Annotated in this window: 57 protein-coding genes and 1 pseudogene; 29 read left to right on the forward strand and 29 right to left on the reverse strand. The window is 64.3% G+C overall.

Translation table 11 applies throughout. From position 1 onward, the window contains the following. Window positions 1–209 precede the first annotated feature (209 nt). Entirely contained in the window at window positions 210–932 is a 723-nt protein-coding gene (locus tag FGL95_RS09105; protein WP_169585938.1) for a FadR/GntR family transcriptional regulator, read from the forward strand. Then, on the forward strand, window positions 929–1594 hold the full coding sequence (locus FGL95_RS09110; RefSeq protein ID WP_169585939.1) for a sterol desaturase family protein: 666 nt from the start codon (window positions 929–931) through the stop codon (window positions 1592–1594). The genes FGL95_RS09105 and FGL95_RS09110 overlap by 4 nt, the downstream gene beginning before the upstream one ends. 1 nt (window position 1595) lies before the next feature. Here the strand turns inward: FGL95_RS09110 and FGL95_RS09115 are convergent, their stop codons facing one another. Further along, entirely contained in the window at window positions 1596–2255 is a 660-nt protein-coding gene (locus FGL95_RS09115; protein WP_338079788.1) for a TetR/AcrR family transcriptional regulator, read from the reverse strand. A 241-nt stretch (window positions 2256–2496) separates the two neighbouring features. Here FGL95_RS09115 and FGL95_RS09120 point away from each other — a divergent pair, with 241 nt between their 5' ends. Further along, window positions 2497–4518, forward strand: a complete 2022-nt coding sequence (locus FGL95_RS09120; protein WP_169585940.1) for a CocE/NonD family hydrolase — start codon at window positions 2497–2499, stop codon at window positions 4516–4518. Here the strand turns inward: FGL95_RS09120 and FGL95_RS09125 are convergent. From FGL95_RS09125 to FGL95_RS09135, 3 genes are all read right to left on the reverse strand, one after another. Continuing rightward, window positions 4408–5337, reverse strand: a complete 930-nt coding sequence (locus FGL95_RS09125) for a hypothetical protein (RefSeq protein ID WP_169585941.1) — start codon at window positions 5335–5337, stop codon at window positions 4408–4410. The genes FGL95_RS09120 and FGL95_RS09125 overlap by 111 nt on opposite strands. Window positions 5338–5423: 86 nt before the next feature. Further along, entirely contained in the window at window positions 5424–6179 is a 756-nt protein-coding gene (locus FGL95_RS09130) for a lysophospholipid acyltransferase family protein (RefSeq protein WP_169585942.1), read from the reverse strand. A 3-nt stretch (window positions 6180–6182) separates the two neighbouring features. Next, window positions 6183–6932 (reverse strand): 1-acyl-sn-glycerol-3-phosphate acyltransferase, encoded by a 750-nt coding sequence (locus FGL95_RS09135; RefSeq protein ID WP_169585943.1) that lies wholly within the window; start codon window positions 6930–6932, stop codon window positions 6183–6185. Window positions 6933–7002: 70 nt separating this feature from the next. On the opposite strand from FGL95_RS09135, the gene FGL95_RS09140 reads away from it, so the two are divergent. Continuing rightward, window positions 7003–7815, forward strand: coding sequence for a hypothetical protein (locus FGL95_RS09140; RefSeq protein ID WP_169585944.1), 813 nt, complete (start codon window positions 7003–7005; stop codon window positions 7813–7815). A 48-nt stretch (window positions 7816–7863) separates the two neighbouring features. After that, window positions 7864–9393, forward strand: coding sequence for a Rieske 2Fe-2S domain-containing protein (locus FGL95_RS09145; RefSeq protein WP_169585945.1), 1530 nt, complete (start codon window positions 7864–7866; stop codon window positions 9391–9393). Here the strand turns inward: FGL95_RS09145 and FGL95_RS09150 are convergent. The 4 genes from FGL95_RS09150 to FGL95_RS09160 form a co-directional block, all read right to left on the reverse strand. After that, window positions 9390–10181 (reverse strand): SDR family oxidoreductase, encoded by a 792-nt coding sequence (locus tag FGL95_RS09150; RefSeq protein WP_169585946.1) that lies wholly within the window; start codon window positions 10179–10181, stop codon window positions 9390–9392. The genes FGL95_RS09145 and FGL95_RS09150 overlap by 4 nt on opposite strands. A gap of 90 nt (window positions 10182–10271) precedes the next feature. Beyond that, complete coding sequence (locus FGL95_RS09155; protein ID WP_338079789.1) at window positions 10272–11210, reverse strand: DMT family transporter; 939 nt, start codon at window positions 11208–11210, stop codon at window positions 10272–10274. Continuing rightward, a complete protein-coding gene (locus tag FGL95_RS32920) occupies window positions 11207–12139 on the reverse strand; it encodes a neutral zinc metallopeptidase (protein ID WP_338079790.1) in 933 nt (310 codons plus the stop codon). Before FGL95_RS32920 ends, FGL95_RS09155 begins: the two co-directional genes overlap by 4 nt. Before the next feature lie 42 nt (window positions 12140–12181). After that, on the reverse strand, window positions 12182–13405 hold the full coding sequence (locus FGL95_RS09160; protein WP_169585948.1) for an MFS transporter: 1224 nt from the start codon (window positions 13403–13405) through the stop codon (window positions 12182–12184). Window positions 13406–13542: 137 nt separating this feature from the next. On the opposite strand from FGL95_RS09160, the gene FGL95_RS09165 reads away from it, so the two are divergent. Beyond that, window positions 13543–14484, forward strand: a complete 942-nt coding sequence (locus FGL95_RS09165) for an enoyl-CoA hydratase/isomerase family protein (protein WP_169585949.1) — start codon at window positions 13543–13545, stop codon at window positions 14482–14484. Between the two features lie 3 nt (window positions 14485–14487). On the opposite strand, the gene FGL95_RS09170 is transcribed toward FGL95_RS09165, so the two are convergent. From FGL95_RS09170 to FGL95_RS09180, 3 genes are read right to left on the reverse strand one after another with little or no spacing between them, the layout of a single operon-like run. Then, the gene (locus FGL95_RS09170; protein WP_169585950.1) at window positions 14488–15030 is read right to left on the reverse strand and encodes a hypothetical protein; all 543 of its coding nucleotides are present in this window, start codon (window positions 15028–15030) and stop codon (window positions 14488–14490) included. Window positions 15031–15072: 42 nt separating this feature from the next. Next, on the reverse strand, window positions 15073–16326 hold the full coding sequence (gene serS / locus FGL95_RS09175) for a serine--tRNA ligase (protein ID WP_169585951.1): 1254 nt from the start codon (window positions 16324–16326) through the stop codon (window positions 15073–15075). A gap of 34 nt (window positions 16327–16360) precedes the next feature. Then, window positions 16361–16738, reverse strand: a complete 378-nt coding sequence (locus FGL95_RS09180) for an ankyrin repeat domain-containing protein (protein WP_169585952.1) — start codon at window positions 16736–16738, stop codon at window positions 16361–16363. A 77-nt stretch (window positions 16739–16815) separates the two neighbouring features. Between FGL95_RS09180 and FGL95_RS09185 the strand changes: the two genes are divergently transcribed. The 5 genes from FGL95_RS09185 to FGL95_RS09205 all read left to right on the forward strand — a co-directional run bounded on the left by FGL95_RS09185 (window position 16816) and on the right by FGL95_RS09205 (window position 20745). Beyond that, a complete protein-coding gene (locus tag FGL95_RS09185) occupies window positions 16816–17919 on the forward strand; it encodes a septum formation family protein (protein WP_169585953.1) in 1104 nt (367 codons plus the stop codon). 2 nt (window positions 17920–17921) lie between these two features. Further along, window positions 17922–18272 (forward strand): metallopeptidase family protein, encoded by a 351-nt coding sequence (locus FGL95_RS09190; RefSeq protein ID WP_169585954.1) that lies wholly within the window; start codon window positions 17922–17924, stop codon window positions 18270–18272. 158 nt (window positions 18273–18430) lie between these two features. Further along, a complete protein-coding gene (locus tag FGL95_RS09195) occupies window positions 18431–18739 on the forward strand; it encodes a PE domain-containing protein (protein WP_169585955.1) in 309 nt (102 codons plus the stop codon). A 15-nt stretch (window positions 18740–18754) separates the two neighbouring features. Next, window positions 18755–19924 (forward strand): PPE domain-containing protein, encoded by a 1170-nt coding sequence (locus tag FGL95_RS09200; protein ID WP_169585956.1) that lies wholly within the window; start codon window positions 18755–18757, stop codon window positions 19922–19924. Beyond that, window positions 19921–20745 carry an ESX secretion-associated protein EspG gene (locus tag FGL95_RS09205; protein ID WP_169585957.1) on the forward strand — a complete coding sequence of 275 codons (825 nt, stop codon included), beginning with the start codon at window positions 19921–19923 and terminating at the stop codon, window positions 20743–20745. Before FGL95_RS09200 ends, FGL95_RS09205 begins: the two co-directional genes overlap by 4 nt. Here the strand turns inward: FGL95_RS09205 and FGL95_RS09210 are convergent. Continuing rightward, on the reverse strand, window positions 20735–21397 hold the full coding sequence (locus FGL95_RS09210; protein ID WP_169585958.1) for a histidine phosphatase family protein: 663 nt from the start codon (window positions 21395–21397) through the stop codon (window positions 20735–20737). The two genes, FGL95_RS09205 and FGL95_RS09210, sit on opposite strands and share 11 nt — an antisense overlap. Beyond that, window positions 21394–22308, reverse strand: a complete 915-nt coding sequence (gene pheA, locus FGL95_RS09215) for a prephenate dehydratase (protein WP_169585959.1) — start codon at window positions 22306–22308, stop codon at window positions 21394–21396. The genes FGL95_RS09210 and pheA overlap by 4 nt, the downstream gene beginning before the upstream one ends. 125 nt (window positions 22309–22433) lie before the next feature. On the opposite strand from pheA, the gene FGL95_RS09220 reads away from it, so the two are divergent. From FGL95_RS09220 to FGL95_RS09245, 6 genes are read left to right on the forward strand one after another with little or no spacing between them, the layout of a single operon-like run. After that, window positions 22434–23201, forward strand: a complete 768-nt coding sequence (locus FGL95_RS09220; protein WP_169585960.1) for a DUF2470 domain-containing protein — start codon at window positions 22434–22436, stop codon at window positions 23199–23201. 44 nt (window positions 23202–23245) lie between these two features. Beyond that, a complete protein-coding gene (locus FGL95_RS09225) occupies window positions 23246–24031 on the forward strand; it encodes a CPBP family intramembrane glutamic endopeptidase (RefSeq protein WP_169586983.1) in 786 nt (261 codons plus the stop codon). A 13-nt stretch (window positions 24032–24044) separates the two neighbouring features. Further along, window positions 24045–25343, forward strand: coding sequence for an LCP family protein (locus tag FGL95_RS09230; protein ID WP_338079791.1), 1299 nt, complete (start codon window positions 24045–24047; stop codon window positions 25341–25343). Between the two features lie 42 nt (window positions 25344–25385). Next, on the forward strand, window positions 25386–25541 hold the full coding sequence (locus tag FGL95_RS09235) for a hypothetical protein (protein ID WP_169585962.1): 156 nt from the start codon (window positions 25386–25388) through the stop codon (window positions 25539–25541). Between the two features lie 37 nt (window positions 25542–25578). Beyond that, a complete protein-coding gene (locus tag FGL95_RS09240; RefSeq protein ID WP_169585963.1) occupies window positions 25579–26127 on the forward strand; it encodes a ferritin in 549 nt (182 codons plus the stop codon). 58 nt (window positions 26128–26185) lie between these two features. Further along, window positions 26186–26734 (forward strand): ferritin, encoded by a 549-nt coding sequence (locus tag FGL95_RS09245; RefSeq protein ID WP_169585964.1) that lies wholly within the window; start codon window positions 26186–26188, stop codon window positions 26732–26734. A gap of 63 nt (window positions 26735–26797) precedes the next feature. Here FGL95_RS09245 and FGL95_RS09250 read toward each other — a convergent pair whose 3' ends face one another. Beyond that, entirely contained in the window at window positions 26798–27700 is a 903-nt protein-coding gene (locus FGL95_RS09250; protein ID WP_169585965.1) for a DUF5926 family protein, read from the reverse strand. A 71-nt stretch (window positions 27701–27771) separates the two neighbouring features. Between FGL95_RS09250 and FGL95_RS09255 the strand changes: the two genes are divergently transcribed. Next, window positions 27772–28884 (forward strand): DUF5685 family protein, encoded by a 1113-nt coding sequence (locus FGL95_RS09255; RefSeq protein ID WP_169585966.1) that lies wholly within the window; start codon window positions 27772–27774, stop codon window positions 28882–28884. Between the two features lie 3 nt (window positions 28885–28887). Here FGL95_RS09255 and FGL95_RS09260 read toward each other — a convergent pair whose 3' ends face one another. After that, complete coding sequence (locus FGL95_RS09260; RefSeq protein ID WP_338079792.1) at window positions 28888–31380, reverse strand: ABC transporter permease; 2493 nt, start codon at window positions 31378–31380, stop codon at window positions 28888–28890. After that, entirely contained in the window at window positions 31377–32075 is a 699-nt protein-coding gene (locus FGL95_RS09265; protein ID WP_169586985.1) for an ABC transporter ATP-binding protein, read from the reverse strand. The genes FGL95_RS09260 and FGL95_RS09265 overlap by 4 nt, the downstream gene beginning before the upstream one ends. A gap of 92 nt (window positions 32076–32167) precedes the next feature. Here FGL95_RS09265 and FGL95_RS09270 point away from each other — a divergent pair, with 92 nt between their 5' ends. Then, window positions 32168–33364, forward strand: coding sequence for a DUF5685 family protein (locus tag FGL95_RS09270; RefSeq protein WP_240962904.1), 1197 nt, complete (start codon window positions 32168–32170; stop codon window positions 33362–33364). Here FGL95_RS09270 and FGL95_RS09275 read toward each other — a convergent pair. From FGL95_RS09275 to FGL95_RS09285, 3 genes are read right to left on the reverse strand one after another with little or no spacing between them, the layout of a single operon-like run. After that, the gene (locus FGL95_RS09275; RefSeq protein ID WP_169585967.1) at window positions 33361–34134 is read right to left on the reverse strand and encodes a glycerophosphodiester phosphodiesterase family protein; all 774 of its coding nucleotides are present in this window, start codon (window positions 34132–34134) and stop codon (window positions 33361–33363) included. The genes FGL95_RS09270 and FGL95_RS09275 overlap by 4 nt on opposite strands. Next, window positions 34131–35156: a DUF4328 domain-containing protein gene (locus FGL95_RS09280; protein ID WP_169585968.1), complete on the reverse strand. Its 1026-nt coding sequence runs from the start codon at window positions 35154–35156 to the stop codon at window positions 34131–34133. The genes FGL95_RS09275 and FGL95_RS09280 overlap by 4 nt, the downstream gene beginning before the upstream one ends. Further along, complete coding sequence (locus FGL95_RS09285; protein ID WP_338079829.1) at window positions 35156–35467, reverse strand: rhodanese-like domain-containing protein; 312 nt, start codon at window positions 35465–35467, stop codon at window positions 35156–35158. Before FGL95_RS09285 ends, FGL95_RS09280 begins: the two co-directional genes overlap by 1 nt. Window positions 35468–35946: 479 nt before the next feature. Between FGL95_RS09285 and FGL95_RS09290 the strand changes: the two genes are divergently transcribed. After that, window positions 35947–36543, forward strand: coding sequence for a hypothetical protein (locus FGL95_RS09290; RefSeq protein ID WP_169585969.1), 597 nt, complete (start codon window positions 35947–35949; stop codon window positions 36541–36543). A gap of 6 nt (window positions 36544–36549) precedes the next feature. Here the strand turns inward: FGL95_RS09290 and msrA are convergent, their stop codons facing one another. Further along, complete coding sequence (gene msrA, locus FGL95_RS09295) at window positions 36550–37218, reverse strand: peptide-methionine (S)-S-oxide reductase MsrA (protein ID WP_169585970.1); 669 nt, start codon at window positions 37216–37218, stop codon at window positions 36550–36552. Further along, window positions 37157–38296 (reverse strand): acyltransferase family protein, encoded by a 1140-nt coding sequence (locus FGL95_RS09300; protein ID WP_169586992.1) that lies wholly within the window; start codon window positions 38294–38296, stop codon window positions 37157–37159. Before FGL95_RS09300 ends, msrA begins: the two co-directional genes overlap by 62 nt. A gap of 247 nt (window positions 38297–38543) precedes the next feature. Here FGL95_RS09300 and FGL95_RS09305 point away from each other — a divergent pair, with 247 nt between their 5' ends. The 3 genes from FGL95_RS09305 to FGL95_RS09315 all read left to right on the forward strand — a co-directional run bounded on the left by FGL95_RS09305 (window position 38544) and on the right by FGL95_RS09315 (window position 40624). Then, window positions 38544–39164 (forward strand): Fe-Mn family superoxide dismutase, encoded by a 621-nt coding sequence (locus FGL95_RS09305; RefSeq protein ID WP_169585971.1) that lies wholly within the window; start codon window positions 38544–38546, stop codon window positions 39162–39164. A 144-nt stretch (window positions 39165–39308) separates the two neighbouring features. Further along, on the forward strand, window positions 39309–39848 hold the full coding sequence (locus tag FGL95_RS09310; protein WP_169585972.1) for a peptidase: 540 nt from the start codon (window positions 39309–39311) through the stop codon (window positions 39846–39848). Between the two features lie 104 nt (window positions 39849–39952). Next, on the forward strand, window positions 39953–40624 hold the full coding sequence (locus FGL95_RS09315) for a TMEM165/GDT1 family protein (protein WP_169585973.1): 672 nt from the start codon (window positions 39953–39955) through the stop codon (window positions 40622–40624). Here FGL95_RS09315 and FGL95_RS09320 read toward each other — a convergent pair. Then, complete coding sequence (locus FGL95_RS09320) at window positions 40593–42290, reverse strand: patatin-like phospholipase family protein (protein ID WP_169585974.1); 1698 nt, start codon at window positions 42288–42290, stop codon at window positions 40593–40595. The two genes, FGL95_RS09315 and FGL95_RS09320, sit on opposite strands and share 32 nt — an antisense overlap. Window positions 42291–42377: 87 nt before the next feature. Further along, the gene (locus tag FGL95_RS09325; RefSeq protein WP_169585975.1) at window positions 42378–44198 is read right to left on the reverse strand and encodes an NAD(P)/FAD-dependent oxidoreductase; all 1821 of its coding nucleotides are present in this window, start codon (window positions 44196–44198) and stop codon (window positions 42378–42380) included. A gap of 122 nt (window positions 44199–44320) precedes the next feature. Between FGL95_RS09325 and FGL95_RS09330 the strand changes: the two genes are divergently transcribed. Next, window positions 44321–45367, forward strand: a complete 1047-nt coding sequence (locus FGL95_RS09330) for a 2,3-butanediol dehydrogenase (protein ID WP_169585976.1) — start codon at window positions 44321–44323, stop codon at window positions 45365–45367. Between the two features lie 54 nt (window positions 45368–45421). Further along, window positions 45422–46711: a helix-turn-helix domain-containing protein gene (locus FGL95_RS09335; RefSeq protein ID WP_169585977.1), complete on the forward strand. Its 1290-nt coding sequence runs from the start codon at window positions 45422–45424 to the stop codon at window positions 46709–46711. 43 nt (window positions 46712–46754) lie between these two features. On the opposite strand, the gene FGL95_RS32305 is transcribed toward FGL95_RS09335, so the two are convergent. Next, the gene (locus tag FGL95_RS32305; protein ID WP_169586994.1) at window positions 46755–47318 is read right to left on the reverse strand and encodes a TerD family protein; all 564 of its coding nucleotides are present in this window, start codon (window positions 47316–47318) and stop codon (window positions 46755–46757) included. A 285-nt stretch (window positions 47319–47603) separates the two neighbouring features. Then, window positions 47604–48275, reverse strand: a pseudogene (locus tag FGL95_RS32310) (sporulation protein); the annotation flags it as partial. On the opposite strand from FGL95_RS32310, the gene FGL95_RS09350 reads away from it, so the two are divergent. The 4 genes from FGL95_RS09350 to FGL95_RS09365 all read left to right on the forward strand — a co-directional run bounded on the left by FGL95_RS09350 (window position 48274) and on the right by FGL95_RS09365 (window position 52625). Next, on the forward strand, window positions 48274–49995 hold the full coding sequence (locus FGL95_RS09350) for a DUF7800 domain-containing protein (RefSeq protein ID WP_169585978.1): 1722 nt from the start codon (window positions 48274–48276) through the stop codon (window positions 49993–49995). The pseudogene FGL95_RS32310 and the gene FGL95_RS09350 overlap by 2 nt on opposite strands. 129 nt (window positions 49996–50124) lie before the next feature. Next, window positions 50125–50580 carry a sigma factor-like helix-turn-helix DNA-binding protein gene (locus FGL95_RS32925; RefSeq protein ID WP_169585979.1) on the forward strand — a complete coding sequence of 152 codons (456 nt, stop codon included), beginning with the start codon at window positions 50125–50127 and terminating at the stop codon, window positions 50578–50580. A gap of 64 nt (window positions 50581–50644) precedes the next feature. Then, window positions 50645–51412: an SDR family NAD(P)-dependent oxidoreductase gene (locus FGL95_RS09360; protein WP_169585980.1), complete on the forward strand. Its 768-nt coding sequence runs from the start codon at window positions 50645–50647 to the stop codon at window positions 51410–51412. 67 nt (window positions 51413–51479) lie between these two features. Further along, entirely contained in the window at window positions 51480–52625 is a 1146-nt protein-coding gene (locus FGL95_RS09365; RefSeq protein WP_169585981.1) for a GGDEF domain-containing protein, read from the forward strand. Between the two features lie 101 nt (window positions 52626–52726). Here FGL95_RS09365 and htpG read toward each other — a convergent pair whose 3' ends face one another. The 4 genes from htpG to FGL95_RS09385 all read right to left on the reverse strand — a co-directional run bounded on the left by htpG (window position 52727) and on the right by FGL95_RS09385 (window position 57107). Continuing rightward, entirely contained in the window at window positions 52727–54658 is a 1932-nt protein-coding gene (gene htpG / locus FGL95_RS09370) for a molecular chaperone HtpG (protein ID WP_169585982.1), read from the reverse strand. Between the two features lie 73 nt (window positions 54659–54731). Beyond that, window positions 54732–55154: a hypothetical protein gene (locus tag FGL95_RS09375; protein ID WP_169585983.1), complete on the reverse strand. Its 423-nt coding sequence runs from the start codon at window positions 55152–55154 to the stop codon at window positions 54732–54734. Continuing rightward, window positions 55141–55509: a hypothetical protein gene (locus tag FGL95_RS09380; RefSeq protein WP_169585984.1), complete on the reverse strand. Its 369-nt coding sequence runs from the start codon at window positions 55507–55509 to the stop codon at window positions 55141–55143. Before FGL95_RS09380 ends, FGL95_RS09375 begins: the two co-directional genes overlap by 14 nt. A gap of 20 nt (window positions 55510–55529) precedes the next feature. Further along, window positions 55530–57107: a TM0106 family RecB-like putative nuclease gene (locus tag FGL95_RS09385; protein ID WP_240962905.1), complete on the reverse strand. Its 1578-nt coding sequence runs from the start codon at window positions 57105–57107 to the stop codon at window positions 55530–55532. Between the last annotated feature and the right edge of the window lie 28 nt (window positions 57108–57135).

The following is a 57135-nucleotide window of genomic DNA, read 5'->3' on the forward strand; positions in this document are numbered from 1 at the left end:
ATCGGCCACCTGATGCTCGATCCGACCAAGCGATACCAAGGCCAACTCCACCTCGCGGCCTAGAATGTGTCCCGCATGTATGTAGACATATCTGTGCCACATGTATGTAGACAGCACAGAGTCTCTGGACTCCTAAAAGACTCACAAGCTAGTTGAAATCACTGGTCTGACCACTTGACGTCTGGCCATCTAGGTCGCACACTCGATGCATGGCGCTACAACCGGTAAATCGACGATCCGTCCCCGAGGATGTGTTCGAGCAGATCCTTGCCGACGTGATCAGCGGCGAGTTGATCCCCGGCGAATCGCTGCCCAGCGAGCGTCGACTCGCGGAGGTGCTCGGTGTCTCGCGGCCCGCAGTACGAGAGGCGCTCAAGCGTGTGGCTGCGGCCGGCTTGGTCGAGGTGCGGCAAGGCGATTCGACGACGGTCCGCGACTACCGACGGACCGCGGGCCTGGACCTTCTCCCCCGCCTCCTGCTCCGAGATGGCGAGCTGGACGTAACGGTGGCTCGGAGCATCCTCGAGACCCGGCTGCACAACGGACCCAAGGTGGCGGAGCTGGCCGCACAGCGCGGCGGCGCGAAACTTGCCGTGCTGCTGAATGATTCGATCGAGTCACTCGAAGCCGAGACCGACCCCGTCGAGCGCCAGCGTTACGCGCTCACGTTTTGGGATCACATCGTCGACGGCGCCGATTCGATCGCGTTCCGGCTGATGTACAACACACTGCGCTCCGCCTACGAACCTGCATTGAGCGCATTGGCCACGGTCATGGCGGCGGAAGTCGGCAGGCCGGACGCGTATCGCACCCTCGCCGACGCCATCGTCGCGGGCGACCCCGCCGCCGCCACGCAGGCCGCACAGCAACTTCTCGAACCCGCCACCTCGGCATTGTTGACCGCTATCGACAGTTTGGAGGCTCAAAGATGAGCGCACCCACCACCCGACGGATCAGAAAATCCTTCACCCTCGCGGACGCGGGGCGAGAGTTCTGGCGCCACCCATCGCCCTGGATGATCAGCGCAACGTTGGTCGCAGCCTTGACCGCTCGAATCATCGTGGGCGACTGGCAGTACACCGACGCGATCGTTCCGCTGGTCATGCTGGCCGTCTTCCCGTTCTTCGAATGGGTTGTGCACGTGACGATCCTGCACGCAAAGCCGCTGCATCTCGGCAAACTGACGCTCGATTCGCGCCTTGCGAAAGACCATCGAGCACACCACGTCGACCCGAGAAAGATCCCGCTGATCTTCATCCCCTGGAAAGCGCTGCTCTGGATCCTGCCGCTGGCCGTGGCGATCTCCGTCTTCGCATTCCCGCGCATCGGGCTCGGCTTGACCTACCTGACGTTCATCGGCGTTCTCGGCATCATCTACGAGTGGAGCCACTACCTGATCCACAGCGATTACAAGCCGAAAACCCGCGTGTATCGGGCGATCTGGCGCGACCATCGGCTGCATCACTACAAGAACGAGCACTACTGGTTCACGGTGACGACGTCCGGCACTGCCGATCGTGTACTCGGAACGTTCCCCAAGGCAGAGGACGTACCGTCCTCCCCCACGGCGAAAAACCTGCACGCCGCAAGTTGATTCACGATCCAGTGGCGCCGAAAAGAGCGATCGTGGCGCTGTAGAACAGGGGCTCGAGGTCCAGAAGGGCCTCGGGCCCGCTGTGTTGCAGGCAGTAGCGAACGCGTTCGTCGATCCCGCCGACCATGAAGTCGAAGACCTCGTCGGGTGGCATACCCGGCACGTCGCCCGCCGCGACCGCCAATTCGCACACCGCGCGCATTCGAGCGGCGAACACAGAAAGCATCCTGCTGCGGGCAGCCACGAGAGGCGGACCCGCCGCGATCGTCTCGATATGGAGCGCGCTGGCGAAAGCGGGCTCGGCGGCAATGATTCGCAGGTACGACGTCAGCGACTGCCGAACCAGATCGCGCCATCCGAGACGGGTATCCGACCGCAGTGCAGAACTCAGCTGAGCATCGACGAAGTCCACGCACACTTCGAACGCGGCGATGAAGCACGCGTCTTTGCTGGGAAAGAGCTCGTAGAAGGTTCGCCGAGATACCTTGGCCCGCTTGACGATATCGGCGACCGTCGTCGCGTGGTACCCGTTTTCCGCGACCGTCTGCAGCGCTGCGACTCCGATGCGCCACCGCTGCGATCCGGCGACTTCCTCGCGCGTGAGCCGGTGCGGTCCGCGGGGTAGGCGAGCTTCGTCGACCGGGAGGACCACGCTTATCACCGCCGCTCCGCACAAATAGGTGAAACGTCAACCGTACCTCTGAGCACTGCCCGATCGGCTGAATGCGACTGTTGTCATCACCAGTGAGAAACGCTACAGTTCCCAGCTGATAGTGGGGTACGCGATTGTTTCTGTCACTCACGCACACAGATACAAACGCTGGCGGGTCATGGGGTCGATCTGCCTCCCGATCGACTGGCGCGCACTAGTCTGATCACGAATTGACAAAGGAGTCGGGTAAATGGGCGTTCTCAGGCGTGCCTTTTCAGTGCTCGTGTCGACGGTCGTAATCTCGGGACTCGTGGTGCCTATGGCATCGGCGACTCCCGATGGGGGCGCTCAGGGTGCGCAATGGACTGCGACTGCCGACGGCCCCGCTGCCTATCCAGGTCAGGTCCACATCGACTGGGACGTTCCGATCACGATGAGCGACGGCACCGTGCTCAAGGCCAACGTCTATCGACCGGTCGACGCGGCGGGTCGGATCGTCGAGACGCCAACGCCGACCATCGTTACCATGACGCCGTATACGAAGCTGGTCTCGATGATCGGCGAGTCGGCAATGTCGGTGCCGGTTCTTCCCGAGATTTTGAGTGGCTTCCTCCGCGATTTCGACCTGTCCGGCATTGGACTCGGCGGACTTACCGAGCTGACGAAAACCGTGCCCGGCGGCATCGTGAGAGCGTTCTCCGTCGACCGGAAATTGGTTCAGAGCGGCTACACCTACGTCGTCGCCGATGTCCGGGGAACTGGCTTCTCCCAAGGGGTTTGGGACGTATTTCAAGAACGCGAAAAGCAGGACACAGTCGAAGTAATCGACTGGGCGAGCAAGCAGCCGTGGTCCACAGGCGACATCGGCATGACCGGAATTTCGTACTCGGCGATCAATCAGGTGTACGCCGCCGAAAAGCGGCCGGAGGCGCTCAAGGCGATCGTCCCGGTCGAACCCGGCAACGACCTCCTGCGCGACGTCGTCGCGACGGGCGGTGCGCTCGGCTTCGGTTTCATTCCGCCGTGGTTGATCGGGGTCAATGCCCTGAAGTTGGTCCCCGATTTGCAATCCCTCTTTACCGGGACCTTCGACTGGAGATGGTTGGCAGACCGAGTCCAGAACCCAGCCGTGTTCGTCGATTACATCATCGCGGCGCTTGCCACGATGAGCGTCGCGGAGGTTCCCGACAATCTGAAGACCTTCCTCGATGCGGATAGCCCCCTTCGCGAAGGTCTGCGCGGCAATCCCGATCGAGTGCAGATCCCGACTATGGTCGTCGGCGGTTGGCACGACATCTTCGCCTACTCCGAACCGCGCATCTACAACGCGATTCCGCTACCCCCCGGCCAAAAGCAACTGATCATGGGCGACGGCTACCACGGAACGCCGGCCAGCGACTTCGGACGAGCCGGTTATCCCCCGCGGATCGACGTCCTCCAGCGCGCCTGGTTCGACAAATGGCTGAAGGGCATCGATAACGGCATCGACGGCTACGGTCCGGTCACCCTCGCCCAACAAGGCGGAACATGGACGACGACGGACCAATTCCCCAGGGCTGGAATGGAATACCAGCGGATGTACCTGTCCGCAACAGCCAGTGGCACGACGAACAGCAGTCTCCACGATGGCAGCCTGACACCCGAGCCAGGTGGTCTGGCGACGTTGACAGTCGGCCCTGGCGTGATGAGTCTGTGCTCGCGCGACAACGCGCAGATCACCGCGGGCGTCGGCGCGATTCTGGATATCTGCGCGAAAGATGCACGCGCCCACGAGTTGAACGGGCTGACGTTCACCAGCGCTCCGGTGTCGGAGCCGACTCTGCTGTCCGGTCCGGTCAATCTGCACCTCAACACAATGCTGGACACAACGGACGGCTACTGGACCGCCACAGTGAACGACGTTGCCCCAGATGGTCGTTCGACGGTGTGGACGTCCGGGCAACTGATGGCATCGTTGCGTGCTGTCGACGAGGAGCGGGCGACGCGATCGGCAAACGGTGATTACACCGATCCGTACCCGATCCTCTCACTTGCAACTCGTCAGGCCATCGTGCCCGGCGTTCCGACGACGCTCGACCTCGGTCTGATGGCGACCGACGGAGTGCTGCAGCCGGGTCACCGACTCCGAATCGATGTGTTCGCCAGCAACTTCCCGCGCGGCTTACCGCTTCGGCCGCTTCTGAACGAGTCGGGACTCGCGCAGCAGCACATCGTCATCGACCCCTCCAGCCCGAGCTTCGTCAACGTTCCCCTCAGCCGACCGATCCAGTAGCTCGTCGAGGATGTCCATGGCGACGTCCAATGTGGGTTTGAGTCGGTCGTAGACTTCGTAATCGGCTGTCGCGTCAGCGAACCCGTGGCGGGCGAGATCCTCGAGGATGCGCGTCTGCGCGTCTGCCGAATCGGGATCTGCGTCGTTGAACATCAAGGCGATGTACAGCGCCGCAGCGGAACGCAGCTCGTCCACCTTCTCCTCGATGTCGGCGGTGTGGTGCGGCCACTCGTCGGCGTGGGGTGCCAGCACGAAGCGTCCTGCGTCCATTTCGACTAGACCGTGTTCGATCGCCAAACGCCAAAGTCTGTCGTCCGTGATCGGGCTGCCGCTCAATTCGTCGAGGCCACGTCCTTCGCCGACCCAGCGCAGCAAATCCTGGAGCTGCGCCGTCATGGGAAGGGCGAGCAGGGCTTCGACCTCGTCCTCCGGCTCCACGTGGGGCGCCTCGGACTCATTTACGAGTTCCATGATCATCGAGGTCGCTTCCGTGTAATCGTCCTCGGAACCCGTCCAGCGATCGGTGTCGAACAGGAAATTCATGAACATCCCGACCGGAAGCAACACTGCATCAACGAGATCCGCGGCGGCGTCAGGATCCTCGGGCACCGGAATCGTGTCCAGCAGATGGTCGAGGGCGTGCGCATCGATGCGGGTCAGCTGAAAGTCCGAGCACTCGTCGAGCATCGCGGTGACGCCGGCCCACGCAGTCTCGACGATCGACTCGATCTCGGCGTCGCTCGACGCCAGTTCCTCGTCGACAAGCCAACGACCGAACGGGTGCTCGAGCGCATTCAAGGCGGCGTCGAGGCGCGCCATGCTTGTCGGTCCCCGAGCCACCAGGCGTTTGGCTCGCCGTGATCGCGGCGCGTTTGATTTCGCTTTAGGTGTGCGCTTCTTCTTACTCATGCCTTGCGCCGTTGCGCTTTGGCGCGACGAGCTGCGAACTCGGCTTCTTCGAGTTCGTGCGCTTTCTCCAGGGTCGGGGCACTGCCGCCGAGCCGAACGGGAACCCACGGCTCCCCTGCGGGCGCCGGGTAGTCCTGCTGAGCGCGGGCCAAGAGACCGTCCATTGCGGTCCGCAACGTGGCAGTCAGTCCGTCGACCGGCTCAAGCGGCGAAATCGGTTCGCCGATTTCGATGTTGATCGGGAACTTGTGCCGGCCGAGCTGTTTCGGAAACCCCTTCGTCCACACGCGGTGGGCACCCCAGATGACGACGGGCACGATCGGAACGTTCGCATCTATCGCCATCCGCGCCGCCCCGGACTTGAATTCCTTCAACTCGAAGCTGCGGCTGATCGTCGCCTCGGGATAGACGACGACCAACTCGCCCGCGCGCAGCGCCACGACGGCTGCGTCGTACGCGGCATGGCCCGCCGACCGGTCCACGGGAATTGCCTTGCAGTGCTTCATCAGAAACGCGACGATCCGATTCTGTTGCAGCTCCGCTTTCATCATGTACCGGACGTTGCGACCGCGATTGCGGCCGACCAGCCCGACCTCGACGAAATCGAGGTAGGCGGTGTGATTCGCGGCGATCACCGCGCCACCCCTTGTCGGGATGTTGTCCTGGCCTTCGATCGTGATCCGGATGCCCTGTGCGTGCAGCACTGTGCGGGCGATCGCGTTCAGGGCGTCGTACACCAGCTCGCGGGCCATCGGTTACTCCGACTGCGCCTTACGGGCGGCGACTCTGGCCTCGGCTTCGGCGACGTCGAGTGCGGTCGCCTCCTCCAAAGTCGGCGCCCCACCGCCCAACCTGGCTGGCACCCAGTACGCGCCCGCCGGATGCTCGTAGTCCTTCTGGAGTTCGAGCAGCAACTCTTGCATTGTCTTTCGCAGAACCGCAGTTAGCTCGGGCGCCGGCTCGAAAGGTTCGATCGGCTTGCCGACCGCGATAGAAATCGGCGTTTTCGTGCGGCCGAGCCGTTTCGGATGCCCCTTCGTCCACACTCGCTGCGCACCCCAGATCACGATCGGGACGATCGGGACCCCCGCCTCGATTGCCATCCGCGCCGCGCCGGACTTGAATTCCTTGATTTCGAAACTTCGGCTGATCGTCGCTTCCGGATACACCCCGACAAGTTCACCGCGGCGCAACGCCTCGACGGCTTGGTGATACGAATCGGCGCCGGCGACGCGGTCGACCTCGATGTGCTTGAGGCCCCGCATGATCGGGCCCGTGATCTTGTTGTCGAAGACTTCTTTCTTCGCCATGAACCTGATGTAGCGCTTCGGCGTCCGAACCGGCAGACCCGCGTAGGTGAAGTCCATGTAACCGGTGTGATTCACCGCGATCACGGCCCCTCCGGTAGCGGGTACGTTCTCCGCGCCCCTAACCTTGAACTTCAAACCCTGGACGGCGAACACGGTCCGCGCGACGCCGATGATGGTCTTATAGAGGGGATCCACAGTCGGCTAGCGTAGTCGGTGGGGGTTCGACGGGCACCAGATGTGGCTCGAACAAGAAAGGTTGCACTGCGTGTACCGACACCGGAGATCATTGGTCGCCTGCGTCGTCGGTGCGTTCGCGCTGCTCCCGACCGCATGCCTGCCCGACGACGGCACGGCCGGTTTGCCCGACACGACGACCCCGACGCCGCCTTCGAGCGCGACTGCAACGGTCACGACCCAGCCGGCAACCTCGGCCTCGGTCACCCAGACGAGCCACACCGTTTCGCCGATACCGATCGGCGCCGTGCCAGGCAATCCGGACGCCGTCACCGCACTATCTCCGTGGGCAGCCGATCTGCTCAACGCGGATATCACCGTCCTCGAGCAGAAGTGCTGGACTATGGCACCGCAGAACATCGACGAGATGTATGCCGATAAGGACGCCATCGCCGCCGCCCTTGCTACACCCGGCATCGACGGTCAGTTCGCAGTGATCTGGACCGGCCCGGTCGCGACCGTGTCGGTCAAGCGCAACGAGATCGCCTCAGGGTACGCATGCCCGCGCGTCTACCCGACCGGCTCGGATGCGGCGTTCAACGACGCCGACGCGCGCCACGCGGTCCGGCGGTATCTGTCCAGATTCGTCGGCAAACCGGTCAATGCCGCCGACGTCGAAGACAAATATCGTCTCGTCTGCGCTGGATCGACGCTGGCGAACAACCCAGGCAGGCTCACCGGCACGACGGGTTTCGAGGATGCCGAGATCACCACATCGGGCAGCAGCGACGGCTTCGCCACCGTGACCGCACCGGTGACGAACTCGTCGGGGATCACCGCGACGAAAGAGTTCTCACTCGCCATCGGACCCGACGGCTACTGCATCGCGGATATTTCCCCTTAGCGGTCCGGCTACCCTTGGAACCTGGATTTCTTCAGGAGGTAGGTCACTGTGCAGGTCACCAGCGTCGGACACGCGGGATTTCATATCCAGACGAAGTCGGGATCGATCCTGTGCGACCCGTGGGTCAATCCTGCGTATTTCGCGTCGTGGTTCCCGTTTCCCGACAACACCCAGCTCGACTGGGACGCGTTAGGCAACTGCGACTACCTCTACGTCTCCCACCTGCACAAAGATCACTTCGATCCGGAGAACCTCGCAAAGCACGTCAACAAGGACGCGACGGTGCTGCTGCCCGATTACCCGGTCCCGGACCTCAAGCGTGAACTGGAAGCGCTCGGCTTCACGAAGTTCTTCGAGACCGAAGACTCGGTGAAACATCGCGTGGGCGAACTCGACATCATGATCATCGCCCTGCGCGCTCCTGCAGACGGCCCGATCGGCGACTCGGGCCTCGTCGTCTCCGACGGTGAGACCACCTGTTTCAACATGAACGACGCCCGTCCAGTCGACATGGACGTGCTGCACGATCAGTTCGGCCAGATCGACATTCACCTGCTGCAGTACTCGGGCGCCATTTGGTACCCGATGGTCTACGACATCCCGAACCGCACGAAGTCGAACTTCGGCAAGCAGAAGCGCCAGCGCGGCATGGACCGCTGCCGTGCCTACATCGACCAGGTCGGCGCTACCTGGGTAGTGCCGTCTGCGGGTCCGCCGGTGTTCCTCGATCCGGAACTGCGCTACCTCAACGACGACCACGGCGACGAAGGCAACATCTTCCCGGATCAGATCGTGTTCCTCGAGCAGATGCGGCTCCACGGCAACGACAAGGGGATCTTGATGATCCCCGGTTCGACGGCCGACCTGGCGGGCGGCGAGCTGACGCTGAAGCATCCGATCGACGATCCGATGTCGATCTTCGACAACAAGGCCGCCTACATCGAAGACATGGCGCAACGGATGGCGCCGGTCATTGCTGCCGAGAAAGCCTCGTGGGCGCCGGCCGACGGCGAGCCACTGCTCGGACCGCTGAAGGAACTCTTCGAGCCCCTGATGGCGCTGACCGACCAGATCTGTGACGGCATCGGCTACCCGGTCGGGCTGGTGCTCGGCGACGAGACCGTCGTCCTGGACTTCCCTGCCCGCACGGTCCGGGCACCGGGTGAGAAGGACGGCAAGTACCGCTTCGGCTTCCGCATCGCGCCCGAGCTGGTCCGAACGGTTTTGCGTGACAACGAGCCCGACTGGGTCAACAGCATCTTTCTCTCGACCCGGTTCACGGCATGGCGGGTCGGTGGCTACAACGAATTCCTCTACACGTTCTTCAAATGCCTGTCCGACGAGCGCATGGCCTACGCCGACGGCTGGTTCGCGGAAACGCACGACGACACAGCGTCCACCGAACTCGACGGCTGGGAGGTCCAGCGACGGTGCCCGCACCTGAAGGCCGATCTCTCCAAGTTCGGCGTGATCGAGGGAAACACGCTGACCTGCAACCTGCACGGCTGGCAGTGGGACCTCGAATCAGGTCGCTGCAAGACGTCCAAGGGCCACGAACTGCGGTCCCGCAAGCTCTAGAGGTCGGGGATCGGGATGTCGAGGTTGGGCGCGATGAGGCCGCCGTCCACCTCGAGGACCTTCCCGGTCACGTACTTGCCCGCGGGTGACGCCAGGTAGAGCGCCGCGGCTGCAATGTCTTCGGGCTCGCCGATCGCGTGCAGCGGCGTCTTGGCTTCCAGTTCAGAACGAAAGACGTCGTTCGACGCGACGATCTCGAGCGCGGAGGTCCGGATCGAGCCGGGCGCAATGGCATTCACGCGGATGCGCGGATTGAGGTCCATCGCAGCGATCCGGGTGTAGTGCGCGAGTGCGGCTTTCGCCGTCCCATAAGCCGCGAATGCCCGGCCAGGCAACCTGCCGACCGCAGACGTGATGTTGATGATCGAACCGCCACCCGCGGTGTCGAGCATCAGCGGCACAGCAGCGGTGACCAGGGCGTGCGCATTCCCGACGTTGAAGGCAAAGGCCTCGGCCATATCCGCCGGCGAGGTGTTGAGCAACGGGCGAGGCATTGCACCGCCGACGTTGTTCACCACGATGTCGAGGCGTCCGAACTGGTCGACTGCGGTCTGGGCCAATGCTGCACAAGCATCGGCGTCACTCAGGTCCGCGACGACGACGTGCGCGCGTCGACCGGTCGCCTCGATTTGCGCTGCGACCTCGGCCAGCTGCGCCTCGGTCCGCGCAGCGATGACGAGGTCGGCACCGGCCTCCGCGAAGGCGACAGCAATCGCCGCTCCGAGACCTCTGCCTGCGCCGGTGACGATCGCGGTCTGGCCGTCGATCCTGAAGCGGTCGAGAATCAAGGCTTCTCCTTGCCACTAGGCCTGCGAGTAACAGCACCATAGCCCCGCCCCCTCGTGAGTCTTTTAGGAGTCCAGGGACTCCTAAAAGACTCACGAGGGGTGGTTGGGCGTGGCGGCGATCGCGACGGCGATGACAGCGAGCGCACAGCCGAGCAGCACGGGCACGGTCAGCGAGCGGCCGGTCGGGAAGAAGGCATCCAACGCAACCGCCCCGATCACCTGCCCGGCCACAGCCGCCAGACCGAGCAGCAGCACCCCGATCCACCGCACGACCAACGCACCGGCCGCAATGAATGCGACGCCCAATGCGCCGCCGGTATACAGCCACAACTCATCGGGCAGCGCCGACGGCAGCCCTCGCACGAGGAAGACACCGCACAGGACGACGACCAGCGCAACCGTGCCGACCGCGAAGTTCAGCCACGCCGCGACGAACGGACCGCCGACCGCGCCGACCTTGCCGTTGACGGCCTGCTGCCACGCGATACCGAGACCGGCCACCGCCGGAAGAATCGCGAATACGAGGGCCGCGACGCCGGCGTCGAACTCCCCTGCACTCGCGCAGACGACCGCTGCCAGCGCCAACACCGCTCCGACCACCCGATTCCGCGTCACCGCACCAGGGCCACCGGGTCCGATGCCCACACGGTCCACCCACAAACTGCTTGCGACTTGACCACCGATCGTTGCGACAGTGAACAACGCGACCCCGATCGTCGTGATCGTGATGCCTTGGCACGCAATGAAGAACGCGCCGGACAGGCCGCCGATGCAGTGCCATGGGCGCAACGTCCCCGCCGTGAGCGCGGACCGTACAGCGGCCAAACCCGACCGAAATCGTCGACTGAATGCCAATGCCACACAGAGCAATACGAGCCCGCCGCCGAAACTGATCGTTGCAGCGGCGACACCGTCGTCGAGCCGTCCGCCCAGGGCGCCGTTGATTCGCGCTTGCAGCACCACCGCGAGCCCGATCATGAATCCGATGAGCAGTCCAAGCCGACGACGGAACGAAGGCAGCTCGGTCACTGGACGGCGTCGGGCGGCGCGGACCAGGTGTTGCAGTCCTGCAGCGAGTTTCGCTGCGCACCGACGGTGAACCAGTCGCCGAAGTTCTTCGGAGTGCCATGATCTGGCAGCGCGCCCGGCGCATCGCCGCGCGTGTAGTTGTCGGTGCGCGCCGCAGCCGTACTCGGCCCGTCGAAGTGGGTGCCGACGAACATTCCGGACAAGCATTGCGCCTGCAACTCGGTCCGGCGCGACAGTTCCAGCGCTGCAGGAGTGCCGACGCCTGCGTCGCGAATCTGCGCGGTGACGACTTGCAGTGTGCCGCTCAACTGCTGGAGATGATGGCCGTATTCGTGAGCCAGCAGGCTGACCGCGGCCGCCGGGACAGCTGCCGAACCCGCGTTCGTCGTCAGGTAACTCGACGGAACCAGGTAGATCGTCCCCTCACAGTAGAAACTGTTCTGCTCGGGTGGCCGACCGCAATCCTCGGCGGTGACCTTGTCCGTCAACACTAACTTCGGTGCTGTGAAGGGCAATTTCAGCTGGTCGAATACCAACCGCCAGGAATCATCGAGGCACTTGGTTTCGGCGGTGAGCAGAACGGCCATCCCCTCGTCGGTCTTCGTCCAGGGCGGCAACGGACACCCGTTTCGATCCATCGAAACCGGTTGGGTCAGTGGATTCGTCGCGTTCGAGGCAATGGGGGGGACGGTCGTCGACACAACGGTCGTCGTCGTGGTGACGGTTGGAACGAAGGACGTCCGTACGGCTGACACGGTCGTCGTGACGGTAACGCTGACATGTGGCTGCGTAGACGCCATCGGTTGCGGTTCCGGTTCATCGCCGATCGAGACCACGATGCGGACCACCGCAACACCGAAGATCGCCCCCAGCGCGAGCGCGAGCGCAAGCACGGCAGGCCGAGGACCGCTGCGATGCGGTCCGGTCACGTCGATGTCCTCCAAATGCGGCGAATCGTCCTCGGCGAGAGTCTAGCCAGCGACCTCGGCTACCTCGTCCGGATCGGAGTGGGTTGCCGGCAACCATTTCGGAACCAACACGGCTGTCAACAAGACGGGCACGGCCAACAGTGCCACGTTGACCGAAATCGGCAACCACACCGACCCGAGCGCGACCGCGCCGAAAACCGCAAGAGCAACCACTTCACTCAACAAGCCAGAAACGGATGTGACCGTCGCTCGCGCGGGACCCTCGATCGAGTCCTGCAGACGGGCCTCCGTGACAACCACTGCGTTGCTGATGATTCCGTAGCCCACGCCGATCGCAGCGAAACCGGCGACGCCGACAACACCCGCACCGCCCGTGAGTGCGCCTACCGCCAGCGCCACCGCAGCGACAACCAATGCCCACGCCATCGTGGCACTTCGCATCTTCGCGGTCCTACCGGCGAGCGCCGAACCGATGAGCGTGCCTGCAACGGTGAGACCGACGAGCAACGGGATGGTCTGGGTCGACGCACCGTTCTCCTCGGCGAGCAGGCCGAAGTACTCGTCGAAGGCGGTAAAGCCGAACAGCATCGAGGCCAGCAGAACTCCCCAGCGCACGGTCGGTCGCTCGACCACCTCAGCGATACCCGTGCGCAGCATCGAGACGTAGGTATGCAGTGGCGACCGATGTTCGTCGAGGATTGGCACAGCGTCCGCATCGTCCTCGAGATCGGCGACGGCGGCGACCGATGCCGCCTTGGCAGCAGGGGGTAACGACCAGGCAAGGCTTGCGGCGACGCCACACACTGCGACGCTGACCCAGCCGACCAGTCCGTACCCGCCCCACGCGAACAGCGGTGTGGCGGCGAGGATTCCGAGCAAGGCCCCAAACTCTGCCGCTGATCTGGCGTAACCCATCACCCGTGCGTAGTCACGCGCCGCGGACCGCGCGGTCAGCTCGTCGTACAACAGCGCTTCGAACGTCCCGGAGTCAAGCGCGCCGCCGGTCCCCCACAGCACGAAGCCGATCGCGAAACCGAGGTATGACGGAAAGACGGTCCACGCGGCGAAACCCGCACCGGTCAGGAGAGCGCCGAGCACGAGAAGCCCGCGCCGAGACACAGTGTCGGCCCAGGCGCCCGACGGCACCTCCAGCACGAACGAGGTCAACGACCAGATGACAAGCAGCGATGAAATCTGCGCAGCATCGAGCCCGTGATCGGCGAACAGAATCGCGTACAACGCGTAGAACGGGATAAGTTCGTGCACGCCGTAATACGCAACGACGCGAACGACAAGTGATCGGTTGTTAGAGCGTCAAGTCTCGCCGGCAGAGAATCGCATTCGTCAACTGTGGCAATGCAGCACTGTCGCGTCAAGAGACTTTCACCCTGGAGGCGACACCGATGCCATTGATCCGCACCGAACGTGACGGGCGTGTACTCACAGCGATCATCGACAATCCGCCGCACAACTTTCTGACGGCGGGCGCGATGGACGAGTTGCACGAATTGCTCCTCGGTCTGCAGGACGACAACAGCATCGGCGCCATCGTGCTCACCAGTGCGTTGGACGGAATCTTCATCTCTCATTTCGACGTCGCGGAGATCTCGGCGGGGACCGAAGGGCTTCCCGAAGTTGCCGTCTCACGGTCGGCGGCGAGTGCGACCCTGCGGATGCAGAGCGCGTTGGAACGCATACCCGGCGCCCGTAACGCGATCGGCAAGACGCCTGCGGCGGGCGTATCGGGATTGCTTCGCTTCCACGAAACCTGCGCATTGATCCAGTCGATCGACAAGGTTGTGATTGCCGCGATCAACGGTCGTGCATTGGGCGGTGGCTCCGAACTCGCCCTGTCCTGCGATATCCGAATCATGGCCGACGGCGAGTTTCAGATCGGACAACCGGAAGTCCTATTGGGAATCATCCCTGGTGGTGGCGGTACTCAGCGCCTCCCGCGCGCTGTCGGTCCTGCTCGCGCACTCGAGTTGATGCTCGACGGGAGGCCGATCCTGCCCGCCGAGGCGCTCGAGATCGGCTACGTCAACTACGTGGTTGCACCGAGCGAATTCGCCGAGTTCGTCGGCGCAACGGCGCAACGCCTTGCTCGCCGCCCGCGTGCCGCCGTCGCGGCGATCAAACACGCCGTCAACGGTGACCAAGCACTGGCCAAGGGACTGCACACCGAGCGGTCGGCGTTCCTGGCGGTCGGCTCCACCAAGGCAGCGCGCGGAGCAATGAAGGCCTACCTTGCCCATTTGGACGGCCTGGAAGCCCGCGGCGAACAGCTCACCCCCGAAACACTGCAAGCTTGGATCGACGGCACCGCGTTCGACTTCTCCGACTGACGGCTACTTCTTTCGATCCTTAACGTCTGAGTCGACATCGACGGGCGGCTCCGTCGCATTGCTTGCTGCGCTCAGCCGCCCGAGGCCGGGGATCGAGCCGGCGAGATTGCGGACTGGGTCGACAGCACCGGAGATCCGCTGCGCGGACCCGTCGAGCCCTCGCATCGGGTTGTTGATGGCTTCGATGATCGGCGCCATTCTCGTCATCTGGTCGAGGGCGTCGACCAGCTGATCCAGCGTTCCACCTGCGTCGAGTACTTGGTCGAGCAGTCCGTGCTCGGCCAACAGCCTGTCAAGGATCCCGCCTTCGGCGAGAATTCGATCGATCGGGCCGCCCGGAGCCATGATCCGGTCGAGTTGCCCGTCCTCCTCGAGCATCCGGTCGATGGCCTGACCGGCGGGGCGGTCGCTGCTCGTCGCCTCGGCCAGTTGGACGATGAAGCGCGACGGTCCGCGCGGACCGACCAGCTTGGCCATCCCGGCCGCTGTTTCGCCGACCGCCGCGGCGAAACGAACAGGGGCCGCCACGATATCGAACAGGTTCATGGGCTGGACCTTACTCAATTCGGGCCCTGACCAGGGTCGTTATCAGCGCAGGACGTCGGTCCCGACGAATGGCACGAGCGCCTCGGGTACGCGGACCGAACCGTCTGCCTGCTGGTGGTTTTCGAGAATCGCGACGATCCAGCGTGTGGTCGCCAGGGTCCCGTTGAGCGTCGCGGCGGTCTGGGGCTTGCCGTTCTCATCGCGGTAGCGGACCGAAAGGCGGCGCGCCTGGAAGGTCGTGCAATTCGATGTCGACGTCAGTTCGCGGTAGGTCTGTTGCGTCGGCACCCATGCTTCGCAATCGAACTTTCGCGCTGCCGACGAGCCGAGATCCCCAGCGGCGACATCGATCACGCGGTACGGCACCTCGACCGCGGCAAGCATGTCGCGCTCCCAGCCCAACAGCCGCTGGTGCTCGGCGTCGGCATCCTCCGGCCTGCAGTAGGTGAACATCTCGACCTTGTCGAACTGATGCACCCGGATGATGCCGCGCGTGTCTTTACCGTGGCTTCCCGCTTCCCGGCGGAAGCACGACGACCAGCCCGCGTACCGCTTCGGACCCGCGCTCAGGTCCAGGATCTCGCCCGAGTGATAACCGGCGAGGGGCACTTCCGAGGTCCCGACGAGGTAGAGGTCTTCGTCGTCGAGGTGGTAGATCTCCGCCGAATGCGCGCCGAGAAAGCCTGTGCCCGCCATGATTTCAGGGCGCACGAGGACCGGCGGAATCATCATGGTGAAACCGTTGGCGATGGCTTTCTGCGCAGCGAGCTGCAATAGCCCGAGTTGGAGCATCGCGCCGAAGCCCGTGAGGAAATAGAACCGCGCACCCGAAACCTTCGCACCGCGCTCGATGTCGATGAGGTTGAGCGACTCCCCCAGCTCGAGGTGGTCCTTCGGCTCGAAATCGAACGTCGGCAGCTCGCCTACCGTGTCCAGCAGTACGAAGTCGGCCTCGCCGCCGGCAGGCGCACCGTCCTGAACGACGTTGGATATTGCGCGATGGGCGGCGTCGAGCGCGGCGTCTGCTTCGGTCTGCGCTGCTTCGGCTTCTTTGACCTTGGCCGCAAGCTCCTGCGCTCCGGCAAGCAAGCCGGCACGCTGCTCGGGACTGGCTTTGCCGACCTGTTTGCTCAGTGTCTTCTGTTCCGCCCGCAGGTTGTCCGCGGCTGCGACAGCCGCTCGACGCGCTGCGTCCGCCTCCAACAGGGCGTCGACGTGCGCTGGGTTCTCCCCCCGCGCGCGCTGCGACGCGCGGACCACGTCCGGGTTTTCGCGCAGGAATCTCAGGTCGATCACCTGAAAGACCCTACCTACGCCGTGGGCGTGACTCTTACTTGCGCCACTTCTCGACCAAGTCGGTCCGGCCGAACATCTCCGCGATCTCGATCGCGCTCGGCTGCCCGACTGCCGGATCGGCGCCCGCGGACAGCAGGGCGTTGAGCACCTCTTCGTTGCCCTTGAATACGACGCCACCCAACGGGGTCTGGCCACTCTCGTTGGCCAGGTTCGGGTCCGCGCCGCGCTCGATGAGCGCACGGACCGCGTCGGCGTGCCCGTGGTAGGCCGAGAGCATCAGCAATGTGTCGCCGTTTTCGTTCGACAGATCAACGGCCACACCGGAATCCACGGCCTTGGCAAGTCCGGCCGCATCACCGTCTCGGGCGAGGTCGAACAGCGGATCGTCGGCATTGTCGGTGTCTTCTGTCATGAGTTGTCACGGTACCGCGAGCGGAGCGAGCACATACAACTGCGCGATGCGATCCGGACCGGGCATTATGGAACCCGATGTCCGAAGACGATGCAGTACAAGAGCCCACGCCAGATCCGCCGGAGTCGGCGCACGACGACGAGACGTCGAGGCGACACATGTCGGCATCGACGACGCGGCGAGTGCTCGCCGCGGTCGCGATCGGAGCCATCGTCGCGGCAATCGCGACGATCTTCATCGCGGGCGGGTTCCGTAAGGATCACGACCTCACCACTCGCCCACCGGGCGAAAAGGTCGACTCCACCGGTGCGGTCGCAGGCGAGGCGTTCGGCACAGCGAAACAGGGCGAATGCCTGACGTGGACAGCAGTCGATGCGAGCGATATCGGCAAGGTCGACTGCAGCGAACCGCACCAGTTCGAGGTGGCCGCAGAGATCGATCTCAGCGAGTACCCGGGCAGCGAATTCGGCCCAGGGTCGAAATTCCCGGGGGTTCTGCGGTTCACGGAACTGCAGTCCGAGCACTGCCTGCCCGCCGTCCAGCAATATCTTTCGTCGCATTTCGATCCCAAGGGGAAATTCGACGTCGGGCTCATCAACCCCGGCGAGGGCGGCTGGGCGGCCGGTGAGCGAACGCTGCGTTGCGGACTGAAATTCGCCAAAACCAACGGTGAGTATCTGCCGATCACGGGTCCGGTAACCGGTCAAGATCAATCCAAGGTCTGGGACACGGGCATCTGCATCGGGATCAGCCAGAATTTGCCAACCGACCCGGTGGATTGCGCCAAGCCGCACGCATTCGAGGTCGCGGGAGTGGTCGATCTCGCGGCGCAGTTCCAGGGCGCGCCGCCGTCGGTCGAGGATCAGGACAAGTTCCTGGCCGAGACCTGCGCGAAGACCGTCGACCAGTATCTCGGGTCGCCCGACGCGCTGCGCAACAAGACGTTGACGCTGTTTCCCGACGAAGCGCTCAGCGCCGAAAGTTGGCTGTCCGGAAGCCGCAAGGTGAATTGCTTCATCGGTAAGGGAGCAACCGAGGGCTTCGCGCCGATCGTCAACTCGGCCAAGGGCGACATCCTCATCGACGGCCAGCCGCCTGTGCCGCCACCGCCGGTGCCCGAGGGCCGGTCGTTGCCTACGCCGCTGCCTGGCGCTCCGGCGCCAACCACCGCACCGCGCTGACCATGCCGGTTCCGATGTCACCCGATCGCTTCGAGGAGCTGGTCGGCGACGCGCTCGACCTCATCCCGCCGGAGTTGGCGAGCGCGATCGACAACGTGGTTGTGCTGGTCGAACCACGAAACGACGAAGATCCGGGGTTGCTCGGGCTCTATCACGGGACTGCGCTCACGCACCGAGACAGTCATTACGGCGGCGCGCTGCCCGACACGATCACCATCTATCGCGAAACCATCCTGGCGGTGTGCCGGAACGAGGAAGAGGTAGTCCGCGAGGTCGCGGTGACCGTGATTCATGAAATCGGGCACTACTTCGGCATCGACGAGGATCGCCTCCACAGTCTGGGATGGGGTTAAATAGCTGTTGGGGGAATTTCTTGGACCCCGATGGAACCGATGGGGGTTTCGGCGCGTCCAAGTTGATCGAGGGGGAAATCTCGGTGGTCCGCCATGGGGACCGGTTGTACAGGCCGGTCCGACACCACATCGCATCGCGCAAGAAGGAGCCTGACGCTATGGGCGAAATAGTCGTCGTACCCGAAATCATGTTGGCGGCCGCCGCGGAACTCGACGCACTTGCTGCGCGACTGCAGGCTGCCGTCGCGCTCAACGCACCCATGACCCACGTTGCACCCGCAGGCAGCGAAGAGGTCTCCATCATGGCGGCCTCGTACTTCAATCGCGCAGCGTCGACGCACGATACTGCCGCTGCACAGAGCATTGCCGAGTTACAGCTCGCCGCAAATACCATTCGCAGCCAAGTTGCGGCCTACGTCGCAGAAGACCTCGCGCACGCGGCCAGCCTCGCGGCAACACCGATCTGACGGGGGATTTCGATCATGTTGGGAATCACGGGAGTCTTCTGGCTGCCACGCACAGCGACCGTCAATTCGACGACACTGTGGGCAGGCGCCGGTCCGGTACCACTGAGCACTGCAACACCAGCGTGGGCGGCCATGTCGGCGGCGTACGCCGATGCGTCGTTCACCGTCACGCGCGTTCTCGCCGAACTCGCCGTTGGCTGGCAGGGCGTCACGTCGGTCGGCGCCAAGGCACGCCTCGCCGGATTCAAGATCTGGGCCGATCAAGCGACAGCGGCTGCCGCAGCATTGTCGGCGAAGACTGGCGCAAATTCGATTGCTGCTACCACGGCGCGGGCCGTGATGCCGAGCCTTCCCGAGATCGTCGCCGTACAGACTGCCAAAGTCGCGGCGTACTCCACGGGAGGTGTGCTGAACGGCACCGCCGAAGCGGCCGAGGCAGCCGACCGCGCGATGGACATCCGCGCCGCTCTCGTGATGGAGGCTTACGAAGCCGCGACGACGACTGTCGTCGTGACTCCGACCGAGTTCGTCCCTCCGCCTCCGATCGCGAACGGTGTGGGTGGCGGAACGTCCGAAACCGACCAAACGGGTGCCCAGGGCAAGTCGACGTTCATGAATCCGGTCCAAGCTGCGGCAGCAGCGGCCGCATCGTTCGTGCAGAACCCCGGCGTCCAGAACGCCGCGCTGCAGGCCGGTCAGGTTGCGAGCTCGGCGGCGTCGAGTGTCGCGTCGGTCGCGTCCAACGTCGGAACCGCCGCGGTCCACGCGGCGACGAGCCATTCGGCCGCCCCGCTCGCCACGGCTCCACTGAGTGCACTTCCTGCCACCGGCTTCCGTGACGCGTCGAGTTCGTCCGCCGTTCGCTCGGTATCGTCGGCCAACATTGCACGTCCTGCCAATATCTCGCTGCCCGAAGGCTGGCGCAACAGTCCGGCGCCGGTGGGCGGCGCGCCCGTCGCCAGCAACTCGGCTGCAGTTGCGCAGTCGACGCTCGGTCCGCTCGATTCGTCCGCGGCCACCCGCGCTGCCGGTGCAGGCCCCATGGTGGGTCACCGCGCGGGCGGAGCCGAGAGCGACGAAGAGAACCACGAAACGCCGGACTACTTGAAGAACTTCGAGCACTTCGCCGACGGACGGACCGTCACGCCATCGGTCATCGGCGCCGACGCGGGCCGCACGCGATGATCGATCTCGGCACCACGCGGGCGCCGTCGACGCTGCAACGGGTGACGCTGAGCCTTGATGAAATGGACCTGCTGCTCGACCGGCTGCAGATCGACGAGCTCCCGGTGGTGCTGAGTGCGGTCCCGCGTTTCGACAACAAATCCGCGCGCGACGCTGCATTTGCGCACGCCGAATCCGCGCTCGAAGAGCGCGGGCTGATCGCACATGGCGAAGTCCACCCCGACCTCGCGGACCGGCTCGCAATCCTGGGCCACCCGCATTGGGTGGTCGCGTTGCGCCTTTTCGCGGGCGAATCGATCTCGCGTCTGTGCCTTACGAAGGGCGCCGAGTCGACCGTCCTGGCCTTGCGTGGTCCGGAGTCGTACGTCATCGACGACGCTGGTCCGGACCTGGCTGGTGTCGTTCTCGCGGCGCTCGGCCCCGCAGAGGCGCTCGGGTTCGAAAGCTTCTCTGCTCCGACCGCTGAGTTGAGCGAGTTGTTCAACGACACTCGCGATCCCGCCGCGACCAGTCGCAGGCTCGCATCGATCGCCCAGCCGTCGCGCGATTCGAACGTTGTCGCGTCGGCGATGGTGCATTGCTACGGCCACACGGAGATCGTCGGAATCGCTTATGGCGAAGGAACGCGAGAACAGGCCGAAGGACATCTCGCCGTTTTCGATACACGCAACGGTCGATTCGTCGCGACGGCGACACGATCGTCGGACGGAACGAAGTGGTCGTCGCTCAGTTCGGGATCGAATCCCAGGATTCGCCAGGCCGTCGAGACGCTCATCGCCGACCTACCGATGCGTGCGGAGTTCAGCGGGCTCAACCCATAGGGTCGTCGGGGACGGGGCTGACGTCGTCGGCAAACGGCGGCTCGAATCGTCCCCACCGGACGCAGCGCCACCCATCGCCGTCGATCTCGAGCTCGACGGTTTCGGTGTTGTCGAGGTGGTTGTTGGCAGCGAACAGCCCCGGCACACTCGCGAGGTGGCGCCCGACCAACCGGACCGCTGCGCCATGGCTGACCACGACCACGTCGCCGGCGCTCACCTGCTCCAGATACTTCTCGCGTAGTTCCGCGACCACGGGCAGATAACGCGCCAGTACATCCTCGCCGGACTCGCCACCGGGAACCCGCGTCGTCAACTCGCCGCCATGCCAGGCATGAAATACCGCTTTGAAGATTTCGTGCGACTGCTCGTCGGCTTTGCCTTCGATGTCGCCAGCTTGAACTTCGTGCAATCCTTCGATGACCTGCACGGACACACCGGTAGCCGCTTCGATGAAACTCGCGGTCTGCTGGGCGCGGAGGGCCTGCGAGGACACCAGCGCAGCGGGCGGGTTGGCCGCCAGGACCTGACCGATCGCGCGTGCCTGGTTGGACCCTTTTTCGGTGAGCGGTGCTCCTGGCAGCTTCGTGTCGAGACGTTTCGCGACGTTGCCTTCGGTCTCGCCGTGCCGAACGAGGATGAGTCGGCCGCTCATCGATCGGCCTGTCCGGCTCGAAGTTCGACCAACCACTGCGACGCTTCGGCGTCGGACGGCGGCGGAGTTCCGTTCGGAACGACCGACGGCCACGAACCCAGGTAGCGGACCGTCGTGGTCCGGTGCAGGGCCTTGAGTGCCTCGGCGACCGCTGCGTCGTCGATGTGGCCGACGCAATCGATGAAGAACCGGTAGGTGCCGAATGTGGTTCGAGTGGGTCGCGATTCGATTCGCGTGAGGTCGATTCCGCGGGTGGCGAATTCGGCGAACGCACGCATCAGCGTGCCCGGCGCGTTGGGCAGTTCGATGACGACCGAGGTGCGATCCATCCCGGTGCGAGCAGGTGCGGTACCCGGCGTGGTGACGTACACGAAGCGGGTCCGGGCGCCGGCGTGATCGGCGACGCCGCTTGCCAGTGCCACGAGCCCGAGCCGCTCGCCTGCCAACGGAGTCGACAGTGCTGCGTCGGCGAGGCCGCTCACCACATCCTCGGCTGCCGCGGCATTCGAGGCCGCTACCTGCACGTTCGCGGTCGGCATGTGGTCTTCCAGCCAGATCCTGACCTGTGCCGCAGCGACTGGGTAGGCACGGATCGAGGAGACCTGGTCGAACGGGATCTTTTCCTTGGCCAGGATCGAGAAAGACACGTCCAGTTCGGTTTCCGCCATGATCTGCAGCCGGTCGCCTGCTGCCAGCGCGTCCATGGTGGCTGGGATGGAACCCTCGACCGAGCTTTCGATCGGCACGACAGCACCGTCGGCGAGACCCTGCCGGACCATGCCGAGCGCGGCCGGTTGACTCGGCGCTGACACCCGTTCCACAGGTCCGCCGAATGAGCCACGGGCTTCGAGGTCGGCAAGCGCCATCTCGGTAAAGGTTCCTGATGGTCCGAAGTAGGCGATGCGCTGCACGATTACGAGGTTACGCAACCGAAGAGAGCTGACCCCGTGACGTCGCCGTACGCGTTGCCGCTTGTGCTCCCCGCCGATTTAGCTTAGCTTAGGTTTACCTTACTTACGGAGGTGGAGGGGAACACATGACACGGGCAAAGACTCGACCCGGACCGTCGACCGCGGAACGTATTCGCAGCGCATGCGCACGATCACGCGACGCAGTTCTGGCCTTGCCCGCAAGCGATCCGGTGCCGACCACGATGCATCACCTCCGAACCTGCGGCGACGTCGTCATCGGCGTCGGCTCCGGCTCACACGCAGTCACGACGGCGTGGAGCAGCGGTGGCCACGGGGTTCCGGCCGTCCTCGAACTGACCGACTACACCCCTCTCCCGCTCCGCGAACAGGTCCGGTCGCTGGTGTGGCTGCGCGGCACGATTCATCCGGTCGCGCCCAACGCCCAGCGTGCCCTGGCCAGCGAAGTTGCAGGCGAGACCGCCTACGAATCGCTGCTCGATGTCGGGCACGGGACGACACTGCTGCGCCTGCGCCTGGCGTCGGCCGTCGCAGCGGATGCCACCGGCGCCGAGCCCGTCGATGTCGACGAGTTGCGCCTCGCGACCCCGGATCCCTTTTGGGAGTTCGAGTCGGCGTGGCTGCGCCATCTCTGCGACGATCACTCCGAGGTCATCGACCTGCTGGCTCGACGGCTGCCCGCCAACCTTCGGCACGGACGTGTTCGCCCGCTCGCGATCGACCGCTACGGCATCACCCTTCGCGTCGAAGCGCCCGACGCCGACCACGATGTGCGGCTTCCCTTCGGCGAGCCGGTCGATGATTTCGCCGCTCTCAGCCGCGCGGTCAGGATCCTCGTCGGCTGCCCCTTCCTGAACGGGCTACGCAACCGGTAGCTCGACTATCGGGGACAATCGCCGGTGTGCCGATCACCGACTGGATGCGTCCACCACCGCGTCGCGTCGCGCCCGAGCCGAATCAAGCCGTTCGCAAGCGGATTCGCATCGAAATCGTCGTCGTCCTCGTCGTCACCTTCGGGCTCAGCGGCCTCAGCGCCGCGGTCGCACTGCTGGAAGCCCAGCTCGCGCCAGGCGGACTTGCCGATCAAACGGTAGCGCTGAACTCCTCGGCATCGACGCAGTCGCTGATCGACCTGCTCTACCAGCTGTTGCGCGTTTTGCGCCTTTGCGGCTGGGCCGCGCTCGGCCTGTACCTACTGTGGCGCAGCGGCGTGGGGCCGAAGCTCGTCGGCCTCGCGCGGCCGCAGCGGCGAGAGGACGGCCTACCCGGGCTGGCTCTCGCCGCGCTCATCGGAATACCTGGATTGGCGCTGTACCTGATTGCGCATGCACTCGGCCTGAACCTTGCCGTCGCGGCAAGCGGCCTGCGCGAACACTGGTGGCGAGTTCCCGTGCTGATCATCGCCGCCATCGCCAACGCGGCAGCGGAAGAGATTCTGGTCGTCGGCTATCTGATCACCAGGTTGCGCCGCCTCGGCTGGTCCGAGAATGCGTCGCTGTGGGCGTCCTCGGTCCTGCGCGGCAGCTACCACCTCTACCAAGGTCTGGGCGGCGGGCTCGGCAACGTCGTGATGGGTTTGGTGTTCGGCCGATACTGGCAGCGCACCAACCGACTATGGCCGTTGCTCATCGCCCACGCGGTCATAGACATCGTGGCGTTTCTTGGATACACGCTCCTGCATGGCCACCTCGACTGGTTGCCATGACTACAGTCGACTCGTGAACGGCGACGTCCCCAACGAACCACCGCGGCGGCCCGTGCCGCCGCGACGGCCGGGGCAACCGCCCGTCGAACCCGAGGAGACCCAATTCTTGCGGCGCCCGCCTGGCGACCGCGGACCGCAACAGGCCTGGTCGCAGGCTCCCCCGCCGCCGTCGGTGGCTCCCCGCAGACCCGAGCCGACCTACGACCGCCCGCAATACGCACCACCGCAGCAGCCGCGCCCGTACTCCGAGCGCCCCGCCGCGTATTCCACGCCACCGCCGCCCGCGCCGCCCCGCCGCCGATCGGAGCCACCGCCGCCCGCACGGCCACGCAAGCCCCGCAAACGCAAAAGCGGCTGGCGTTGGGTGCGCAGGCTGATCTATACGCCCTTCATTCTCTTACTGATCTTGGCGATCGCATTGTTCTTCGGCGGCCGCTACCTCGACGGTCAGCTGACGCGCATCGACGCGCTTGTCGACTACCCGGGGCGCGTCGCCGACACACCAGGAACGAACTGGCTGCTGGTCGGCTCGGATAGCCGGTCCGGGCTGACGCCCGAAGAAGAGCAGGCGTTGGCGACCGGCGGTGACACCGGTCCGGAGCGGACCGACACGATCATCGTTGTTCATATCCCGAAATCGGGGCGGACCACGATGGTCAGCATCCCGCGCGATTCGTTCCTGCCTATTCCGGGCAATGGACAGGACAAGGTCAACGCATCGTTCGCGATCGGTGGTCCCCAACTGCTGGTCCAGACGCTGGAAAACGCGACCGGCCTGCACTTCGACCACTATGCGCAGATCGGTTTCGACGGTTTCGCGGGGTTGGTCGATTCGATCGGTGGCATCGACGTGTGCATCGACGCACCGATCGACGACCCGCTGGCCGGCATCAATCTGCAACCTGGTTGCCAAAAGCTCAACGGGGCAACGGCGTTGGGCTTCGTCCGAACGCGAGCGACCGCCAACGCCGACCTCGACCGCGTCCAGAACCAGCGAAAGTTCCTCTCGGCCTTGATCGACAAGGCGACCAGCCCGTCGAGCCTGCTGAATCCGTTCAAGCTGTGGCCGTTCGCGAAGGGCACGGTCAAGTCGCTGAAAGTCGACAAGGGCGACCACATCTGGCAACTTGCGGCACTCGGATGGGCCATGCGCGGCGACGTCATCACGACCACTGTTCCGGTCGACGCGGCTGAAGACACCTACGACTCCGGCAACGTACTTCCCTGGGACCACGACCGCGCGGTTCAGTTCTTCGATGCACTCGCCAAAGACCAACAAATACCCGGATCGCTGCTCACACCAGCGCGCTGAAACCTCGTTTGATCGGTCCCTCTTCAGGGTATTTCGGCAAACATGATTGCCATCGGAATTATCTTGCTACTGGCTGGAATGGTCTTCCACTCAGGGATTCTGTGGGGCCTCGGAATCGTCCTTGCGATTGCGGGTGCCGCCGCTGCGTTGCTCGGGCGAGCGGGTCGCCGGGTCGGGCCGCGGGTCCACTACTACTGACCTCGCGGCGCCCGGAGCGCCGGGTAGCCTGGGCCGCATGCCGAATCCGGAACCAGTCCGTGCCAGTGCCTTTCACGAACTGTTGCGGGAACAGATCCGGCACGAGTTCACTGCGTCGCAGCAGTACATCGCGATCGCCGTCTACTTCGACTCCGATCACTTGCCGAACCTTGCACGCCGGTTCTACGGGCAGGCCGCCGAAGAGCGCTCACACGCGCTGATGATGGTGCAGTATCTCCTCGACCGAGACCAGACGGTCACGGTCGGTGGCCTCGACGAGGTGCAGCCGACCTTCGTTGGTCCGCGCGAGGCGGTCGAATTCGCGCTGGAACAGGAACTTCGTGTCACCCGATTGATCACAGCGCTCGCGCAAACTGCGCGAGACACCGGCGACTACCTCGGCGAACAATTCATCGGCTGGTTTCTCGAGGTCCAAGTCCAAGAGATCGCGGATATGCGGACACTGCTCGCGGTGCTCGACCGCACCGGCGGAAACATGTTCGACGTCGAAGATTTCGTCGCCCGCCAACTTCGCGTCGGCGCCGCTGCGGTCGGCTCTCGTGCACCTAAACCTGCGGGTGTGTGACGCAGTGGTTAGCCTGAGCTTGGATGACGTGGGCTTTTAGCCACGATATGTTCGTGGCATGACCACGCCGACGGAATCCAGCCGTAGCAAGTTCCATGCTTTGCTACACGACCAGATTCGCCACGAGTTCAACGCCTCGCACCAATACACCGCGACGGCCGTCTGGTTTGACAACGCAGACCTGCCGCAGTTGGCGAAGCACTTCTACGCTCAGGCTGTGGAAGAGCGCAACCACGCGCTGATGATCGTTCAATACTTTCTCGACCGGGATCTCAGTGTCGAGCTGACCGGCGTCGATGCCGCGAAGTCCTCTTTCGCCGATGCGCGCGAGCCGATCGCCCTTGCCCTCGCGCAGGAAAAGACTGTCACCGAACAGATCATTCAGCTCGCCAGCACCGCACGCGAAGAAGGCGAGTACCTGGGCGAGCAATTCATGCAGTGGTTCTTGAAGGAGCAGGTCGAGGAAGTCGCGAGCATGAACACGCTGCTCACCATCGCCGACCGCGCAGGGTCGAACCTGTTCGACCTCGAAGAGTTCGTTGCCCGTGAAATGACGAAGGTCGTCGACACCGCGGGCGCACCGGCCGTTGCAGGCGGCAGCATCTAGTCATGCACACCACTCGTGAGTCTTTTTGGAGTCCATAGACTCCAAAAAGACTCACGAGCGTAGTCAGCGGAGGGTGACCTGTCGGCTGCGCAGACCGTCGCGGGCCCGGCGCTCGTCGGCGGTCAACGGTCCGTCGATGGCGAGCACATCACCGAAGCGCTCACCCAATTCCTTTGTGGCAGGAATCCATTCGTTCGGATGCCGCTCGGGATCCAAGTCGAACACCGGTACGAGCAGGCCGTGGGTCCGGAACGATCCGGCGAAGCGCGAGCCCTCACCGAGGTGCAGATTGCCTGCCGCGTGCAAGCGGGCCAGCGCGAGCATCAGGGCATCTTCGTCTTCCGGCCGCACCCAGCGAAGGTGCGCCTTCTCCCCCGCGTCGACCCACCACGCCGCGGCGAGACCGTCCAGGCGTGCCGACGGCATGATCGCGCCGTTCGCCTGCTCGACCGTCGCCCGGACCTCGGGCGCCGGGTCGGCACCTTCCGGGATCCACCAGTTGAAGTCCTGGTGGACGGTGATCTCGAGTTCGGCGTCGGCATCGATGAGGTCTGCAAGGCGCGGACTGCCTTCTTCGATTTTGGCAGCGGCCAGGGATTCACCCGGCTCGGCTGCGAGTGCCCATTGCACGGCGACACCTAGGTCAGCAGCGGGATCGGTGGACTGCGCCTGGACCTGCACACCGACGTAGCCTGCATTCGAGCCGTTCTCGTCGCGAACCAACCCTGCGACCGCGCCGGGAAGCACCGTGGCCAGCACAACCTTCCCGCCTCCGGTGATCGGTAGCGGCGCTGTCGCGGACGGGACGAACTCGCGCAATGCGACGAGGTCGCATTCGGCAGCCAAACCTTCGAACGGGCGTGCCGGCGCGGAATCAGCCTGCGCCAACGCCGCTCTGCGCTCGGCGATTCGGTCGGCCCGGTTACTGCCCGGCTTCGGTGTATTGCGTTTGCTCTTCTTTGCCACGACGCCAAAACCTACACGCCGTGTTCGGTTACGATTCGCGGAACTGTGCCGTCGACCGACCTGGGGGCCGAATGTTCGGGATTGTTCGGCCGTGTCAGCACCGGCTGTCGGAAGGAATGCGAACCCAGTGGATGGCCCATCTGTGCGGGCTGTGTCTGGCATTACGCGACGACCACGGCCAACTAGCCCGGGTGGCAACCAATTACGACGGGTTGATCGTGTCGGTGCTGACCGAAGCCCAATCCGACCAGTCCGGCCAGTGGCGACGCACCGCAGGCCCGTGCCCCTTACGTGGCATGCGGACCGCCTCGGTCGCCCAAGGCGAAGGCGCCCGACTCGCGGCAGCGGTGTCGTTGGTGCTGGCCTCGGCCAAGGTGTCCGACCACATCGCCGACCGCGACGGGATCCTCGCCCGCAGACCGGTCGCCGTCGCAGCACGCAAAGTGGCCGCAGGCTGGGACCGCAAAGGCGCACTCGCCGGGCTCGACCTCGGATTCGACACCGCAGTGCTGGTCGACGCCGTCACCCGCCAGACCGCGCTCGAAACCTCAGGTGTGCACAACGTCTTGACGGTGACCGAACCGACCGAAACCGCGACCGCGGCAGCCTTCGCCCACACCGCGGTGTTGGCGGGGCGACCGCAGAACCAGGCCGCACTGGCCGAAGCGGGCCGGTTGTTCGGTCGGCTCGCGCACCTGTTGGACGCGGTCGAAGACCAGACCGCCGATCTGATCGCCGGTGCATGGAATCCGATCACCGCGACCGACACCGACCTGGTCACGGTCCGCCGGTGGTGCGACGACGCGGTCACCGGAGTGCGCCTGGCCTTGCAGGACGTGGACTTCGTCGACAAGAAACTCGCCCATATCCTGCTCGCCCACGAACTCGAACACTCCGTCGACCGAGTCTTCGGCACCCACAACCACGGTGCACATGTGTCGAACCAGCCGTGGATCAAGCCACCCGACCAGCGGCCGCGGCGCGGACTGGTCGAAGGCTGCGCGGTCTGGCTCGGACTGTGCTGCACATGTCAGATCTGTTGCGCGGACCCGTATCACGACCCGTGGAGCGGCCAACCGAAGCAGGGTTGGTGCCGCGACTGCGACTGTGATTGCTGTTGTGACGGCGATTGTTGCGATGGCTGCGACTGCTGCGATGGCGGCTGCTGCGATTGCAACTGCTGAACGTCACTCGGCGGCAACGGCCTCGATGATGTTGAGTCGCGCCGCACGGACCGACGGCGGAATCGAGCCGAGCATGCTCAATACGACGGCCGCGCCAGCGAACACGAAGATCCGCGGACCGATTCGGTACTCGACGTCGATCGTTGCCACGGCAACGAGGGAGGCAGCAGCCGCGTAGTGGACGACGAGTCCAACCGCGATCCCGAGTAGACCGCCGACGATCCCTATCGCGCTCGCCTCGGCGAGGACCATCTTGGATGTGAATCTTCGGCTCGAACCCAGCGCACGCAGCACACCGAATTCGCGACGGCGCTCGATGACCGACAGCATCAGCGTGTTCAGCAGCGCGATCGCGCCGACGAGCGCAACGATCAGGAGCATCGCGTTGTTGAGAACCGAAGCTTGGCGGATCGAACCGGTGCCGCCTTCGAGAAACTCCTGGCCGGTGTAGACCTCTACCGCTTCCGGAGAGACGGCCAGGATGGCGTTTTCGACCTGCGAACGTTCGAAGCCCGGTGCAACCTGCACTTCCAGGTTGTCCGCGCCTGGCAAGTCGAACCACTCGCGGAGTTGGTCGAGGCGCAGGCCCAACGCGCCGTTCAGCAGCGAAAGATACTCGACGACTTCGAGAATTCGGACTTGCTTGATGCCGTGCGCCGTCGGCAGATCCAGGACGTCGCCTTCGTGCTTGTTCAACGTCCGGGCGACATCGCGTGACAGTAGGACACCTTCGCCGCGGAGTAGCCGCTCCTGCGCGTCGGGGCTTGCGGCACTGAAGACCAAGCCATGGCTACCCGGCGACGCGCCTTGCACGAAGACCCTCCTGTCACCCAACGCCGCAAATGCTGCGCGGAACGGGACGACGGACGCGACGCCAGGCACAGCGGTAATCGTCGATTCCAACCCGGCGGGTAGCGCGGGACCGATCGGGAGTTCGCTGGGCGGGTTGGTCGCTACCCACAGATCGGCGCCGGTGACCGGCATGAACCATTCCGTCGCCGAATCGAGCAGGTTCTCGTTGGCCCCGGTCAATCCGACAGTCGCGGCGACCACCGTCAACGCCGTCACCACGGTTGCCCACACCCGGCGTGGCGCGCGTTCGATATTGGTGGCACCCAGCGCCCCTGCGGCACCGAACCGACGGGCGACCGCCGAGGTCAGGGCAACAATCGGCTGAGTGAGCGCAAAGCACACCCCGAGCGCACCCGCGAAGATCAAGGCCGGCGCCAGAAGCGCGACGTTGTCGTCCACGGACAACGCAACCCACATCGCGACCGCGCACAGCGCCAATCCGCCCCCGCCTGCAACCGCCGCCAACCAGCGGTTGGTCTTGTCCGCGGTGGACGCACCTACTGGCTGCAAGGCCTCTATCGGCGCTACGCGATACACCTGCCGAGCAGCAGCCGCAGACGCCCCAACGCACGCCACGACGCAGGCAATCACGGCGACAGGAATCGCATAGCTGGGCAGGAAGTAGTCGAGCCGCGCGTCGAACGACTGGATCAACAACGGCGGCAGCACCCCGATCGCCGCCCGTCCCATCAACACACCGAGGGGCACACCGAACACGGCACCCAGCAGCCCGAGGAGCGCCGCTTCGGCGAGCAGGTCACGGACTATCACCGAACGTCGGCCACCGATCGCCCGCTGGGTCGACAGGTTCGGACGTCGTTGTACCACCGCCATATTCATGGCGTTGTAGACAAGGAAACACGACACGATCAACGCCATCGATGCGCTCAAGAACGTCGATGCGCTGAGCACCGCGACGCCGTCTGCTGCTTGCTTCGCGCGAAAGTCCGTGCTGGCGACGAGGGCACGTCCGTCGACTGCGTCGGTGACTCCCTCACGGACCGCCGCGACGTCGGCTCCAGACCGCGCGACGACGAGAATCGAATCGAGCTGATTCTGCCGGTCGGCGATCCGCTGTGCCAGCGGCAGGATCGCGACCACGAAATGGCCACCGTTGATCCGAGACACCACCTCGCCGTCGATCACTGCCGCGACGGTGACCGTTTCCGAACCGAGCGTGAGCGTGTCGCCTTTCGCAAGGCCGAGCCCGGACCCGACGACCACGCCGTTGTGCACTGCGAGCAGGTCCGGTGTCAGCTTCCCGCTCACGGCGTCACGCAGGTCGCTGTCCAACGCGGTGATGCTGGCATCGACGCCGATCAGCAAAATGCGATCGTCGGCGGTCCGCAGCTGAGTACGCAGCATCGGGACGGCTGCCGCAATATCGGGAACAGCTTTGACCGCCGGCAACAGCGATTGGTCGAAGCCACCAGCCGTCACGCCCGCGACCTCGAGGTCTGAGTTGCCTGCAATGCTGCTCGCCAGTTGGTTCACCGAGCCGGTAATGGAACCCGAGATGCCGAACACCGCCACGAGCAGCGCCGACGAGACCGCGACAACGACGACCGAGGCGACCGACCGACCCCAATGTGCGGTGAACTCACGAAAGTTGAACAGGCGCAGGCGGTCGAGCGCAGCCTTCACGATCGGGCGGACGAGTATTCGTCCGACTCGATCTTGCCGTCCTGCAATGTGATCACGCGGTCGGTCGCCGCTGCGGCTTCGAGGTTGTGGGTCACCATGACGACCGCACGGCTGGTGCCGCGCTCGTGCGCGACGTCGGCGAGCAATTCCATGATGGCCGTGCCTGTCTTGGAATCGAGGTTGCCGGTCGGCTCGTCGGCGAGAATCAGCGGCGGGTCCATCATCAACGCCCGCGCGACGGCGACGCGTTGCATCTGGCCTCCGGACAGTTCGGATGGCCGATGCTCCGCACGATCGGCGAGGCCGACGAGACCGAGCAACCGCAACGCGTCGGGCTTGGCCTTCTTCAGCGGCTGACCGTCGACCAGCTTGGGCACCGCCACGTTCTCCCAGGCCGACATCGTGGGCAGCAGGTTGAAGAACTGGAAGATGAAGCCGACCTTGTGCCGACGGAACTCGGACTGCTCGTCGTCGCCGAGATTCGCGATCTCGCGACCGCCGAACTTGATCGATCCCGAGTCAGGCGAATCGAGCGCGCCGAGCAGATGCAGGAAGGTGCTCTTGCCCGCGCCGGACGGTCCGACGACCGACACGAAGTTCCCACCGTCGATGTGCAGATTCACGCCGTCCAGCGCCCGGACCCGCTGCCCACCGACGCGATACTCCCGAACGACATCGGACAGTTCGATCGTCAATGCCTCCATTGCACCCCTCCAGCATCGATTGCTCGATAAAACTTAACAACAATCAGTGCACACTTAGAGCTTCTGACGAATATTCTGCTCGCATGTTCGGGATTGTTCGGCCGTGTCAGCACCGGCTGTCGGAAGGAATGCGAACCCAGTGGATGGCCCATCTGTGCGGGCTGTGTCTGGCATTACGCGACGACCACGGCCAACTAGCCCGGGTCGCAACCAATTACGACGGGTTGATCGTGTCGGTGCTGACCGAAGCCCAATCCGACCAGTCCGGCCAGTGGCGACGCACCGCAGGCCCGTGCCCCTTACGTGGCATGCGGACCGCCTCGGTCGCCCAAGGCGAAGGCGCCCGACTCGCGGCAGCGGTGTCGTTGGTGCTGGCCTCGGCCAAGGTGTCCGACCACATCGCCGACCGCGACGGGATCCTCGCCCGCAGACCGGTCGCCGTCGCAGCACGCAAAGTCGCCGCAGGCTGGGACCGCAAAGGCGCACTCGCCGGGCTCGACCTCGGATTCGACACCGCAGTATTGGTCGACGCCGTCACCCGCCAGACCGCGCTCGAAACCTCAGGTGTGCACAACGTCTTGACGGTGACCGAACCGACCGAAACCGCGACCGCGGCAGCCTTCGCCCACACCGCGGTGTTGGCGGGGCGACCGCAGAACCAGGCTGCACTGGCCGAAGCGGGCCGGTTGTTCGGTCGGCTCGCGCACTTGTTGGACGCGGTCGAAGACCAGACCGCCGATCTGATCGCCGGTGCATGGAATCCGATCACTGCGACCGACACCGACCTGGTCACGGTCCGCCGGTGGTGCGACGACGCGGTCACCGGAGTGCGATTGGCCTTGCAGGACGTGGACTTCGTCGACCAGAAACTCGCCCATATCCTGCTCGCCCACGAACTCGAACACTCCGTCGACCGAGTCTTCGGGACCGCCGGGCACCAAATCGTCGCGTCGAACCAGCGCCGTGGGGTCAGCCGCCGTATGGCGGGCAGCAGCAGCCGTACGGACAGCAACAGCCCTACGGACAGGCGGGTTGGGGTGCGCCGCCGCCGCAGTACGGCGCGCAGCCGCCTGGTCCGCCGCGGCGCGGACTGTTCGCCGGCTGCGCGGTCTGGACCGGACAATGCTGCACCGGTCAGTTGTGCTGCAGGAATCCGTACGAGGACGCGTGGGATCGGCGGCGCAAGCTCGGCTGGTGCCGCAATGATCCCAACAGACGACGCGACAGCGACTGCACAGATTGCTGCGACTGCTGTGATTGCACCTAGCCGAATCGGCTAGGCCGAGGACTCCGTCAGCAGCGACTTCGTCCGCCCAGGGTGGTTGGTGGCGATCCAGCTGACACCGAGCTCGCGGCAGTAGGTGATGTCGTCGGCGTTGTCGACGGTCCAGCAATAGGTCGCGCGGCCTGCTGCGGCTGCTCGGTCCACGAGTTCAGGATGGTCGCGCAGCGTCTTGATCGACGGACCGACCGCTGTCGCGCCGACGGTCGTCGCAGCTCCGCCGCCTAGATACCGTGACGAGTCGCCCAGCAGCACGGTCGGTAGCAGCGGTGCGGATCGCCGGATCCGCCACACCGCCGTTGCCGAAAACGACATCACGACCGCGCGAGAGTGCGCCGCGGACGGCGGTGACGCGATACCGAACCGCTGCAACTCCGCGAGCACCTTGTTCTCCACGAGCCCGCCGTAGCGGACCGGATGCTTCGTTTCGACGAAGAGCTTGGTCGGCCGACTTTTCCAATCCAGAACCAGCGTGATGAGCTCGGCCAAGGTCAGCACTTGGGCAGGCTCGCCATCACCGCCGAAATCGAGTTCCTGCATCTGTTCGAGGGTCAACTCGCTGACCAGGCCGGTGCCGGAGGAGGTGCGGTCGACGGTCCGATCGTGCACGCAGACGAGATAGCCGTCGCGGGTCAACCTGACATCGCACTCGAGCCCGTCCGCGCCTTCGCGCAGCGCAAGTTCGTAAGCCGCCAACGTGTGTTCTTGGCGGGCTGCAGAGGCTCCCCGGTGCGCGACCACAAAGGGTGCCCGACTGTCCGGGCTCACTTCGCCATGACCTCCTGCTGGGCTGTCTCGTCTTTACGCTCGTCTTCACGCTCGTCTTCACGCTCGGCTGCACTGCGCACCGGCTCGATCACCGGCCGTGCCGGGCCGGTCGCCACTGTCCAACGCTTCGGCGCGCGGCGCCGTCCAAGCACATCATGACCGTCGATCGTGCGGATCACCAGGATCGTCAAAAGGGCGACACACGCTGCGACGATATCGGCAAAAGCGTTGAACGAGACGCTATCGGCCTCGCCTTGATACGAACCGTTGAAATGCCACAGGACAGAAGCGACTGAAACCGCTGCGCCGAACACCCATGCACACCACCAAACTCGGATGAGCTTGCGGGTGCGCGGTAGTGCCGTACGGGTGAACTCCTCGAGAAAGACCCCTGGGAACACCAAGTTGACCACCGGAACGAGGCAGCCCAGCGCCAGGATCCTCGTGCTGCGAGTGTCGGTTCGATCCACCCGCGCGAATTCCCGCTGCCGCGCGGCCCTGAGCCACCCCACACATGCGACGGCGGCGGCGACGGCCAGCACGGGCGCAAGAATTCCGGTCGCCCACACAGTGGCGTCGGAAACTGCCAATAGCGTCGGATCGATCAATCTCGTCCGGTTCCGCAGGAGGATGCCGTAGCGACCCGCCTCGGCGAGTGCCGCGAGGATGAACATGACGGCCGTCGCGGCGAGAAGCGGGACAGCTTTGGCACCGAGTACGGCCAGACGCGATTGCGGTTCGGGCTCCGAATCGGCAGGCAGGTCGACAAATCCCCAGCGGGGGATGTACGAATAGCGCGGCGTCGCGGCAGGTCGTGCGACAGCAGGTGCTGGTTTGACCACGTTGGCATCGGGCCGTCGCGCGACCCACCGAACGGTCCGTCGCGGACCTTCCGCACCTGGTGCGAGCAGCGCGCCGTTGCATCGCGGGCACCACTGGGCCGGCCCGCCGGGCACTCGCCATTTCGCGCCGCACCGCGAACAGACCTGCACCACGCTGGCTCGCTGCCTAGGGGCGTTCATCAGTAGATCTTCGCCTCACCTTCACCGTCGCGCGTCAACGGCCGGCCCGCCTTCTGCCAAGCCACCATTCCGTCGCGGACATTGACGGCCTCATACCCGATGCTCTGCAGATATTCGACCACGACCGCCGAACGGCCACCCTGTCGGCACACCACATAGATATCGGCGTCGATATCGATTTCGTCCAGGCGAGCCGGAACGTCTTCCATCGGGATGTGCACGGCCCCGGGGGCGTGGCCGAGTTCCCATTCGTCGTCCTCGCGAACGTCGAGAAGAACCTCGGTGTCGGTCCTGTCGAGGGGGACTTCGATCGCTGCTACCGAGACGGCGCCTTCTTTCGTCACATCATCGATAGTGTCACGGCCCCGCAGTGGCGCAAACCGCCCCTAATCCGGCAGTTGGATAATTTCCAGCGAACACGAGCGTGCGGTCGGATTCTCGAGTTATCCACCACATTCGACACCAATCTGTGATGCGCATCACCACTTGTTGGTGTGTTATCCACAGTATCCACAGCCTCGTCCACAGAACGGACCTATCAACGGAACCTTTTTCCACAGGCTTCCACTATCGGAGCAACCTTCAAGCCGCAGCTCACAGACGCGGCAGCCGGTCCGGGTCCCTCCCCTCCAAGGACCCGAACCGGCTGTCGGTCTGTACGCAAGTAGTCGACTTCCCTACATCTACTCAGACGGCGCTTCGCCCCGATCGGTTCCATCCAATCGACCAAAGATTTCGGGTCCAGCCCGCTCGACCATCCGAGCCGGTACCGATCGGATAGCCTGACGACGTGGATCTGACCGAAGCCCAACGCCGCGGACTGAACACAGCACTCTCCGAGGCCACGTGCCTCGGCCTCGATATCGACGAGGCCGGCGCGACCGCTGCGGTGACCTTGGAGGTGCTGGCCCTACCAGTAGACGGGGCAACTGCAGCCGGCCGAACCGTCGTTCTGCACCTATCCGGTGTCGGACGGATCGCGGCTTCGCTGCGCAGCCAGGAATGGGACGAAGCCAAGCCCACCGTCTATCCGCTGGCGCTCGGCGACCTGCACGACGCCATCGAGAGTTTCGGCGGCACCCACTTGCACGGCTGGGAGTTCATCGACCTGCCGGACAGCAGCTGGAAGCAGTGGTTCCACCTGCTGAGTCTCGATACGACGTTGTCGGACGAACCCGCATCCCACGTCCTCGAGCTGTCGCAGGAAGAGGGAGTCGATCCGCGCGAGCTCGACCTGCGGGTGTGGTTCAACGACCTCGACATCGCCGATGCCGACGGCCAGCCGATCAAGCTGGAAGATTTCATCGAGTGCGGTGTGAAGTGGTGGGCTGCACACGATTCCGGCGACCCGCGGACGCGGAACGCTGACATCGCACCGCCGCTGTAGCTGCTCCTAGGCGCCCAACCCGACAGGGCAGCTGACGCCCGTCGCGTGCACAGGACAGTAGCCGCCCGGATTCTTCGCGAGATACTGCTGGTGATAGCCCTCGGCGTAGTAGAACTCGCCGAGCGGCGCGATCTCGGTCGTCACTGCGCCATAGCCCGCTGCTGCGAGTCGCTCGCCGTAGGCGGCCGCGGTGGACCGCGCGACCTCGGCCTGTGAATCGTTGGCTGTGTAAATCCCGGAGCGATACTGCGTGCCGACATCGTTGCCCTGCCGCATGCCCTGCGTCGGGTCGTGGTTCTCCCAGAAATGGGCCAGGATGCCCGCGTAACCGATCACTTCCGGATCGAATACGACAAGCACAGCTTCGCTGTGGCCGGTGCGCCCCGAACAGGTTTCTTCGTAGGTCGGGTTGGGCGTGAAGCCGCCAGTGTAGCCGACTGCGGTCGTGTACACGCCGTCCAGCTGCCAGAACTCCTTCTCGGCGCCCCAGAAGCAACCCATTGCCACGACGGCCATCTCCAGACCGTCAGGGAAGGGCGGTCGCAGCGGGTGACCGTTCACGAAATGCGCGTCGGGCACTTTCATCGCCTGCGCGCGCCCGGGAAGGGCTTCGTCAGCTGCCACCATCGACGACTTCGCGCCGACCTTGCCGAGTAGCTCCTGGAACCAAGACATGATTCGACGATACGCGGCTGACAGCCGGTGATTTGGCGCCAAATCTTACAGAAATCCAACGGCTCCCGGGTAATTCGACCCATCGGTACAAGGCCTCGGCGGCAAGGCCTGTGACGACGAGGAACGTCACGATTGCGGCATTCTGACCGATGAAGTCCACGGTCCACTCGTAGGTGCGATAGAGGATCAGCGTGTGCAGGAGGTAGATCGCGTAGCTGCGCGTTCCGAGCCAGCGCACGATCGCCGAGCGCGCGATTGCGCTGTTGTTCTTGGCGAGGAGCAGGACCGCTAGGGCCACGACGACCATCGTCCGTACGTAGTGGTCGTCGAGACCGTAGGCGTGCGATTCGGTCGCCAACTCGAGCACCTCGGCCTGCGCCACGATCGCAACGACAGTCCACGGCCAGGTGGTGAGTTTCGCCCATTGGAGATACATCACCTGACCGATGAAGATCGCGGGCATCGTCGCGGCGACCTTCGACAGCATCGGCACGGTTGCCACGGCAGGGACGGTCAAGTTGTAGATCAGCATCGCCTCGCACACGATGGCACCGATGATCGGTACCGCAATCGGCACCGACCGCAGCACCGGGCGCACGGCAACGCAGAACAGATAAAACATGACCTGGACTACGAGCGTCCAGGTCACCTGCAACACCGCGACCTCGGGTTTGGCGAAAAAGCCGCCGAGAACGAAGCTCAGCAGAGCCTCACCGTTGGAGATCCCGTCCTGACCGCTGAACATCGTGTTGATGCCGAGGCGGACGAGCACGATCGCCAGCAATACCGCCAGCCACAACGACGGCAACAGCCGCCCGATGCGGTTGACCAGGAAGCGGCCAGGCGCGTCTCTGATCGCCGATCGCGTGATGAGGAGACCTGTCACCACCATGAACGCTGCGACGCCGAGAAACGCCAGGTGTTGGTTGAGCCGCGCAACATCGACCAGGAGGAAGTTGGCTCTGGTAACGAGCCACCAGTCCGAATGGGCATCGTCGATCAGGTAGTACGAGATGTGCGAATAGAGAACGGCAACGACGGCCAAGGCTCGGATCAGATCGACGCCTGGGAGCAGCACGCGCGGCGCGCGGCGCGCGGCGTTACTCGGAGGTTCAGCCGCGGCTCCATTCACGCGACCTGATGTTAAGCCCCCGTTCACCTTGGGCGCGACTCGAAGCGGTCCGTTGGGAGCAAGGACACAACCTCTGTGATCATCTCGATCGAGTGGGGTGTACGAATGGTACGAGGTGGATAACCTCCGAATCGAAAGCCATTAATGCGGCAGCGAGCACAGCTTTCTCGCTCGCCAAGACGGAAGGAAACTCGTGGCTGAGTACACACTGCCGGACCTCGACTATGACTACGCGGCTCTGGAGCCGCACATCTCGGGCCAGATCAACGAGATTCATCACTCCAAGCACCATGCTGCTTACGTCGCCGGCGTGAACAGTGCGGTCGCCAAGCTGGAAGAGGCCCGCGAGAAGGAAGACCACGCGGCGATCTTCCTCAACGAGAAGAACCTCGCGTTCCACCTCGGTGGCCACGTGAACCACTCCATCTGGTGGAAGAACCTCTCGCCCAACGGTGGCGACAAGCCCGAAGGCGATCTGGCGGCGGCAATCGACGACCAGTTCGGTTCGTTCGACAAGTTCCGTGCGCAGTTCACCGCGGCAGCGAACGGTCTGCAGGGGTCCGGCTGGGCGGTCCTGGGTTACGACACCCTCGGCCAGAAGCTGCTCACCTTCCAGCTGTACGACCAGCAGGCCAACGTCCCGCTCGGCATCGTTCCGCTGCTCCAGGTCGACATGTGGGAGCACGCCTTCTACTTGCAGTACAAGAACGTCAAGGCCGATTACGTCAAGGCGTTCTGGAACGTCGTCAACTGGGCCGACGTGCAGGACCGCTTTGCCAAGGCGACCACTCAGGCCGCCGGTCTCATTTTCTGACCACTCATTTTCTGAACACAAACTGTGCGCGAGTTTCACCCCTGGAGGGGTGAGACTCGCGCACAGTTCACTTCTGGCACTCTGGGCTACTTGTGTGCCAGCCCTGTTGTGCCGCATCCTCCGTATCTAGCAGGAGGTTGTGCGATGGGTACAAACGACTTCGGTCATGAGCTTGTTGGAATCTCGCCCTTTCACGCCGATGGCACCCTGCGCGGGTTCGTCATCTCGGGTCGGTGGCCCAATACCACCAAGGAATGGGCCCAGTTACTGGTGCTCGCGGTGCGGGTCGCAACGATGCCTGGGCTGCTTCCGACCACCACAGTGTTCGGCGCGCGAGAAGAATTACCGGACGACCCGGAGCCGGGCACCGTGGGTCTCGTCCTTGCCGAAGGGCCAGTGCTGGGCGAGTGTGCCGTCAGTCCAGGCAGGTTCGCAGTCCACCAACCGCCCGCATTGCTGATGCTGCATCCCCCGTCGGAGACTCGCCCCTCGTTGCCGGAATGCGTTGGCGCCGCGTCGGGATGCCTTCTGCTGCCAGGGATTCCGCATCTCGGTCTCGAGCACCGCGCTGCGTGGGTCGAGACCGAAGCCGACGGAACGGTCACGTCGATGATCAGCCGAGTCGGCGTCGATCCCATCAGCCATCCCGATACCGCAGTTTTGGCGATGCTTCTGGCCGCGTAAGGGCACCCGAATTCTCGCGGTCGGATCGCCAAACTTATTGTGCGCATTGCGATTTCGGCAACACTCGCTTTGCGATCGTGTACTCGGCCGGGTACGGTCGAAGCATGTTGTCGGCCATGTTGTTGAGCTGCGGAGTCATCTTCGTGGCTGAGCTGGGCGACAAATCACAGCTGATGGCGATGACCTTCGCATTGCGGCACAAGTGGTGGATCGTCCTCGGGGGCATCACAGCCGCGACCGCCGGCGTCCACCTGGTGTCGGTCGGAATCGGCCACTACGTCGGTGCAGCACTGCCGACGAACCTGATCGGCATTGTCGGCGGAATCGCATTCCTGGCCTTCGGCCTCTGGACATTGCGCGGCGACACGCTGACCGACAAGGAGGCGATGCGAGCAGCGAGAGCCAACGCGCCCGCCTTCTTCGCCGTGGTGTCGGCCTTCCTCTTGGCCGAACTCGGCGACAAGACGATGCTCGCCACGGTCACGCTCGCGGCCGACAGCGACTGGGTCGGTGTCTGGATCGGTTCGACGGTCGGCATGGTCGCCGCAGACGCACTCGCGATCGCCGTCGGTGCGGTGCTGGGCAAGCGCCTCCCCGAAGACGTCATTCGACTCGGCGCAGGTGGCCTGTTCCTGTTCTCCGGCGCGTGGATGCTGCTGGAGCCAGTAGTTCCCATGGTTGTCGCAATTGCCGTCGCCGCACTTGCAGCGGCAGGGACGACCGCACTGTGGGCCCGCCTTCGTCCTAGCGCGAAATCCCCGGTACGCGTCGGGTGATCTGCCGCCACGCCGGAGTCGGTGGTTCCGGCACAGTGCGCGCCGCCTCGAGCACCTCGCTCATCGGTCGCGGTTCGACAGAGTTCGACACAGCTTTCTTGCGTGGGCGCTTCGGCTTCGGCGGGCTGGTGCCCTCCCACCAAATCGGTTCGAGCATGTGCTTCACGAACGGCAACGACGCTTCGATGGAATCGCGACCCCACCCGGTCGCGCGGTCGAACGCTTGCGGCGACGGCGCCAGGTTGATCAGCGACAACGTGGGCGCGAACCGGGTGATCCGATCGGCGTGCGGTGCATTCGCCACCATCTGAACTTGCAGCGCTTGCGTCAGCGGCTGCAGCCAGAGATGCCTCGGATTCCATTGCGGGTGCAAGCAGTCCCAGACGAAGTAGCAGGCGTTGCGCGTACCCAGCTTCCCTGACTGGACCCGCTTCCACGCGAGTTCCGCGGGTACGTTGCTCGCTGCGCCGCCGTCGACCAGTGCCGCGACGTCGTGCTGGTCCAGCAGCTGATCGAGCCGTGCTTGCGCCCGCGGATCATGGCTCTCGTGATGAAGCACCCCCGGAATGGAGGCCGAGAATCCGACGGCGTCGATCACGTTGATCTCGGCGGTGAGGTCGTCGGCGCCCAGGACAATCGGCTTCACAACCCGGGTATCGACGAATGCCGCGACCTGCCACAGCCGCGACGCCAGTGCAGTGCTCGCGGCCAGTTTGACGTGCGGCATCGCCCGGAAACCCAACGAGGCGAATTCCGATCGGCGGAAGCGACCGGGTAACCGGTCGAACGACTGCTTGCGGACACCGGCAACGACGGTCTCGAATGGGATGGCCTGATCCTTCATCCGCATCTGCGCACCGTCGGCAGTGCGGAAGACGTTGTCGGCAAACTCGTCGAACTTCAACGAGAAGATGCTGGTCAGACCATGTTTACGGTAGCCGGTTTCGGGCGAGAGAATCTTGCGCAGCTCGAGCGTCTTCGCCCACTCGATGTATTCGTCCAATGGGACCGGCAGCGACCGCGCGAAGATGCTCCCGATCACAGCGCCGATCGACGACGACAGCACGTATGCCGGGATCAGGTCCTCCTCGAGCATTCGCTGCAAAGCGCCGAGGTAGACGTATCCGGCGCCCCCGCCGCCGCCGAAGACCGACACGAGAGATTTGTAGCCGACCTCAGCGTCCAGTTCGGCGAGTGAGAAGTCTTTGGAATGATTCTCGGCAAGTTCTTTGCGCGCTGTTTCCAGCGGCTCGATCAGCCCGACGAGCGCCGCTTTCGCCTCGACGAGCCGCTGCTCGAGATCCGGCTCGACGCGCAGCGAATCGTGCAGATCGGCAAGTACGCGACTTCGCAGCGGTGCCACCTCGTCTGTGACGTTCACATCGCCGCGCCCGCGCGTTCCACCCGGGCCTGCTACGCCTGGCTCGAAGTCCGTCAACCTGGCAAAACTGATCAGATACCGCAGCCGCCGAAACTCCTCGCGCGTCAGCACCTCGGGATGCTCGAGGTCCGCGCGACACAGCGCTGCTTCCATGTGCTGGAGCGCGAGGGTGGGGTTGGTACGCGCAAGGCCGACCTCTTCGGGAGCCTCGACGACGTCGGTCACGGGACCTTCGCCGATCACTGCAATGTCGTCGATATCGGCAACTTTGCCGTTCTTCTTCATGCAGACAAGTGTCGGGTATGCACGCCGGTTGTGAGTCTTTTCGACAGTCCTGGGACTGTCGAAAAGACTCACGAGCAGGACGGGCGGCTAACTCAGGTGATGGACTTCCTGCAGCCCGTAGACAGGGGTGGGCAGTCCTTCGTATCGCGCCTTGAGCTGCAGGGCGAGGTAGAGCGAATAGTGCCGGGACTGATGCAGATTCCCGCCGTGGAACCAGAGGTTCTGCTGCTGGGTGGGCTTCCACATGTTGCGCTGTTCGCCCTCCCACGGTCCGGGGTCTTTGGCCGTGTTGCTGCCCAGACCCCACACCTTGCCGACCTTGTCGGCCACTTCCTGACCCATGAGGTCGGCCGCCCAGCCGTTCATCGAGCCGTAGCCGGTCGCATAGACGACGACGTCAGCCGGCAGTTCGGTTCCGTTGGCCAGGATCACGGAGTTCTCGGTGAGCCGGTCGACCTGGCCGTGGGCCAGCTTGATGCTGCCGTCGGCGACCAAGTCGCAGGCACCGACGTCGATGTAGTAGCCGGACCCGCGACGCAGATACTTCATGAAGAGTCCGGAATCGTCGTCGCCCCAATCCAACTCGAACCCTGCCGCGGCGAGCCGGTCGTAGAAGTCCTTGTCGCGGATCCGGATTGCGTCGTATACCGGAATCTGGAACTCGTGCATGATCCGGTACGGCAGTGACGCGAAGGTCAGATCCGCCTTCTCGGTGGTCATGCCCGAGGCAACCGCCCGTTCCGAGTAGAGGTCACCGAGCCCGATCTCCATCAGCGAATCCGATTTCACGATATGGGTCGACGACCGCTGCACCATCGTGACGTCGACGCCGTTCTCGAAAAGTGCCTTGCAGATGTCGTGCGCGGAGTTGTTGGACCCGATGACGACGGCACGTTTGCCGACGTAGCGGTCCGGGCCGGGGTGAGCGCTGGAGTGATGCTGCTCGCCCGCGAAGACGTCCTGCCCCGGCAACGTGGGAATGCTCGGCTTTCCCGACATGCCGGTTGCCAGGACCAGCTGGGTGGGATGCAGTGTGAGCCGCTCACCGTCGCGGTCGACCTCGACGGTCCATCGTTTCTCGGTCTCGTCGAAGCTCGCCGACAGACAGGTCGTCTTGGACCAATACGGCACCTCCATGACCCTGGTGTAGAACTCCAGCCAGTCGCCGATCTTGTCCTTCGGCGCGAACACGGGCCAGTTCTGCGGGAACGGCAAGTACGGCAGGTGGTCGTACCAGACCGGGTCGTGCAGGCACAGGGACTTGTAGCGCTTCCGCCACTGGTCACCGGGACGGTCGTACTTGTCGACGACGATGGCGGGCACGCCGAGTTGCCGCAGACGCGCACCGAGCGCGATTCCGCCTTGGCCGCCGCCGACCACCAGCGTGTAAGGCTGCACGGTGAGCCCTAGCGAGGCCTCTTCGTCCTCGCGCTTCTCGGCCCACGACCGGGTGTCGGCGTCGGTGCCGTGCACCGCCCCCATGACGCGCGTCGGACCCTTGCGCTCCTCGTGCTCCTTGAGTTCCTGCAGTGCGGTCAGCAGCGTCCAGCACTCGTCACCTTTGAGGCGCAGATGTCCGGTACCGCGGCCGACGGCCGTCTCGAACTCGATGAATGCGGAGGTGACGTCGCCGTCGGCGGTTGCCTCCTCGCGGGTCCGGAACCCGGACGGGCTGGTCTCGGCGAGCCGCGCTGCGAGCATGTCCGCGACGCCGTCACGGCCTTCGACTGTCTTGATGTTCCAGGTGAAGGAGACGAGGTCGCGCCAAAAGCTGTCGACGGCGAATTTGGCGACGACCCGCTCGAGGTCGCGTTCGTGGAGTGCTGCTTCGAAATCGGCGAGCCATGCGTCGATACGGGCCTGCGGCGTAAGGGCGGCGGTGGCCGGCCGTTCAATAGTTTCGGTCATGTGACTCAGACCACACGAAGCGGGTTCGGACCCGCAAGAGTTGCAGTGCGTTGCAAGGCGCACTGCGATGCAACGGGATGCAACTCTTTCGCCGTGTGGTCGCGGTCACATAGACATGCGACATGAGAGCAGCTGTGTACTACGGACCGAACAAGCTCGAGGTCGCCGACGTCGCCGAGCCGAGCCCATCGCCAGGGACCGTGAAGGTGAAGGTCGGCTTCAACGGCATCTGCGGCACCGACCTGCACGAGTACTACGCAGGACCGATTTTCGTTCCGACCGAGCCACATCCACTGACCGGTCAGCAACTGCCGCTCACGATGGGCCACGAATTCGCCGGCGTGATCACCGAAGTCGGGGCGGGTGTCTCCGACTACGCCGAAGGCGATCGGGTGGCGATCATGCCCTTGTACCGCTGTGGGCATTGCCGACCGTGTCGAGCGGGCAACTACAACATCTGTCAGCAGATCGGTTTCCACGGGCTAATGTCCGATGGCGGCATGGCCGAGTACACCGTCGTGCCGACCGACATGCTGCACCGCCTGCCCAACAACGTATCGCTGGAGTTGGGCGCACTGGTCGAACCGATGTCGGTGGCCTACCACGCCGCTACCCTCGGCGAGCCCAATCCGGACGGCACCTCGATGGTGTTCGGCGCCGGACCGATCGGCATCGGACTCTGGTTTGCCTTGCGCGGCAAGGGCGTCGACGACGTCTTCGTCGTCGAACCGTCGGCAACCCGACGGGCGTCCATCGAAGCATTGGGTGCTCGCACGCTGGATCCGACAGCGGTCGACGTCCCAGCGTTCATCACCGACCACACCGACGGCGCGGGCGCCGACGCGGTCTTCGACGCCGCGGGCGTGACGCCGGCCGTAGCGACTGCCCTGGCTTGCGTCGGCGCCCGGCGACCGATGGTGAGCGTCGCCATCTACGAGAAACCGTTGACCACTCCACTACTCAATCTCGTCATGAACGAGTCCCGCATCCAGGGCTCGCTGTGCTACACCGCCGACGACTTCCAGGCCGTCATCGCTCTGATGGCGCAGGGCAAGTACGACACCACTGGCTGGGTGACCTCGATCGCCCTCGACGACGTGATCGAGGAGGGCTTCGAAGCCTTACATGCAGGCAAGAAGATGAAGGTCCTCGTCGATCCGACGACCTGACCGTTCGGGTAGGTGCAATGGCGCTGGTCTGTGATCGGGAGCACACTCGTGTTGATGCAAGAACTTCCCCGCCCCGAACCGGCCGTCGCGGTCGGCGAGGATCCACGGCACTATGCGCGGCTGATGTCGGCGGTCTACGACGCGACGATGGCAGGTGCGCGGGCACCTGCACGTCCGAGGTCGGTGATTCAGGACTCCTGGCAGCGGATGATGGCGAACGGTCTCGCCCCCGATCGGCTCGCTGCGCCCGTCGTCGAGACTGGCGCGCTGGAGATGCTGCGAAGGTCGTCGGGCCTGCTCGGGGTTCTCGACGAAGTCTCCCGAAACCTGGAAACCTTGATCGTCGAGGGCAACAACATCCTCGTCGTCGCTGACGCACTCGGACGGGTGCTCTGGCGCAGCGGATCCACATCGGTCCTCAACCACGCGGACCGGCTTGGCTTCGTCGAAGGCGCGCATTGGGGTGAGAATGCGGTCGGCACCAACGCTATCGGCACAGCGCTGGCATCCAACCGGGCCGTACAAGTCTTCTCCGCCGAGCACTACCAGCGCAGCCACCATCCCTGGACCTGTGCCGGAGCGCCGATCAAGGACCCCCGCACGGGCCAGGTCATTGGCGTGGTCGACGTATCGGGTCCGGCTGCGACGGTGCACCCGACCACGGTTGCTCTCGTCGACGTTGTTGCCCGGCTCGCGGAATCCCGGCTGCGCGAGCAACACGATCGGACCCTGAACCGGTTACGGTCCGTCGCGGCGCCGATCCTCGCGCGTATCGGTGCGCCTGCGCTAGCCGTCGATCATGACGGCTGGGTGGCTGCGGTCGACTCGCTGCCGCTGCACAACAGGATCCTGCTACCCGAGGAGACCGCTCCCGGACGGACGTGGGTGCCTCCGCTCGGTATGTGCGAGATCGAGTTGTTGCCCGGCGGTTGGCTGGTCCGGCCGACCGAGGACGACGCCACACCAGGTATCTCCCGTGTCACGCTGGACGTCCGTGACTCCTGTGCGCCGTCGCTGGAGATGGTCGGCCAGTTCGGCTGCTGGCGCCACGACATCTCGCCACGGCACGCGGAGATCCTGCTGGTCCTGGCGAACCATCGGGAGGGACGGTCCGCGCCCGACCTCGCCGACGATCTGTACGGCGACCGCAGCCGCGTGGTCACTGTGCGGGCCGAGATGTCGCGTCTACGAAAGCAACTCGCAGGGTTGGTCCACAGCCGTCCGTATCGATTCCCACCGTCTGCGGTCGTCGACGTCTGCTACCCGCCCGACCTGGCAACGTTGCTCGCTGCCTCGACGGCCCCCGCGATCCGAGCGCTGCGAACCCGCCCCATACCCTCGTGAGTCTTTTAGGAGTCCAGGGACTCCTAAAAGACTCACGAGCAGGTCAGGCGCTGAGACCGAAGCTACGGATGACGCCCTCAAGACCGTCGACGAATCCCTGCCCAACGGCGCGGAACTTCCAATCGGGGCCGTGCCGGTACAGCTCGCCGAAAATCATCGCGGTTTCGTTGTTCGACTGATGCGAAAGGTCGTAGCGAGTAATTTCGCGGCCGTCCGCCTGATTGACGACGCGGATGTAGGCATTCCGGACCTGGCCGAAGTTCTGGACCGCCTGGCCGTCGTGGATCGAGACCGCGAAACTGACCTTGTCAGCCTGCGGCGCGAGACGGACCAAGTCGACGTGAATCTGCTCGTCGTCGCCACCGCCGGCGCCGGTCGCATTGTCGCCTGCGTGATTGACCGCGCCATCGGGGCTGGTCAGGTTGTTGAAGAACACGAAATGCGCATCCGACAACGCCCGCCCGTCAGGTCCGGTGACCACCGCTGACGCATCGATGTCGACTGCTGCGCCGAAGCCGCTGACGTCCCACCCGAGTCCGATCGACACCGCCGTCAACCCCTGCGCTTGCTTGGTGAGGTTGATGTTGCCGCCCTTGGTCAGGTTGATGGCCCCTGTCGGCGGTGGTGCGTACGTCGGCTGCGGCGGGGCGTTCCTCGGCGGGGGCGGAGGAGGCGGCGGCGGGTTGTACGGCGGCGGACCGACCGGAGCATGGAGCTGCGGCGCGGCGTGGCTGTCGACCCCGCCGAATGCTCCGAACGCTCCCCCACCCATGATTCGCGTGAGATGGTCGTTGAGCACCGCGGCCCAGTTCTGCGAATCGATTGTCGAGCTGTCGACGCTGAAGCGGTTGGTTTTGTCGGAGCTACCACCGAAGACGCTGCGCCGGTCGATTTCGAGCACGACGTCCATGCCGTGCGGGTGAGTCACGAACTTGACCTCCAGCTCCTCCATCTGGCCGCGGAAATGATTGGCCGGATAGAACTCGACCTCCTGATAGAACGGCAACGGCGAGCCCGCCAGCCGCCCACGTTCCAGATCCGAACCCTTCAGCCGAAAGCCGATCTCGGCGAACGCTCTGACGATGCGCTCCTGTGCAGGCAACGCGAGCACTCTGATCTCGTCGACGTCGCCCTTGTCCACGGACTTCGCGATGTCGAGTTCGGTCCGTATGCCCACTCGGACTCCGTGCAACGACGTCCCCGCGACTTCATTGAACGGGGTTTCCCAGGGCACTTCGAAGGTGAACGGGATCGGGATCCGCGCACCGGTCTGCAAGCGAAACGGTCCGCTGATGCGCTTCCTCACGAACACGACATTCGAGTCGTATTCGGAGTCCTCGGTCTCGACCTCCACCCTTGCGGTCAACGACAACTCGACGAAATTGACATCCCGATCGGTGTGTCCGCCAACCACATTGACGGTGCCGTGCAGAACACCGCCGGGATACACCCGCGGGTCGTGCAAAACCGTGTCGACACTGGCACCGCCGCCCATCAGGCCCTTGAATCCCATAGAACGACGATACCGAGACAAACCGCCCAAAATCGTTAACCTCGAACCCATGACAACCCCGTCCCTCGTCGTCGGCCCGCTGCTGCGCTACGTCGACACCAGCCGAGCCACAATTTGGGTCGAAACCGACCGACCCTGCGTGGTGAACGTTCTCGGCTACAAGGCCCCGACGTGGACGGTGCATGGTCACCACTACGCACTCGTCATCGTCGAAGGCCTCGAGCCCGGGACGCAGACTCCCTACACGGTCGTGCTCGACGACACCCTGGTCTGGCCCGAGCCGGAATCGAGGTTCCCACCGAGTGTCATGCGAACCTTCCGAGACGATGAGACGTTTCGCCTCGCATTCGGATCCTGTCGTCGCTCAGCACCTTTCGACGAGGCCGGCTTGAAGCGATTCGGCGCCGACGCCCTGGTCGCGCTCGCGGAGCGCATGGCGATCGAACCGTACGAGCAATGGCCGGACGCACTGTTTCTCGGCGGCGACCAGGTCTACGCCGATACCCCGTCGGACGAGCTCGTCGAGAGGCTGCGCAAGGCTCATGCCGACCGTGGCGCCGCATGGGACGAGGTCCGAGAAGAGATCGGCAACTTCGAGGAGTACACGTGGTTGTACTCCGAATCGTGGACCCCGGCACCGATTCGCTGGCTGCTCTCGACCGTCCCCACCTGCATGCTGCTCGACGACCACGACCTGCGCGACGACTGGAACACCTCACAAGCCTGGCGGGACTGGATCACCGCTGAACCGTGGTGGCCCGACCGGGTCCGAGGGGCTTTCGCGTCCTACTGGATTTATCAGCATCTGGGTAACTTGTCGCCCAGCGAATTGGAGCTCGATCCAATGTGGGCGATGGTTCGATCCGATGTCTCCAATGGCGAACGGTCCGCCAAGCTCGATGCGTTCGCATGGCGATCCGATGCGGAGCCTGACAGCGCGCAATGGAGCTACTACCGCGACTTCGGCAACGAACGGCTGGGCATTCGCATGGTCGCGGTCGATGCGCGGTGTTCACGACGCCTCGATCCCAACGACCGGCGCATCGTCGACCACAAAGAGAGCTCGTGGCTACAGGCGAGGGCCACAATGCCCGCACCTGGCCAGAAGTTCGATCACTTGCTGATGGCCACCACGTTGCCGTTCTTCCTTGCGCACGGCATTCACCATCTGGAGGGCTGGAACGAAGCGGTCGCGGGCGGTGGTTGGGGCAAGCGAGCGATGCGATTCGGCGAAAAGATCCGGCGCGAAGTCGATCTCGAGCATTGGGCGGCGTTTCGGCAATCGTTCGACGTAGTCGTCGAGATGCTCGGCAGGATCGCGCGGTTCGACAACCCGCCCGCGACGATCCTCATGCTGGCAGGCGACGTGCACTGCTCGTACACGGCGAGAGCCCAGCTTCCAGGCATCGATCCCACGTCGCCTGCGATTCATCAGCTGACCATGTCGCCGTTCCGCAACCCGCTGGAGAAATCGATCCGGGTCGCCAACCGCGCGATGAAGACCCGCGCGGTCCGGTGGCTGACCCATCGAATGGCTCGGTCGGCCGGTGTTGCCGACGTCGCGGTCGACTGGGAAGTCGACAACGGCCCATGGTTCGAGAACGGCGTCATGACGGTCGTGATCGATGGGCGCAACGCGACCGTCGAAGTCGACCATGCTGCCGTCGAGAACGGTCGCCAAGTGCTGCACCGCACTCTGACCTTGCCGTTGACCGGGCCGCCTCCGCCGATTGCCGCCAAGAAGCGCCGTTTCTCCCGCCGCCGCACGTAACACCCCTTGTGAGTCTTTTTGGAGTCCAGGGACTCCAAAAAGACTCACGAGGGGTGGGAAGAGCCGAGCCGAGGAGATTGCCAGCTTCGTGCCAGCCGCCATCCAGACTTCGCATGTCTGCTGTAAGTCGTGAGCCGAATCGAATCTTGGGACAGGCTCGCCGAAACCGCCGCACGAGGTGATCGCGGCGCGCTCGAGAGGCTCTGTTCCGCAGTTGGCCCGGTCATCGGGCTGCTTTGCCGTGCGGAGTTGGGCACAGACCTCCCGGCAGCAGACATCTGCCGGTCGGTCCTTGTCGGGCTGCCGCGCCACAATGGCGGCACGCCGTTCTTACACGCGGTGTACTCGGAGACCGCACGCCAAATTCGGCGTATCCGCACGTCGGACGCCCACTTGCCCCATGCGTTGACGAACCTGTCCGAGGCGCAGCGCGAAGTACTGGTGCTGCGCACAATTTGCGCCTTTTCTGTCGCGGAGACCGCAGTGGCGCTGGGTCGCACGGACGGAGCGGTCCGGGTGCTGCAGCATCGGGCGATGACGCAGCTGCGCACGGTTGCCGTGGCCCGGAGCACGCCCAGCGCATAGGCCGGTTTATCGTGCTTGCAGCTACCGGCGACCAAAAGCAATCGCCAGACAAGGGGATAGAACCGTGGAAATTTCGGGATCCGCAGCACTAGTCACGGGAGCCGCATCCGGCCTCGGCGCCGCTACCGCGAAGCGCCTCGCCGACGCAGGCGCGACAGTCTTCGGGCTCGACCTCGCGCAGTCGATCGAGCGGGCGGGCGACAGCGTGCCTGCGGGCGTCACATTGATCGCCACCGATGTCACCAGTGGTGACGAGGTCAAGGCTGCAGTCGACCAGATCGTCGAATCGGGTGTCCCGCTGCGCATCGTCGTCAACTGTGCCGGTGTCGGCTGGGCAGGCCGCATCCTGTCGAAGAACGGTCCGCACGATCTCGAGCTGTTCCGCACGGTCATCACCGTCAACCTGCTCGGCACGTTCAACGTCATGCGCCTCGCCGCCGACGCCATCTCGAAGACCGACACGGTCGACGATTCCGGCCAGCGAGGCGTCGTCATCAACACCGCATCTGTCGCCGCCTTCGAAGGCCAGATCGGGCAGATCGCGTACTCCGCATCCAAGGGCGGCGTCCATGGCATGACCATTCCGGCCGCGCGCGACCTCGCGCAGTTCGGCATCCGCGTCAACACGATCGCCCCCGGCATCGTGGACACGCCGATGCTCGCCGGCGTCACCCCCGAGTACCGCAAGGGTCTGGAAGCGGGCGTTCCCTTCCCGTCCCGGCTCGCACAGCCGACCGAGTACGCCCAGCTCGCGCAGATGATCGTCGAGCACGACTACCTCAATGGCGAGACCATCCGCATGGACGGCGCGTTGCGGATGGCGCCGCGCTAACGCCACCCGCGACACCGCGGGGACTTGTCCGAGACTGAACCACATTTCCGCTCGGGGGGAGGGGAGCATGTCGACCCTCTCCTCGGTCGTGCGGTCGGTGCGTCTGTGGTGGGCGATACCCGTGGACTATTGGTGGTTGGTCGGCTATCTCGAATCGCATTTGCTTGCGCGGATGGCTCGGGCGGTGGTTGCGACCTTTTCCATCCTGTTCGGTGCGACAGCCATCCTTCTCGTTATTTCGCAGAGCGGACCGCATGGTGTACCCGGCAACGTATTGGGCGGTGTCACCGCGGGTGTCTCGTTGTTGTGGGCCGCCCGATGGTCGTTCGGTTCGTGGCCGCAGTTGTGGTTGTCGCAGCTCACGGTCGTGCTTGCCGATGGCTGTATCAGCCTGCTCTGTGTGCAGACCGATGATGCGGTCGTCGGGCTGCTCGCCTTGGTCGGTTTTGTTCTGACCACTGCTTATACGGTCATCTTTCACGGACCCAAATTGCTCTTGCTACATATGTTCTGGGTCCTGGCGTCCGCAACGATTGCGTTTGGACGCATGTGGTCGACCGGGGCTTTCGGTGGCGACGCCGGGGCTATCGGGGTCGCCGTCTTAGGTGGGTTTGCTTTCGTCGTCACACCACCGGTTGTGCAGCTCGGATTCTGGATGATGCGTACCGACGCGGTCGAGTCGGGGATGGACCCGCTGACGGGGGTACTCAACCGGCGAGGGCTGTTCATGCACGTCGACGCCATGGAAAGTCGCGCCGATGCCGATCCCGAAGCGGTGATAGTGGTGGTCGCTATTGATCTGGACCTGTTCAAACAAGTCAACGACACCTTCGGTCATTCGGTGGGTGACGAAGTGTTGCTGCGGACTGCGCGACGGATCCAGACGGCCGCTCGGGAGACGGCAGTGCTTGCTCGGGTCGGTGGCGAGGAATTCGTCCTGCTCGACGTGATGTCGAAAGTGGATATCGCACCGATGGCCGAGCGCGTTCGTCACGCGATCGGCGAACCCGCAGAGCGAGCGCACGTGACCGCGAGTTGCGGTGCGGCGTGTGTCGCCGTCGCCGATTGGACGACGATTCGGCGCCGGGACAGAACGGCGGTACTCGAAACCGTGCTCATGCGAGCGGATCGTGCGATGTATGACGCAAAGCGTGGTGGGCGCGACCGCATCGTGGTCGATGCAGTGCCTGTGGAAACCGCCAGCATCGAATGATGTTGCGGTTGATGTCGGCAGTTGCCGAATCCTGGCATAGCCCGAACATGGAGAAGCCCGACGCGTTTGTCGCCGGGCTTCCCTCGTTCGTCAGTACCTGACTACAGCGTGCGAGCCAGACGATTCGCGAGCAGCTTCGTGAAGTGCGCCGGATCGCTCAGCTCGCCACCTTCGGCGAGAAGCGCCATGCCATAAAGCAATTCGGCCGTCTCGGCGAGACCGGCGTCGTCCTTATGTTCGGCGAACGCGTCCTTCAGCCCGGTGACCAGCGGGTGCGTCGGATTGAGCTCGAGGGTGCGCTTCGTGTGCGGAATCGGCTGCCCCGACGCGCGGTACATCTTCTCCAGCATCGGCGTGAAATCGTGCGTCTCGCCGACGATGCAGGCGGGCGAATCGGTCAGGCGAGAAGACAACCGGACGGCCTTGACGTTGTCCTCCAACGTCGTGGTCAACCAGGTCAGCAGCTCGGCGAAATCCTTGTCCTGCTGCTCACGCGCGACCTCGGTCGCCTTCTTCTCTTCCTCGGTATCGAGATCCACCTCGCCCTTGGCGATCGACTGGAACTTCTTGCCCTCGAATTCGGTGACCGAACCGACCCACATCTCGTCGACCGGGTCGGTCAGCACCAACACTTCGAGACCGCGCGCCTTGAACGCCTCCATGTGCGGTGAGCTCTCGATCATCTGCCGAGACTCACCGGTCATGTAGTAGATCTGCTCCTGACCGTCTTTCATCCGCTCGACATACCCGGCGAGCGTGGTGAGGTCCTCCTCCGACGCAGTCGACGCGAAGGACGACACGGCCAGGATCGTTTCCTTGTTGTCGGAATCCGACAGCAAGCCTTCCTTGAGTACCCGCCCGAACTCGGACCAGAAGGTCTTGTATTCGTCGGCACGATTCGCCTGGATGTCTTTGATGGTCGAGAGGACCTTCTTGACGAGACGACGCTGAATCAGCTTGAGCTGGCGGTCCTGCTGGAGGATTTCGCGGGACACGTTGAGCGACAGGTCTTGGGCGTCGACGACACCCTTCACGAAGCGCAGGTACTCGGGCATCAGCTCTTCGCAGTTGTCCATGATGAACACCCGCTTGACGTAGAGCTGCACTCCGCGCGCGTGCTCACGCATGAACAGATCGAACGGCGCCTGCGACGGGATGAACAGCAGCGCTTGGTACTCGAACGTCCCCTCCGCCTTCATGGGGATGATCTCGAGCGGCTCGTCCCATGCGTGGCTGACGTGCTTGTAGAACTCCTTGTACTCCTCGTCGGAGACGTCGCTGCGGGGTCGGGTCCACAGAGCCTTCATCGAGTTGATCGTCTCGAACTCGACCTGACGGGTGACCGGCTCTTCTTCTCCCTCAGCCACCGGCTTCGGCGGCACCTCCATCCGAATGGGGAACCCGATGAAGTCGGAGTAGCGCTTGACGATCTGCTTGAGCTTCCACGGCTGCGTGTAGTCGTAGAGGTGGTCCTCTTTGTCCTCTTCCTTGAGGTGCAGCGTGATCGACGTTCCCTGCGGCGCGTCCTCGACCGCCTGGATCGTGTAGGTGCCCTCGCCGCTCGATTCCCATTGCGTCGCAGTACTTTCGCCTGCTTTACGCGTCAGCAGCGTGACCTTGTCCGCCACCATGAACGACGAATAGAAGCCGATGCCGAACTGCCCGATCAGCTCCTCGGGCGCGGCAGCCTCCTTGGCCTCGGCCAGTTTGCGTCGCAGGTCAGCGGTCCCCGACTTCGCGAGCGTGCCGATGAGATCGACGACCTCGTCGCGCGACATGCCGATGCCGTTGTCGCGAATCGTCAGCGTCCGGGCATCTTTGTCGACGTCGATTTGGATGTGCAGGTCCGAGGTGTCGACCTGCAGGTCCTTGTCACGAAATGCCTCGAGCCGAAGCTTGTCCAACGCGTCGGATGCGTTAGAGATCAGCTCTCGCAGGAAGATGTCTTTCTCCGAGTAGACCGAGTGAATCATCAGCTCCAACAGCTGACGCGTCTCCGCCTGGAACTCGAGCTCTTCGATTTGCGCGCTCACGTTTCAACTACCCCTTTGGAAATGCACGGATTTTTGCCCGACATGAATTTTATGTCGGTGTGTGCCGCGTGACTCAGTCGGTCCCGGCGGGGGGCTTGTTCAGGGCATCGCGGAACGCCTTGTTCACGCCGAATATCGAGCGATAGACGGCATCTGCCGTTCCGTCGTGGATGCCGCGGACGATTCTGCTCGTATCGCGAGTCGCGGGAATGGCGTCGAGGATCTCGAACGGGATCGAGGCGATGACCTTGTGACTCGACGCGACGATAGTGGTACCGAGATCGACGGCTGCCGAGGTCGTCTCGACTGCCTCCGCGACCTCGCGAGCAGACTTCGCCATCCGCTCGTTCTCGGCATTCACGGCAATCAGACGACGGTTGTCGGCGCCGATCTCCGCGAGCTCGACGGATGTGCGGCGCAACCGCACCCCGACTGCTCCACTCCCCGCGACGGTGAACGCGCCGACAATCGCGGCCGCGATTTCAAGCACCAACATGGATCCTCACATCGGCTTGGACGCCCTGCGCGACCAACTGCTCACGCAGAATCTGGACCGTACGGTCGTAGACGATTTTTCGAATCAGACCTGGTGCCACGGCACCAGCCACGCCCGAGTATTTGTTGTGCGTCGCTGCAAGTTCTGCCGGATTCAAGATCTCGATCGTGATCAGGCGTTCCTTGGCATCCTTGAACTGTGGCTCCACCGCGACGGGCTTGCCGACTTCTGCCGTTGTCACCGCAACCAACTCCGCCATCTCGGCGTTGCGCCGGCGAATACCGCGTGCGTACCTCAGGAGTGCCAGCAACACCACCAGGTTGAGCACCAGAACCACCAAAATCGCAATCATCACCTGGGAAACGATATCGCTGATCACAGGTCTGTGAGGTGCGGAATTTCCTCGTCTGCCTTGGTCGACATCCATTCGCGCAGGACTTTCGTCGCGATCACGTCGTCTTCGTTGTACTCCAGCAACCGTGTGCGCTGCGTCAGGTCAGGATCACCGTCGTACCCGACGGCCTCCCGATACCACCCCATCGACGCCTCTCCCCCCGCTTCGGCGTCGCGCCAGTTGAACCCCGCAACGGGCGCAATCTTCTTCAGGCCCTTGCCGTTCGGGCAGACGAACTCGTCGGTGACTGCCTCGTACATGTCGACCCAATCGGGTCCGTCGATGAACGCACGGACTTCGCCTACCGATGGCACACCAGGCTGGCCCGCGAACCGGCGCGCCGAATCGAGCAGCCATTTGTCCTCGGCTCGACGGGAATAGCAGTAGGCGGCAAACGTCTTCCCGTTTGCAGCCGCCTCGCGACGAACGCTCGACAGCCAGGTCCAGAATTCGCCGAACGAGCGGCCCTCGTCGTCCGTCGGCAGTGGATCCCACGTGACGAATGGGCGGTAGTGGCCGTCCAGCAAGGTGCCCCACAGATAGGCACCGCTTTCCTGGTAGCTCTCCAGATCGACGTCGACTTCCACATCGGCCCGCTGCACCTGGACGTGCTCGTGGCGACGCACCAGCGGAACGTCCTTCAGCCAGGCCTTTGCCGTGACGATGGCATCCTCGAAATTGCCGAACTGCCAGTCGCTGGGCGCCTCCCCCGTCCACAACGCGAGCTCGTCGACCGTGTTCACATTGGACGCGCGCAGAACGTCGGCACGCGCGCCGGTAGCAACAAGGCTGACGTCGCGAGCATCCGTCAGCCAGGTGGCACACCGCGACCACCACGGGCACGAGCGGCATTCGGGCACCTGCGACGGCTGGGTCGGCAGCTCGCCTCTCGCAACGGCGATCCGGTCGGCGAACCGGCGGTCGTAATCATCGAGCAGCGTGGACAGGTCGTGCACGAGGATGCAATCGAAGGCGAACCCGATGGCGCCGCCGACGACCGCTGGACTGGCATAGCCGTGCCGCTGCAACATGCGATAGAGGTGCGCCAACCGCATCTGATCGCGGGATTGCGGCCGTGCTTTCCGCGCCGGATCTTCACGGGGCGACCACGCGTCCAGGCCGGACGTGACCGTTCCGCCTTCGATCTCGGCGTTGCGTGGATCGGTCACCTTGTGGTTGACGACGATGACCGGGATATAGCCGCCGCGCTCGTCGTCCCGCAGCAGAATCTCGACCTTGCCGCGCCGCCCGGTGTCGGGCTCCGATGGTAGGACTGCACCCCAGATGCGTTGCGCTCCAGCCGCACACGCGGCAATCGTCGCTGCCGCTCGATCAGCGGTCGGACCGTCCGAGTCGATGATCACCCAGCCCGACGTCCGAGCTGTCAGTTCGTCGCGGACCCGCGCCCTATGCAACTCGGCGGCTTCGACGCGCTGCTTAACACCGGAGTCGACAACGAACCCTGCCACAGGAACTTCGGTGGCTTCGATAGCCAGCCGATGGCGGCACGAGTTGAGAACGCGCGCGTCGATCAGCGCTGCGCGCGGTGCCTCTGCCATTTCCATGTCCACGATAGGAGAGATTATG

It is taken from the genome of Antrihabitans stalactiti (genome assembly GCF_012932915.1).
In the GTDB taxonomy this organism is placed as follows: domain Bacteria; phylum Actinomycetota; class Actinomycetes; order Mycobacteriales; family Mycobacteriaceae; genus Antrihabitans; species Antrihabitans stalactiti.

Bases quoted from the DNA above. Each gene is read 5' to 3' on its own strand.
- FGL95_RS09105 (WP_169585938.1), top strand. From the start codon at position 210: ATGGCGCTACAACCGGTAAATCGACGATCCGTCCCCGAGGATGTGTTC.
- FGL95_RS09110 (WP_169585939.1), top strand. From the start codon at position 929: ATGAGCGCACCCACCACCCGACGGATCAGAAAATCCTTCACCCTCGCG.
- FGL95_RS09120 (WP_169585940.1), top strand. From the start codon at position 2,497: ATGGGCGTTCTCAGGCGTGCCTTTTCAGTGCTCGTGTCGACGGTCGTA.
- FGL95_RS09125 (WP_169585941.1), bottom strand. From the start codon at position 5,337: ATGGCGCGCCTCGACGCCGCCTTGAATGCGCTCGAGCACCCGTTCGGT.
- FGL95_RS09130 (WP_169585942.1), bottom strand. From the start codon at position 6,179: ATGGCCCGCGAGCTGGTGTACGACGCCCTGAACGCGATCGCCCGCACA.
- FGL95_RS09165 (WP_169585949.1), top strand. From the start codon at position 13,543: ATGCCATTGATCCGCACCGAACGTGACGGGCGTGTACTCACAGCGATC.
- FGL95_RS09170 (WP_169585950.1), bottom strand. From the start codon at position 15,030: ATGAACCTGTTCGATATCGTGGCGGCCCCTGTTCGTTTCGCCGCGGCG.
- FGL95_RS09180 (WP_169585952.1), bottom strand. From the start codon at position 16,738: ATGACAGAAGACACCGACAATGCCGACGATCCGCTGTTCGACCTCGCC.
- FGL95_RS09185 (WP_169585953.1), top strand. From the start codon at position 16,816: ATGTCCGAAGACGATGCAGTACAAGAGCCCACGCCAGATCCGCCGGAG.
- FGL95_RS09190 (WP_169585954.1), top strand. From the start codon at position 17,922: ATGCCGGTTCCGATGTCACCCGATCGCTTCGAGGAGCTGGTCGGCGAC.
- FGL95_RS09195 (WP_169585955.1), top strand. From the start codon at position 18,431: ATGGGCGAAATAGTCGTCGTACCCGAAATCATGTTGGCGGCCGCCGCG.
- FGL95_RS09200 (WP_169585956.1), top strand. From the start codon at position 18,755: ATGTTGGGAATCACGGGAGTCTTCTGGCTGCCACGCACAGCGACCGTC.
- FGL95_RS09205 (WP_169585957.1), top strand. From the start codon at position 19,921: ATGATCGATCTCGGCACCACGCGGGCGCCGTCGACGCTGCAACGGGTG.
- FGL95_RS09210 (WP_169585958.1), bottom strand. From the start codon at position 21,397: ATGAGCGGCCGACTCATCCTCGTTCGGCACGGCGAGACCGAAGGCAAC.
- FGL95_RS09220 (WP_169585960.1), top strand. From the start codon at position 22,434: ATGACACGGGCAAAGACTCGACCCGGACCGTCGACCGCGGAACGTATT.
- FGL95_RS09225 (WP_169586983.1), top strand. From the start codon at position 23,246: ATGCGTCCACCACCGCGTCGCGTCGCGCCCGAGCCGAATCAAGCCGTT.
- FGL95_RS09235 (WP_169585962.1), top strand. From the start codon at position 25,386: ATGATTGCCATCGGAATTATCTTGCTACTGGCTGGAATGGTCTTCCAC.
- FGL95_RS09240 (WP_169585963.1), top strand. From the start codon at position 25,579: ATGCCGAATCCGGAACCAGTCCGTGCCAGTGCCTTTCACGAACTGTTG.
- FGL95_RS09245 (WP_169585964.1), top strand. From the start codon at position 26,186: ATGACCACGCCGACGGAATCCAGCCGTAGCAAGTTCCATGCTTTGCTA.
- FGL95_RS09255 (WP_169585966.1), top strand. From the start codon at position 27,772: ATGTTCGGGATTGTTCGGCCGTGTCAGCACCGGCTGTCGGAAGGAATG.
- FGL95_RS09270 (WP_240962904.1), top strand. From the start codon at position 32,168: ATGTTCGGGATTGTTCGGCCGTGTCAGCACCGGCTGTCGGAAGGAATG.
- FGL95_RS09280 (WP_169585968.1), bottom strand. From the start codon at position 35,156: ATGAACGCCCCTAGGCAGCGAGCCAGCGTGGTGCAGGTCTGTTCGCGG.
- msrA (WP_169585970.1), bottom strand. From the start codon at position 37,218: ATGTCTTGGTTCCAGGAGCTACTCGGCAAGGTCGGCGCGAAGTCGTCG.
- FGL95_RS09310 (WP_169585972.1), top strand. From the start codon at position 39,309: ATGGGTACAAACGACTTCGGTCATGAGCTTGTTGGAATCTCGCCCTTT.
- FGL95_RS09315 (WP_169585973.1), top strand. From the start codon at position 39,953: ATGTTGTCGGCCATGTTGTTGAGCTGCGGAGTCATCTTCGTGGCTGAG.
- FGL95_RS09320 (WP_169585974.1), bottom strand. From the start codon at position 42,290: ATGAAGAAGAACGGCAAAGTTGCCGATATCGACGACATTGCAGTGATC.
- FGL95_RS09325 (WP_169585975.1), bottom strand. From the start codon at position 44,198: ATGACCGAAACTATTGAACGGCCGGCCACCGCCGCCCTTACGCCGCAG.
- FGL95_RS09330 (WP_169585976.1), top strand. From the start codon at position 44,321: ATGAGAGCAGCTGTGTACTACGGACCGAACAAGCTCGAGGTCGCCGAC.
- FGL95_RS09335 (WP_169585977.1), top strand. From the start codon at position 45,422: ATGCAAGAACTTCCCCGCCCCGAACCGGCCGTCGCGGTCGGCGAGGAT.
- FGL95_RS09350 (WP_169585978.1), top strand. From the start codon at position 48,274: ATGACAACCCCGTCCCTCGTCGTCGGCCCGCTGCTGCGCTACGTCGAC.
- FGL95_RS09365 (WP_169585981.1), top strand. From the start codon at position 51,480: ATGTCGACCCTCTCCTCGGTCGTGCGGTCGGTGCGTCTGTGGTGGGCG.
- FGL95_RS09375 (WP_169585983.1), bottom strand. From the start codon at position 55,154: ATGTTGGTGCTTGAAATCGCGGCCGCGATTGTCGGCGCGTTCACCGTC.
- FGL95_RS09385 (WP_240962905.1), bottom strand. From the start codon at position 57,107: ATGGCAGAGGCACCGCGCGCAGCGCTGATCGACGCGCGCGTTCTCAAC.